Annotated in this window: 54 protein-coding genes (2 of these 54 running past the window's edge); 34 read left to right on the top strand and 20 right to left on the bottom strand. The window is 67.1% G+C overall.

All coding sequences use genetic code 11. The annotated features are described in order from the left end of the window. Nucleotides 1-416, top strand: partial view of a M4 family metallopeptidase gene (locus MA09_RS19910; RefSeq protein ID WP_036252332.1) — the 3' end only. It extends 1381 nt beyond the left edge of the window; the window shows 416 of its 1797 coding nt (coding positions 1382-1797); its start codon lies off the left edge, out of view; its stop codon occupies nt 414-416. 9 nt (nt 417-425) lie between these two features. Here the strand turns inward: MA09_RS19910 and MA09_RS19905 are convergent, their stop codons facing one another. Both MA09_RS19905 and MA09_RS19900 read right to left on the bottom strand, forming a co-directional pair. Then, nucleotides 426-1142, bottom strand: coding sequence for a M23 family metallopeptidase (locus MA09_RS19905; RefSeq protein WP_036252330.1), 717 nt, complete (start codon nt 1140-1142; stop codon nt 426-428). Between the two features lie 30 nt (nt 1143-1172). Continuing rightward, nucleotides 1173-2225 carry a L,D-transpeptidase gene (locus MA09_RS19900; RefSeq protein WP_036252327.1) on the bottom strand — a complete coding sequence of 351 codons (1053 nt, stop codon included), beginning with the start codon at nt 2223-2225 and terminating at the stop codon, nt 1173-1175. Between the two features lie 117 nt (nt 2226-2342). Between MA09_RS19900 and MA09_RS19895 the strand changes: the two genes are divergently transcribed. Then, complete coding sequence (locus MA09_RS19895; protein WP_036252325.1) at nt 2343-2639, top strand: 2Fe-2S iron-sulfur cluster binding domain-containing protein; 297 nt, start codon at nt 2343-2345, stop codon at nt 2637-2639. Nucleotides 2640-2645: 6 nt separating this feature from the next. Here the strand turns inward: MA09_RS19895 and MA09_RS19890 are convergent, their stop codons facing one another. Continuing rightward, a complete protein-coding gene (locus tag MA09_RS19890) occupies nt 2646-3548 on the bottom strand; it encodes an alpha/beta hydrolase (RefSeq protein WP_036252323.1) in 903 nt (300 codons plus the stop codon). A 144-nt stretch (nt 3549-3692) separates the two neighbouring features. Here MA09_RS19890 and MA09_RS19885 point away from each other — a divergent pair, with 144 nt between their 5' ends. After that, a complete protein-coding gene (locus MA09_RS19885; RefSeq protein WP_036252321.1) occupies nt 3693-3878 on the top strand; it encodes a hypothetical protein in 186 nt (61 codons plus the stop codon). A gap of 612 nt (nt 3879-4490) precedes the next feature. Here the strand turns inward: MA09_RS19885 and MA09_RS19880 are convergent. Further along, nucleotides 4491-4688 (bottom strand): hypothetical protein, encoded by a 198-nt coding sequence (locus MA09_RS19880; RefSeq protein WP_036252318.1) that lies wholly within the window; start codon nt 4686-4688, stop codon nt 4491-4493. A gap of 209 nt (nt 4689-4897) precedes the next feature. On the opposite strand from MA09_RS19880, the gene MA09_RS25120 reads away from it, so the two are divergent. Then, nucleotides 4898-5035: a hypothetical protein gene (locus tag MA09_RS25120; RefSeq protein WP_200883103.1), complete on the top strand. Its 138-nt coding sequence runs from the start codon at nt 4898-4900 to the stop codon at nt 5033-5035. Nucleotides 5036-5095: 60 nt separating this feature from the next. After that, entirely contained in the window at nt 5096-5467 is a 372-nt protein-coding gene (locus MA09_RS19875) for a hypothetical protein (protein WP_036252315.1), read from the top strand. 18 nt (nt 5468-5485) lie between these two features. Here the strand turns inward: MA09_RS19875 and MA09_RS19870 are convergent, their stop codons facing one another. From MA09_RS19870 to MA09_RS19860, 3 genes are all read right to left on the bottom strand, one after another. Continuing rightward, the gene (locus tag MA09_RS19870) at nt 5486-5716 is read right to left on the bottom strand and encodes a hypothetical protein (protein WP_229440787.1); all 231 of its coding nucleotides are present in this window, start codon (nt 5714-5716) and stop codon (nt 5486-5488) included. Nucleotides 5717-5846: 130 nt separating this feature from the next. Further along, entirely contained in the window at nt 5847-8717 is a 2871-nt protein-coding gene (locus tag MA09_RS19865; protein ID WP_036252311.1) for an EAL domain-containing protein, read from the bottom strand. 144 nt (nt 8718-8861) lie between these two features. Further along, nucleotides 8862-9641 (bottom strand): transferase spermidine synthase, encoded by a 780-nt coding sequence (locus MA09_RS19860; RefSeq protein ID WP_036252309.1) that lies wholly within the window; start codon nt 9639-9641, stop codon nt 8862-8864. Between the two features lie 282 nt (nt 9642-9923). On the opposite strand from MA09_RS19860, the gene MA09_RS19855 reads away from it, so the two are divergent. The 7 genes from MA09_RS19855 to MA09_RS24705 all read left to right on the top strand — a co-directional run bounded on the left by MA09_RS19855 (nt 9924) and on the right by MA09_RS24705 (nt 20186). Continuing rightward, nucleotides 9924-11096, top strand: a complete 1173-nt coding sequence (locus tag MA09_RS19855; protein ID WP_036252306.1) for a diguanylate cyclase — start codon at nt 9924-9926, stop codon at nt 11094-11096. 149 nt (nt 11097-11245) lie between these two features. Beyond that, a complete protein-coding gene (locus tag MA09_RS19850; protein WP_081897723.1) occupies nt 11246-13201 on the top strand; it encodes an alkaline phosphatase D family protein in 1956 nt (651 codons plus the stop codon). A gap of 104 nt (nt 13202-13305) precedes the next feature. Beyond that, complete coding sequence (locus MA09_RS19845; protein WP_081897708.1) at nt 13306-14316, top strand: hypothetical protein; 1011 nt, start codon at nt 13306-13308, stop codon at nt 14314-14316. A 120-nt stretch (nt 14317-14436) separates the two neighbouring features. Next, a complete protein-coding gene (locus MA09_RS19840; protein WP_051933630.1) occupies nt 14437-15279 on the top strand; it encodes an ABC transporter substrate-binding protein in 843 nt (280 codons plus the stop codon). Beyond that, entirely contained in the window at nt 15269-18388 is a 3120-nt protein-coding gene (locus MA09_RS19835; RefSeq protein ID WP_161783239.1) for a response regulator, read from the top strand. Before MA09_RS19840 ends, MA09_RS19835 begins: the two co-directional genes overlap by 11 nt. After that, nucleotides 18385-19566: a two-component system response regulator gene (locus MA09_RS19830; RefSeq protein ID WP_036252303.1), complete on the top strand. Its 1182-nt coding sequence runs from the start codon at nt 18385-18387 to the stop codon at nt 19564-19566. Before MA09_RS19835 ends, MA09_RS19830 begins: the two co-directional genes overlap by 4 nt. Nucleotides 19567-19808: 242 nt before the next feature. After that, the gene (locus MA09_RS24705) at nt 19809-20186 is read left to right on the top strand and encodes a hypothetical protein (protein WP_051933628.1); all 378 of its coding nucleotides are present in this window, start codon (nt 19809-19811) and stop codon (nt 20184-20186) included. A 48-nt stretch (nt 20187-20234) separates the two neighbouring features. On the opposite strand, the gene MA09_RS19820 is transcribed toward MA09_RS24705, so the two are convergent. From MA09_RS19820 to MA09_RS19795, 6 genes are all read right to left on the bottom strand, one after another. Continuing rightward, the gene (locus tag MA09_RS19820) at nt 20235-20522 is read right to left on the bottom strand and encodes a hypothetical protein (protein ID WP_027864977.1); all 288 of its coding nucleotides are present in this window, start codon (nt 20520-20522) and stop codon (nt 20235-20237) included. Nucleotides 20523-20699: 177 nt separating this feature from the next. Further along, nucleotides 20700-21344 (bottom strand): ABC transporter ATP-binding protein, encoded by a 645-nt coding sequence (locus tag MA09_RS19815; protein ID WP_036252298.1) that lies wholly within the window; start codon nt 21342-21344, stop codon nt 20700-20702. A gap of 46 nt (nt 21345-21390) precedes the next feature. Further along, entirely contained in the window at nt 21391-22182 is a 792-nt protein-coding gene (gene phnE / locus MA09_RS19810; RefSeq protein WP_036252296.1) for a phosphonate ABC transporter, permease protein PhnE, read from the bottom strand. Next, nucleotides 22179-23000, bottom strand: a complete 822-nt coding sequence (locus MA09_RS19805; RefSeq protein ID WP_036252293.1) for an ABC transporter permease — start codon at nt 22998-23000, stop codon at nt 22179-22181. The genes phnE and MA09_RS19805 overlap by 4 nt, the downstream gene beginning before the upstream one ends. After that, complete coding sequence (locus tag MA09_RS19800) at nt 23000-23818, bottom strand: phosphonate ABC transporter ATP-binding protein (protein ID WP_036252291.1); 819 nt, start codon at nt 23816-23818, stop codon at nt 23000-23002. The genes MA09_RS19805 and MA09_RS19800 overlap by 1 nt, the downstream gene beginning before the upstream one ends. A 21-nt stretch (nt 23819-23839) precedes the next feature. After that, a complete protein-coding gene (locus tag MA09_RS19795) occupies nt 23840-24727 on the bottom strand; it encodes a putative selenate ABC transporter substrate-binding protein (RefSeq protein ID WP_036252289.1) in 888 nt (295 codons plus the stop codon). A 188-nt stretch (nt 24728-24915) separates the two neighbouring features. On the opposite strand from MA09_RS19795, the gene egtD reads away from it, so the two are divergent. From egtD to MA09_RS19775, 5 genes are all read left to right on the top strand, one after another. Next, complete coding sequence (gene egtD / locus MA09_RS19790) at nt 24916-25875, top strand: L-histidine N(alpha)-methyltransferase (protein ID WP_051933627.1); 960 nt, start codon at nt 24916-24918, stop codon at nt 25873-25875. Continuing rightward, nucleotides 25875-27101: an ergothioneine biosynthesis protein EgtB gene (gene egtB, locus MA09_RS19785; RefSeq protein WP_036252285.1), complete on the top strand. Its 1227-nt coding sequence runs from the start codon at nt 25875-25877 to the stop codon at nt 27099-27101. Before egtD ends, egtB begins: the two co-directional genes overlap by 1 nt. Then, on the top strand, nt 27098-28033 hold the full coding sequence (locus MA09_RS19780) for a YihY/virulence factor BrkB family protein (protein WP_036252283.1): 936 nt from the start codon (nt 27098-27100) through the stop codon (nt 28031-28033). The genes egtB and MA09_RS19780 overlap by 4 nt, the downstream gene beginning before the upstream one ends. A gap of 129 nt (nt 28034-28162) precedes the next feature. Beyond that, on the top strand, nt 28163-28357 hold the full coding sequence (locus tag MA09_RS24700; protein ID WP_152594720.1) for a hypothetical protein: 195 nt from the start codon (nt 28163-28165) through the stop codon (nt 28355-28357). A 45-nt stretch (nt 28358-28402) separates the two neighbouring features. Beyond that, nucleotides 28403-29614 (top strand): nucleotide disphospho-sugar-binding domain-containing protein, encoded by a 1212-nt coding sequence (locus MA09_RS19775; RefSeq protein WP_051933626.1) that lies wholly within the window; start codon nt 28403-28405, stop codon nt 29612-29614. A gap of 15 nt (nt 29615-29629) precedes the next feature. Here MA09_RS19775 and selD read toward each other — a convergent pair whose 3' ends face one another. From selD to MA09_RS19755, 4 genes are all read right to left on the bottom strand, one after another. Then, the gene (selD, locus tag MA09_RS19770) at nt 29630-30685 is read right to left on the bottom strand and encodes a selenide, water dikinase SelD (protein ID WP_036252280.1); all 1056 of its coding nucleotides are present in this window, start codon (nt 30683-30685) and stop codon (nt 29630-29632) included. Next, complete coding sequence (gene senB / locus MA09_RS19765) at nt 30669-31679, bottom strand: selenoneine biosynthesis selenosugar synthase SenB (RefSeq protein ID WP_036252279.1); 1011 nt, start codon at nt 31677-31679, stop codon at nt 30669-30671. Before senB ends, selD begins: the two co-directional genes overlap by 17 nt. A gap of 135 nt (nt 31680-31814) precedes the next feature. Further along, nucleotides 31815-33431: a DEAD/DEAH box helicase gene (locus MA09_RS19760; protein WP_036252277.1), complete on the bottom strand. Its 1617-nt coding sequence runs from the start codon at nt 33429-33431 to the stop codon at nt 31815-31817. 435 nt (nt 33432-33866) lie between these two features. Beyond that, nucleotides 33867-35213, bottom strand: a complete 1347-nt coding sequence (locus MA09_RS19755; RefSeq protein WP_036252275.1) for a transglycosylase SLT domain-containing protein — start codon at nt 35211-35213, stop codon at nt 33867-33869. 325 nt (nt 35214-35538) lie between these two features. Between MA09_RS19755 and MA09_RS19750 the strand changes: the two genes are divergently transcribed. Then, nucleotides 35539-36108 carry a DUF1415 domain-containing protein gene (locus MA09_RS19750; RefSeq protein WP_036252272.1) on the top strand — a complete coding sequence of 190 codons (570 nt, stop codon included), beginning with the start codon at nt 35539-35541 and terminating at the stop codon, nt 36106-36108. Nucleotides 36109-36121: 13 nt separating this feature from the next. After that, entirely contained in the window at nt 36122-36328 is a 207-nt protein-coding gene (locus tag MA09_RS19745; RefSeq protein ID WP_036252489.1) for a DUF1289 domain-containing protein, read from the top strand. 32 nt (nt 36329-36360) lie between these two features. Here MA09_RS19745 and MA09_RS19740 read toward each other — a convergent pair whose 3' ends face one another. Further along, nucleotides 36361-36867, bottom strand: a complete 507-nt coding sequence (locus MA09_RS19740; RefSeq protein WP_036252268.1) for a DUF1993 family protein — start codon at nt 36865-36867, stop codon at nt 36361-36363. Nucleotides 36868-37048: 181 nt separating this feature from the next. Here MA09_RS19740 and MA09_RS19735 point away from each other — a divergent pair, with 181 nt between their 5' ends. Next, nucleotides 37049-40228 (top strand): EAL domain-containing protein, encoded by a 3180-nt coding sequence (locus MA09_RS19735; RefSeq protein WP_051933624.1) that lies wholly within the window; start codon nt 37049-37051, stop codon nt 40226-40228. A gap of 82 nt (nt 40229-40310) precedes the next feature. After that, nucleotides 40311-42530, top strand: a complete 2220-nt coding sequence (locus MA09_RS19730) for a xanthine dehydrogenase family protein molybdopterin-binding subunit (protein WP_051933647.1) — start codon at nt 40311-40313, stop codon at nt 42528-42530. Nucleotides 42531-42680: 150 nt separating this feature from the next. On the opposite strand, the gene MA09_RS19725 is transcribed toward MA09_RS19730, so the two are convergent. After that, on the bottom strand, nt 42681-43109 hold the full coding sequence (locus MA09_RS19725; protein ID WP_036252266.1) for a thioredoxin family protein: 429 nt from the start codon (nt 43107-43109) through the stop codon (nt 42681-42683). Nucleotides 43110-43208: 99 nt separating this feature from the next. Between MA09_RS19725 and tsaB the strand changes: the two genes are divergently transcribed. Genes tsaB through MA09_RS19705 form a run of 4 tightly spaced genes read left to right on the top strand, consistent with a single transcriptional unit; the run spans nt 43209 to nt 46285 of the window. After that, nucleotides 43209-43925 (top strand): tRNA (adenosine(37)-N6)-threonylcarbamoyltransferase complex dimerization subunit type 1 TsaB, encoded by a 717-nt coding sequence (gene tsaB / locus MA09_RS19720; protein ID WP_036252263.1) that lies wholly within the window; start codon nt 43209-43211, stop codon nt 43923-43925. Further along, the gene (gene rimI / locus MA09_RS19715) at nt 43922-44404 is read left to right on the top strand and encodes a ribosomal protein S18-alanine N-acetyltransferase (RefSeq protein ID WP_036252261.1); all 483 of its coding nucleotides are present in this window, start codon (nt 43922-43924) and stop codon (nt 44402-44404) included. Before tsaB ends, rimI begins: the two co-directional genes overlap by 4 nt. Continuing rightward, complete coding sequence (locus MA09_RS19710) at nt 44401-45345, top strand: uracil-DNA glycosylase (protein WP_081897704.1); 945 nt, start codon at nt 44401-44403, stop codon at nt 45343-45345. Before rimI ends, MA09_RS19710 begins: the two co-directional genes overlap by 4 nt. Beyond that, a complete protein-coding gene (locus MA09_RS19705; RefSeq protein ID WP_036252480.1) occupies nt 45329-46285 on the top strand; it encodes a DUF1853 family protein in 957 nt (318 codons plus the stop codon). Before MA09_RS19710 ends, MA09_RS19705 begins: the two co-directional genes overlap by 17 nt. Before the next feature lie 44 nt (nt 46286-46329). On the opposite strand, the gene lplT is transcribed toward MA09_RS19705, so the two are convergent. Then, on the bottom strand, nt 46330-47580 hold the full coding sequence (lplT, locus tag MA09_RS19700) for a lysophospholipid transporter LplT (protein ID WP_036252259.1): 1251 nt from the start codon (nt 47578-47580) through the stop codon (nt 46330-46332). 149 nt (nt 47581-47729) lie between these two features. Here lplT and alr point away from each other — a divergent pair, with 149 nt between their 5' ends. The 9 genes from alr to MA09_RS19655 all read left to right on the top strand — a co-directional run. Continuing rightward, the gene (gene alr / locus MA09_RS19695; protein ID WP_036252256.1) at nt 47730-48836 is read left to right on the top strand and encodes an alanine racemase; all 1107 of its coding nucleotides are present in this window, start codon (nt 47730-47732) and stop codon (nt 48834-48836) included. Beyond that, a complete protein-coding gene (gene radA, locus MA09_RS19690) occupies nt 48829-50205 on the top strand; it encodes a DNA repair protein RadA (protein WP_036252255.1) in 1377 nt (458 codons plus the stop codon). The genes alr and radA overlap by 8 nt, the downstream gene beginning before the upstream one ends. 43 nt (nt 50206-50248) lie before the next feature. Beyond that, nucleotides 50249-50569 (top strand): PilZ domain-containing protein, encoded by a 321-nt coding sequence (locus tag MA09_RS19685; protein WP_036252251.1) that lies wholly within the window; start codon nt 50249-50251, stop codon nt 50567-50569. Between the two features lie 578 nt (nt 50570-51147). Next, the gene (gene pstS, locus MA09_RS19680; RefSeq protein WP_373887858.1) at nt 51148-52176 is read left to right on the top strand and encodes a phosphate ABC transporter substrate-binding protein PstS; all 1029 of its coding nucleotides are present in this window, start codon (nt 51148-51150) and stop codon (nt 52174-52176) included. Nucleotides 52177-52261: 85 nt separating this feature from the next. Next, complete coding sequence (gene pstC, locus MA09_RS19675) at nt 52262-53284, top strand: phosphate ABC transporter permease subunit PstC (protein ID WP_051933623.1); 1023 nt, start codon at nt 52262-52264, stop codon at nt 53282-53284. 11 nt (nt 53285-53295) lie between these two features. Then, the gene (gene pstA, locus MA09_RS19670; RefSeq protein ID WP_036252248.1) at nt 53296-54156 is read left to right on the top strand and encodes a phosphate ABC transporter permease PstA; all 861 of its coding nucleotides are present in this window, start codon (nt 53296-53298) and stop codon (nt 54154-54156) included. A gap of 23 nt (nt 54157-54179) precedes the next feature. Continuing rightward, nucleotides 54180-54974 (top strand): phosphate ABC transporter ATP-binding protein PstB, encoded by a 795-nt coding sequence (pstB, locus tag MA09_RS19665; protein ID WP_051933622.1) that lies wholly within the window; start codon nt 54180-54182, stop codon nt 54972-54974. Nucleotides 54975-55137: 163 nt separating this feature from the next. Then, entirely contained in the window at nt 55138-55839 is a 702-nt protein-coding gene (gene phoU / locus MA09_RS19660) for a phosphate signaling complex protein PhoU (RefSeq protein ID WP_036252243.1), read from the top strand. Between the two features lie 4 nt (nt 55840-55843). After that, nucleotides 55844-56351 carry the 5' portion of a response regulator gene (locus MA09_RS19655; RefSeq protein WP_036252241.1) on the top strand. Its footprint extends 179 nt past the window's final position, so 508 of the gene's 687 nt are visible here — the first part of the coding sequence; the start codon lies at nt 55844-55846; the stop codon falls past the right edge of the window.

The raw sequence follows: 56351 nt of genomic DNA, 5'->3' as shown, positions 1-56351 counted from the left end.
CGCTGCGCTGGATGTACCGCCCGAGCAAGGACGGCAGCAGCCCGGACGCCTGGAGCACCTCGCTGCGCCGGCTCGACGTGCACTACAGCAGCGGGCCGAACAACCGCATGTTCTACTTCCTGTCGCGCGGCTCGCGCGCCGACAGTGCGGGTGACTACTACAGCAAATACCTGGTCAAGCAGCCGGGCGCGATGACCGGCATCGGCATGGACAAGGCCTTCCGCATCTGGTTCCATGCGAACACCACCAAGTTCACGTCCTCGACCAACTACGCCGATGCGCGCGCCAAGATGATCGAGGCGGCCGAGGAGCTGTACGGCAAGGAAAGCAAGGAGGCCGTCGCCGTGCAGCGCGCCTATGCCGCCATCAATGTCGGCCCGGACGTGGACGAACTCGGCGCCATCGCGACGCCGTAGGGCGCGCTCTTATTGGGCGGCGACGGCCTGCCCGTCCGTCATCAAGGGGAAGGGATTCAGGGGTGTCCCTTTCCACCACAGCTTCTCGGGCGTCAGCTCGAACACCGCGAAATGCAGGTGCGGCGCGTGCGGGTCGGCATTGCCGGTGATGCCGACATAGCCGATCACGTCGCCGCGCTTGACGTCCATGCCTTCCTGGATGCCGTCCGCGTAGCGGTCGAGGTGCGCGTAGTAGTAGGCGTACTTCTCGTTCGGGTCGAACTGGTACAGCGTGGTGCCGCCAGGCTTGCTGGTGAACAGCTTGGCCACCTTGCCGTCGGTGGCCGCCAGCACCGGCGTCCCTTTCGGCGCCTTGATGTCGAGGGCCTCATGGTGGCGCTGGGTGCCGCGCGGCTGGTCATAGGTATCGCTGAGATTGGCGAGCTTGATGCCCTGCACCGGCACCAGCAGCTTGCCGTGCACCGCGACCGCGGCCGCATCGGCCGGGGCCTGGGCGCCGGCCCCCGGCACTGCAGGCGAGGATGGACGCAGCGGCAGGTCGAAGTCACTGAGGTCAGGCTGGATGCTCGGCGGGCCCGGCAGCTGGGGATCGATCCGGGCAGCCGGTATGCCGGCAGCCGCCACCGCTGTGTTCGGCGCCGGCTCGTCGGGCACGGCGCGCAACAGAACGAACAGGCCGCCCGCGCCGACCAGCGCGCCGAGCAGGAAGGTCATCAGCCATCTCATGTCATCCTCCGTTGAGTCTTGATGTGGGTATCAGCTCTCCAGCACGACCTCCAGCCCCGCGCTCACCGCTCCCGCCACTTCGGCGGCGCTCCAGTTGGTCAGGCGGATGCAGCCGTGCGATTCGGTCTTGCCGACGTGGCCCGGCACCGGGGTGCCATGGATGCCGTAATGCTCCTTGGACAGGTCGATCCAGACCACGCCGACCGGGTTGTTCGGTCCCGGTGCAACCTTGGCCTTCTTGTCGCCCGGCTCGGCGTCCCAGAACAGCTTCGGGTTGTAGTTGTAGACCGGATTGGCGTGCACGCTGTTGATCTTCCAGGTCCCGATCGGAAGCGGATCGTTGGCGCTGCCGGTCGAGACCGGATATTGGGCGATCAGGCCACCGGCCTCGTCGAACAGCTGCAGTATCTTCGGACCTTCCTTGACCACGACCTTCGCCGCCTTCGGCAAAGGCTCCTTGCCGTGGACGTTGGGGACGACGATCTGCTCGCCGGCGCGGCTGAAGTTCTTGCCGGGGTTCAGGGCTTGCAGCATGGCAGGCTTGGCGTGGAATTTCTCGCCCAGGCCTTCGAGCACGCTGGCATAGCCCAGCTCGGGCAGCTTGGCTTTTTCCATCATGTTGCTCGGCACCGGACGGAAGGGGCCGGCAACATCGGCCTCGACGAGGGTGTAGGTGACCAGGTGGGGGCTGTTGTCGGCGTTCAGGGCGTTCCAGGTAGCGGCGTCGAGCTTGCCGGTGACCGGCAGCTTGCGCAGGGCCTGGAAAGTGTTCAGGGCCTGGCGCATGTTGGAACCGTAGGCGCCGTCGATCTCGCCGGGCGACAGGTTGGCGCGGTCGAGCAGGACCTGGGCGCGCAGGTTGCGTTCGAATTCGGCTTGCTTGGCTGCGGCCGGGTTGACCGGGGCGCCGGCCTGGACGGGCGCCTGTCCGGGCACTTGCCCCGCCGGGGCTGCTTGTTGCTGGGCCGGGGGCGTTGCAGGTGCCTGCGCCGGCGCTGCGGGAGCAGCCTGCTGTGCCTGGGCAAGGGGAAGGGCGCCCAGCAGGGCGGCGGCGAGGAGAGGGAGTGCGTGCGATTTACTCATTTTGGTTTCCTGCAATGCTTGCTTTTGGAAACCTTAGCGTAGGCCTGCGCCCGGACCAGGTCTGTGCGAGAACGAACTCAAGCGCTTGGGTCCGGCCGGCCGCGCTACAATCGGCGCATGACCCGCCATACCATCGTGCTGCAGCCGAGCGGCTTCGCCATTGAGGCCGACGAGGACACCAGCATCCTCCATGCCTTCGAGGCGGCCGGCATCGAGCTGCCCAGTTCCTGCCGCAACGGCACTTGCCGCACCTGCATTTGCCGCGTGCGCAGCGGCGCGGCCGCGCACCGGATCGAGTGGCCGGGACTCTCCTTCGACGAAAAGCGCGAAGGCTACATCCTGCCCTGCGTGGCAGTGGCGCGCGGCGACCTCGTGATCGAGGCGCCCGTCGCTCGCCGCATCGCTTGGGAATGAATCGGCCTAGGGTTGCGGACGGCCGAGGGCCCGCTCGATCACGCCCAGCACCTGCGCCCAGGCGTGCGAAGTCGCCGCCACCTCGTCATAGTGGCTGGCCCCCGGCAGGATCACGACTTCGGCAGCGTCGCCGGCCTTGCGCGCCCGCGCCGCGTAGTCGTGCGCCACGCGCGGCGGCGAGATCGTGTCCAGTTCGCCTGTCACCAGCCAGGTACGGCTGCCGTTCGGTATCAGTTCCGCGGCATTGGTATCCACGAAGACGTCCGGCCGGCCGGGACCGGGCACGCCGGCCAGCTCGGCAGTGTCGCGGCCGCAGCTGGACTTGATCAGGGCCGCTTCGTTGCGCAGGTCGGCCAGGCCGCCGAGACTGACGACCGCCGACACCTTCGGCGGGTCGGGACGGTGGAGCGGGCTGCCGGCCGGAATGCGCGCGCTCCCGGCCATCCACTGCACCAGCTGGCCGCCGGCCGAATGGCCGACCGCGACCATGCGCTCCAGGTCGAGCCGATAGCGCCCGGCCTGCGCCGCCAGCAGTTCGAGCGCTGCGTGCATGTCCTGGTAAGTGCCGGGATAGCCGCCACCCGCTTCGTCAGAGCGCCGGTATTCGACGTTCCAGACAGCAATGCCGCGCGCTGCCAATGCCCCTGCCATGTTGCGCAGCTGGGTGATGCCGCCGAACTTGCTGGTCCAGCAGCCGCCGTGCACCAGCACCGCCACCGGGAAGGGGCCGCCGCCGGACGGCAGGAACAGTTCCGCGTACTGCGAGGGTGCCTCGCCGTAGGGGATGCGGGCGGTGGGTGCGGGACCGCTCAAGGCGAGGTAGTCGGCGAGCTTCATGGGTGTGGCGCCCGAGGCGGCGTGGATGCTGCCCGCGAACAGGGCGGCGAGCAGGAGGGGGCGGAAGTTCATGGTCGGCCGGGGAAGGGTTGAACACGCACTATAGCCGAGGATGGACCGCAGGGCACAGGCCTCTTGCCGCACAATTGAAAAACCTGGGTTCGTCATCCATGCTAGGCTGCATCCAAAGCAACCACGTTGACAAGGAGGAGTGCGATGAGCCAATCGAAATCCGGCGGCAGCCAGACCAACAAGCAGTCGGACAACATGTCCGAGGAAGAAATGGCCAAGGAGCGCGCGGGCCAGAACACGCGGAAAAGCAGCCACGATCACATGTCGAATGTCAAGGCCGGCAAGGGCGAAGGCGCCGGCGGCGGAGCCAAGCAGAAGCACCGCCGCTAGAGGCTGCGCGCCGTCGTGGCGCGCCATGGCCTGACATGTCCGGCGGGCCTGGAGCCCGCCCACTTCCGAGAGGTGACCATGACCAAGCATGCTCAAGAAGCGTGGCTGCAGGGATCATCACCCGTGCAAGCCCACAGTACCCCTGACCCGGACATCCCGAACCCGGCGCCATCGCCAGACCCGCGTCCGCCGGTGCCGGACGATGTCCCTGACCCGGTCAATGCACCGGTCGAGGAACCACGGCTGCCCGAACCGCCGATTCGCGCCCATTAGGCCGCGCGAGCGGCAACCTGGCGTGCTGCGGGCATGCCGCCCGCAGCCGGCCGGACCGGATGGCGAAAGCGCATCCGCCTGGTGCTTCATCCCCTTCGACTACCTGCCGATCGATCGCTACATGCCGACGACGTCAGCTGGACATGGTCGCGAAGCGCCGTGCCGAGCTTCTTGCCGGTACGCACCGGCGAACGTGCGATCCTCGACCCCGGAGATTGGAGGCAGTGCAAGCAGGTCGCGCGGCGGAAGTGCCAAGTGCCGCGCGCGAGGGCGGGGGCGCAAAGACCGGCCGGGAGGGCCGGCGTGCTGCGCCGCGGCAGGCGCGCTCGGGCGCAACGCTCAGGAATGGTTCTTGTCCGGGGCGCCGGACGGTCCTTGGCCGCCATGGGCGCCGGAATGCGGCAGCGGCGGGATTTCGCGGATCATCTCTTCCGTTTCCAGCTCGCCAGGCGATTTTTCTCCACTGCCGATATCGGCTTCGTAGTACACGTTGGGGCCTTTTGCCGCCGGATCGGGCTTGCGGGTCGGGTCGTTCATGCTGTGCTCCAGTGGGGTTGTCGATAGGGATGATCCTAGCAGGGCCACTCAGGCCTCGGCGCGCGGGACGCCGCACTGCAGCATCAGGCCGGTCCGCAGGCCGCCCGATCCATGTCATGTTGCTGACACCTTCCCTTGCCTATAATGGGATTGGAGTAATGGACCAAAGAAGCATCCAAGACAAACCACTGCCCGACCCGGAGGAGACCATGGGCCATACCTTGTACAACACCATTCATCTGGGCCGCGGCCCACTGTATTACTCGCGCTGGGCCCAGTTGGCGCTGGCGCTCGGCGTCGCGGCCAGTGCCGGCCTCGGCTGGCTGGCGCTCCGGGCGCTGCGTTGATGCTTGCCCTCGGCCGGCGCGCCGGTTACCATGGCGCGCCCTGGCCGAATAGAAAACAGAATGAAGAACGAACAACTGACGACGGACGAATACGACGCACTGGAACTGGTACGCCGCGGCGTGAAGCGCGACACGGCCGGTGCCTGCGTGGGGCGCAATGCCAAGCGCCTGTCGGGATTGAAGATGCTCGAATACACCCGCGACGGGCGTATCGTGCTGACGGAGAAGGGGCAGCAGGTGCTGTTCCTGCGCCGCTGCATCAAATCACTGGGGGCCCTCGCGGCTGACCCGCAAGCGACGCTCGATGCCGACGTGGTCCGTTTCCTGAGCATCAAGTCGCACATCGCCCCGCTCGAGGGCGGCGGCTACGTCCTGACCGAGAAGGGCCGCGAAACGCTGGACGACATCACGCGCCAGCAGCAGCGCCGCTAGGCGCGGGCCGCCGCGCTTTTAATTGATGCGGCGGCGGTTCGGGTAGACCAGCACCCGCACGGCCACTTCGGCCGGTACATTCATGGTTGCCAGGAATTCGGCGGCGCGCTGCAGTCCGAGGGTGGGAATCGATGCCACGGCCTGGTTGATCAGGTCGCGGGTGCGGATGTCAGTGCGCTGGCGGCGCGCGCCGCTGGCTTTGCCGGTCGCATCGGCAACCGGAGCCAGCTCGCCGGTGTCATTCATCATGATCAGTATCCGTGATGTCGAGGGTTGCTAAGGAGACACATCTATTTTAAAGCTAACAATGTTGTTTAGCTACAAATAAATAGCTGTCAGCAGCTTAGCGCATAAATGACAAACGGAAATTTGATCTAGATCAGGCCGCAATATCGGCGACTTCTTCCGGCGCAGCGTTCTCGTGCACCTGGCGCGGCGGCAAGGCCTTGCGCTGCACCAGCAACTGTTCGAATTCCTCGGCCGGCAGCGGCTTGCTGAAAAAATAGCCTTGCATTTCATCGCAGCCATGGCTGCGCAGGTAGTCGAGCTGTTCGAGCGTTTCGACCCCTTCCGCGATCACCGCCAGCTTCAGGTTGTGGGCCAGCGCGATAATCGAGGTAACGATCGCGGCGTCGTTGGCGTCGTGGGTGATATCGGCAACGAAGGAGCGGTCGATCTTCAGCACGTCGATCGGGAAGCGCGACAGGTAGGACAGGCTCGAATAGCCGGTCCCGAAGTCGTCGATCGAGAGGTTCACGCCGAGCGACTTCATGCGGTGCAGCAGCTCCACCGCCGGCGTCACGTCGCTCATGAACAGGCTTTCGGTCAGCTCGATCTCGAGGCAATCCGGATCCAGCATGGTATCCGCCAGGGTCGACTCGAGACTGGCGATCAGGTCGGCGGCGCCGAACTGGCGCGCCGACAGGTTGACGGCCACGCGTAGCTTTCCCAGGCCCGCATCCTGCCAGGCCTTGTTCTGGGCGCAGGCGGTGCGCATCACCCATGCGCCGATCTGGACGATCAGGCCGGTCTCCTCGGCGATGCCGATGAAGCGCACCGGCGGCACCATCCCGAGTTCCGGATGCTTCCAGCGGATCAGCGCTTCCATGCCGACGATCTGGCCGGTCTTGAGGTCGACCTGCGGCTGGTAGTGCAGCACGAATTCATTGCGTTCGAGGGCGTTGCGCAGCGCGCTTTCGATGCGCACGCGCTCCAGCGACTCCTCGTTCATGGCCGGGGTGTAGAACTGGAAGTTGTTGCGCCCCATCTTCTTGGCACTGTACATCGCGATGTCCGCGTGTTCGATCAGGCTGTCGGCCGGCGTGCCCTCGCTCGGGTAGACGGCCACGCCGATCGAGCACGTGACGAAGAACTCCTTGGTGCCGAGCATGACCGGCTGCGCCACCGAGTCCATCACGCGCTGCACGATCTCGGGCGACAGTGGCTCGTCGTGGTGTTCGGACAGGATCACGACGAATTCGTCGCCCGACAGGCGCGCCACGGTATCGGTGTCGCGCAGCGAACCGGTCAGGCGCGCGGCCACCGTCATCAGGAGCACGTCCCCGGCCTTGTGGCCCATCGAGTCGTTGACGAACTTGAAGCGGTCGAGGTCGATCAGCATCACCCACATCGGACGTCCGCTGCGATTGGCGTAGGCGATTGCCTGGCCGAGGCGATCCTGCAGCAGCGAGCGGTTGGGCAGCCCGGTCAGCACGTCGTGCTGGGCCACGTGGTGGACGCGCTGCTCGGTGAGCTTGCGTTCGGTGATGTCGCTGCCGGTGCCGCGGTAACCCAGCAGCTCGCCGTGCTCGTCGAACACCGGCTGGCCGTTGACGCAGAACCAGCGGGTGTCGCCGTGCTCGTCGACGCACTTGTATTCGAGGTTGGCGAAGGGTTCGTGCGCCTTCACCTGGGCGATGTGGGCGCGCCCGGCCTCGGTCTCGAGCAGCGAGGGCACGTATTCCCAGCGCGTCTTGCCGAGCACTTTTTCCACGGAGACACCGGCCTTTTCCGTGAAGCCGCCGGTGACCATGGTGAAGCGCAGGTCGCGGTCCTGTTCCCAATACCAGTCCGAAGACATCGACACCAGCTGGCGGAAGCGCTGCTCGCTCTGCTGCAGGGCGCGCTCGGCGCGTTCGCGCGCAGCCATGTCCTCGACCAGGCGCCGGTTGGTGCGGCGCAGGTCGGCGGTGCGCTGGCGTACCAGCTGCTGGACCTTGCGGGCCCGCTGGCCCGAAGCCTGCACGAAGGCGGTGCCGAGCAGGGTCATCAGGATGCCGCCTACCAGCAGGGCGGTCGAGGCCATATGGTCCTGCAGGAAGGGACGCGGGGCGCTGGCCACTTCGATACGCCATGGCTTGCCAGCGATGCGCAGCAGCTTGGTGGCATGGCCGGGCTGGCCGGGCGCCAGGAAGGCGGCCAGCCAACCGTCCTCCGGCTTGCTGGTATCGCCGGTGGAGAACAGCAGCTTGGCAGGGCTGGCCTCGTCGCCGGCGTAGACCGACACGAAGATCTCGCCCGAGACCTGGCGCGGGTCGAGCAGGCCGCTGGCGGCCAGCGAGGCGCGCACCAGCTCCGGTCCGCGGATGACGATCGCGGTGTCGCCGGCCAGCATGCCGTTGCGGTCGAGCACCGGCATGATCAGGCTGAAGGCCGGCTGCTTGCGCTCGTCCTGGGCCAGCTGGAACAGGTCGGTGGCGGCGGCGCGGCCATCGCCGCGGGAAATCGCGAGGGCGCTCATCACCTGCACGTTCTCGGTCAGGTTCAGGCCAAAGGCGCGTTCGTTGCCTGCCATCGGCTCGATGTAATCGACGATGTGGTAGCGCGGCCGCAGCGGCGCCGGTACCAGACCTTCGGCCTGTAGTTCGGTGAACACGGTGCCCGGGAGGATCTGCTGCAGTTCGCGTTCGACGGCTGCGCGCTGCTCACCCGGCACGGTGCGATGGAAATTGAAGGCCTGGATGTAGCGGTGGCGCTGCAGCAGGGCAGCGGTAAAGTCGCGAAAGTGTTCGCGGCTGACCGGCTCGCCGCGCGCGAACAGCTGGTTGGTCACGGTCAGCACTTCGACCGCCTGGTCGATGCCCTGGCGCACGGCCGCGACACGCTCGTCGGCACGCTGGGCAAAAGCGAGCGCCATGTTGTCGTACTCGAGGTGGCTCACCCCCAGGAACAGGGCCCCGGATACGGCCAGGCCGCCCCCGAGCGTGAGGGCTGCCGCGAGCGTCAGCGACAGGGGCAGGCGAAGCGCCATGGAATGTCCAGAAAGTCCGTGAAAAGACGTGTGAAAGACGACTGAATGCTTGCCAGTAGGCATCAATACGTGAAGTGTGTCACATCCGGGCAGGATTCGGCAAACGAAATGTCGCAAGCGCGCGCCATGCCGAGCCCGTGCGTTTCAGTCCGGATGCCGTCGCCACGACAACCAGGCCACGAGCAGGCGCGCCAGCAGGCGGTTGAACGGGCCCGCGCCAAGCCCGCGGTTACGCAGTGTATCTCTCAGGAAGCGCAGAGCGCGGCCGGGCGCGGCGCCGGGATGCGGCGCGCATTGGGCGAGCAGGATCTGGTTGTTCCCGGCGATGCCGGACAGCCAGCAGACCTGGCCGTCGAAGGCCGCCTGCAGGCGTTGCACGGCAGTCACATAGCCGGGGTCGTAGGTAAAGATGTTCGCCACCAGCACCCCGCCGGGACGCAGGGCGCGCCGGCAATGCGTGTAGAAGCTGGCGCTGCTCAGGCCGGGAGGCAGGCCGGCGGCGTCGAAACCGTCCACCAGCAGCACATCGACCTCGCCGTCCATGGCCCCGGCCAGCCAGTCGGCCGCATCGCAGTGCAGGACGCGCAGGCGCGCATCGTCGGGCGGCACCCGGAACTGCTCGCGCAGCGCGATCACGTCGGCGCGCACTTCCAGTACCGTGATGCGGGCAGCGGGAAAGCGGCGGTGGCAAAACTTCGCCAGCGAACCGCCGCCCAGGCCCACCATGAGGATATGGCGCGGGCGCGGCGCCAGCAGGGCGAAGCACATCATGGCGCGCGCATAGGACAGCACCAGCGCGTCGGGGCGCGACAGCCGCATCTCGCTCTGGATATCGCCAGGGGTGAACTCCAGCGTGCGGCGGTCGCCCCGGGTAGAGACGATCGGCGGCGGCAGGGATGGCGGCTGGTCGGGCGGGGCGGACATGGCGCCAGTATAGGGGAGTGCCGGGCATGACGGGAGTGCGGCTTGTTCTACGGCATCGCTTTCTGATAAGCTGGCCGTTCGAACAAAGATCGACGCCCATGTTGCCGGACCATCCTCCGATCACGCCACCAACGCCCGGAGCATGACCTTCTCGAGCGCCTGCAGCGCGGATATGCTTGCGTGAGCGCTTGCCTAATGGACTATTCCAGCCGCGCCTGGGCCAGCAAGGCAGGCGAGGGCACGACCCTGGTCGAACACGAGTACTGACAGTAGAACGGACACATGACGAACCTGGACGCGACCACGATGGTGCTGGTGCTGGCCCTGGGCAACCTGGCCCTGTGCGCGCTGCTGACCTTTTTCGACCACGGCCCTGCGAGGACGGCTGCACTGAGCGCCTGGGCATTGTCCAAGCAGGTGCAGGCCGGCGCCTGGACGCTGCTGGGGCTGGGCGGCGCCGGCGTCGTGCCCGAAGCGCTGGCGCTGCCGGGCGGCTATGCACTGCTGTTCGCCGGCGTCGCCGTCGAAGGCGGTGCGTCCTGGCAGGAGGCCGGCCGCGACGGCTGGCGCCGTCCCATGCTGCTGGTGGGCGGGCTGGCGATCCTGGTGTTCTTCGTCTGCTACCTCATCGACGAGCAGGGCCTGCGCAGCGTGGCGGCTTCGCTGCTGCTCGGCGCCCTTTACCTGAACGTGGCCGCGGCCCTGGCAGCGGGCTGGCGCGAGGCCAGCCTGCTGCAGCGCTTCCTGGCCCTGGCCACTGCCGTGCTGGCGTTGCTGGTGGCGGCGCGTGGCCTGTCGGTGCTGCTGCTGCCGGGCGGCTGGCGCTGGCTATCGAGCGAGTTGCTGCGCCAGTTCTCCAGCGCCGCGCTTTACCTCCTGATGCTGGCCAATGCCTTCGGCGTGCTGCTGCTGGGGCGCGAGCGTGCCGGGCGCGAACTGGCACGCCTCGAGGTGGTGGACCCACTCACCGACGTGCCGAACCGACGCGGCTTCTTCAATGCCCTGGCGCCCTGGATGGCGCTGGCGCGCCGGCCGGGCCTGCCGACCGCCCTGGTAGTGCTCGACCTCGACCAGTTCAAGCGCGTCAACGACGGCTACGGCCATCCGGCCGGCGACGCCGTGCTGCGCCACGTGGTGGAGCTGTGCAAGCGCCAGTTGCGCGATTCCGACCTGGTGGGGCGCCTGGTGGGCGTCGAGTTCGCGATCCTGCTGCCGCGCACCAATCTCGACGAGGCCCTTCTCGTGGCCGAGCGCATCCGCGCCGCCATCGCCAGTTCGCCGGTCAAGAGCGAGCGCGCGATGATCGCCATGACGGCCAGCTTCGGCGTTACCGTGATCCGCCCTGAGGACAGTACCGTGACCCTGTTCCAGCGTGCCGACGACGCCCTGCGCGCGGCAAAGGAGGCGGGCCGCAACCGGGTTTGCCAGGCGCTTGCCGCGCCAGTCGAGGTCTAGCTCGCCTGGCATCTTGTGGGGCTGCCGGCGTGCGCGCGGATGTGCCGTTCGCGTGCTCAAGCGGTCCGGCGTGTCTGCTACACTGGCTGGTTTAACCAGCATAGTGCACCCGATTGATCCAGAATCCAGCCTCCGAGGGCCTGCCGCCCGTGCTTGCCGGTCCTGTCCTGCGCCGCATCGAGCCGGGTCGCCTGGTGCTATGGCTGGTCGGCAGCGCGCCGCTCGACCTGACCCTGGTACTGGCGCCCAAGTCCGGCGCGCCCCGGCGCCTGGCTTTGGACGCGCGCCGCTGTCGTGTGATACGCGTCGGCCGCCACGCCTGCGTGCACCTGATCGATGTCGCGCTGCCCGAGCCGCTCCCGCAGGACACGACCATCGAGTATGACTTGCTCGTCGCGCAAGGCGATGGCACTGAGGCCGGCATCGCGCAGTGGGCGCCGCACCTGCTGCACGTCGGCGCAACGCGGCCGAGCATGGTGCTGCGCAGCCGCAGCGACAATATCCTGTATGGCTCGTGCCGCAAGCCGCATCATCCCGCGCGCGACGGCCTGGCGCGCGCCGACGCCTTGTTGGCCGATCACGCGCAACTGTCCGATGGGCGGGCCGACGAGCGGCCCGCCATGCTCATGCTCTGCGGTGACCAGGTGTATGCCGACGATGTGGCCGGTCCGATGCTGGCGGCGATCCACGCGCTGATCCGGCGCCTGGGCCTGTACGGCGAATGCCTGGAAGGCGCAGTGGTCGCCGACAGCGAGGCGCTGTACCGCCATCAGGCCGGTTACTACCGGCGCGAGGAGCTGCTGCCTGCGACCAGGTCCAACGATGCGCTGCGCGACCGCTTCTTCGGCGGCAGCGAAAAGCCGATTTTCACCACGGTCAATGCGCACAACCACCTGGTGACCTTCGCCGAGGTGATGGCCATGTACCTGCTGGTCTGGTCGCCCGTGCCATGGCAGCTGGTCGCGGATGCGCCGGCGCCTCCGTTTGCGCCCAGGTATCTGGAGCGCTGGCGGCGCGAGTCGAGGGCGCTGGAGGGCTTTCGCCGCGACCTGCCGCAGGCGGCCCGGCTGCTGGCGCACGTGCAGACCCTGATGATCTTCGACGACCATGACATCACCGACGACTGGAACCTGTCGGCCAAGTGGGAAGCCACTGTCTACGGGCACACGTTCTCGCGCCGTATCGTGGGCAATGCGCTGATTGCCTATATGCTGTGCCAGGGCTGGGGCAACCGCCCCGATGTGTTCGAGGCGGCGCTGGACGATGTGGCGGCGCTGGCCGCCTCGGCGGCTCTTGATGACCGGCTGGACGCGCCAAGGCAGGACGCACTGATCGAGCGCCTGCTGTCGTTCGGCCAGTGGGATTTCGTCGTGCGGGCGAAGCCCACGATCATTGTGCTCGATACCCGCACCCGGCGCTGGCGCAACCGGCGCCGGCCCGGCCATCCGTCCGGCCTGATGGATTGGGAATCGCTGACCGAACTGCAGCACGAGCTGCTGGACGAAACGGCCGCCGTCATCGTCTCGCCGACGCCGATGTTCGGGGTCAAGCTGATCGAGGTGATTCAAAGGGTCGCCACCTTCGCCGGCCTGGCCTTGAAAGTCGACGCCGAGAACTGGATGGAGCACCGCGGCGCGGCCAGCAGCATGCTCAATATCTTCCGCCATTCGCGCAGCCCGCGGAACTACGTGGTCCTGTCGGGCGACGTGCACTACTCTTTCGCCTACGATGTCGAGGTGCGCGACTCCGACCGCACGCCGCATATCTGGCAGATCACCAGCAGCGGCATCAAGAATGAATTCCCGCACCGCCTGCTCGACTGGCTCGATCGCCTCAACCGCTGGCTGTATTCTCCGCGCTCGCCACTGAACTGGTTCACCAAGCGACGCGATCTCGCCCTCACGCCATATCTGCCCGACGCGCGCCAGCATGGCGAGCGCGTCTGGAACGGCGCCGGCATCGGCCAGGTGTGGCTTGACGCGCAAGGGCGGCCGGTGCGCATCGTGCAGCATAACGCCGATGGCGGGCCGTCGACCCGGTTCCTGGCGCCGGGGCAGGAAGCATCGCTCGCCGGTGCTGCCGAGCAGCCCTTGAGAAAGCACTGATAGGGCGGGATGGCGCTCCGATTCGTGACAAGCGCCTCCTGGCCGCGTCACAATCCCGTCACATCGGGGACGTATCCTGCGGCATCGCCGTTGCTGGACCGCCCATGATCCATCCTGTTGCCGATTCTCCCCGCTACGCTGCTGTCGAGCTCGGCTCCGACAGCTTCCGCCTGCACGTCGGGCGCATCGACCATGGTGAGCTGGTGCTGGAAGCCAGCCTGTCCGAACGGGTGGCGCTGGCCGCTTCGTTCGACGAGGACGGCAGCCTGTGCGACGCGGCGATGCGGCGTGCGCTAGGCTGCCTGCGCGAATTCGCCGAGGAGCTCGACGCCTGGCGCCCCCAAGCGGTGCGGGTGGTCGCCACGGCGGCGTTGCGGATGGCGCGCAATGGCCCGGTCTTCCTGCCCGCCGCCGAGCGGGCGCTGCGCCGCCCGATCGAGCTGATCGCCGGCGACGAGGCCGGCCGCCTGGTCTACCTCGGCGTGGCCAGCACGCTCGCCGGGACCGCAGGGCAGGATGGCGGGCCGCGCCTGGTGGTCGACATCGGCGGCGCCTCGACCGAACTGGTGCTGGGCCGCGGAGCGGACATCGAACGTATCGAGTCCTTCAGAATCGGCGCGGTGCGCCAGAGCCTGAGCTTCTTTGCCGACGGCCGCATCGACGCGGCCAGTTTCGAGGCCGCCGTGCGTTCCGGTCGCAGCCGTTTCGCCGAGACCGCGCTGGCCGGGCGCCGCTGGAATGCGGCCTACGGCGCCTGCGGCACCGTACGTGCCCTGAGCGAGATCGCGCAGGAAGACGGCCTCGGGCCCTTGAAGCCGGACGTCCTGCACGCGCTGCGCGAATGCTTCCTGCGCGCCGGCCATGTGGCGCGGGTGCGACTGGCCTGGCCGGCGGCGGCGCGTGCACCGCACTTGGCCGGCGGGCTGGCACTGCTCATGGCGCTGGTGGAGGAGTGCGGCGTCGCCGAAGTGGTGCCGGTCCATGCCGGCCTGCGCGTGGGCGCGCTGTGGGACCTGCACCGGCGCGCCGGCTTGGCCACGCTGGCGGCACGGCCGCCTGCGCGCCACGCGGCCAGGATGGCGGCCGCAAACCAGGCGTCCCACGACAGGCTGTAACAGGCCGTGAGCGACTCGCGGTGTCGTTTTCCGTGCCGGATCGCCATTTTTGCTGTTGTTTGGAAACTTCTGGTGGCATACTTCTGTTGTTCGTTCAACCATGCCTGTCACCAGTTCTCCATGCGCCGTTACTTGTTCCCCGTCCTGGCCGTCTGTTGCCTGCTTGCACACGCCCGGGTGCAGGCCGCGCCGGGTGAACACATCACCCTGTGTTTCGAGCGCCAGGTCGTGCGCCCCTGGCGCACGCTCGACGGCGGCGGCCTGAACTTCGAACTGCTGTCCGAGGTCGCGAAACGCACCGGTATCACCTTCAATTACCAGAGCATGCCCTGGAAGCGCTGCCTCGAGCAGCTCAAGGCGAACCAGGTGGACGGGGCCTTCGCGGTGAGCTTTAACCGCGAACGCATGACGCTCGGCGCCTATCCGGGAGTAAGCCCGGGCGCCGCGGACCCGCAAGCCGACGCCTCCAAGCGCATGCACGTCGACACCTACATGCTGGTACGCCCGCGCGGCAGCCGGCTCGACTGGGACGGCAAATCGATCCGCAACCTGGACGGCCGCATCGGTTTCCAGCTCGGTTATTCGGTGGGCGAATTCCTGCGCGCCCAGGGCGTGCCGACGGATGACGGCAGCCAGCGCTCGGACGAGCTGGCGCAGAAGCTGGTAGCGGGCCGCCTGGCGGGTGCCGCGATGGGCGGCGGCGACGCCGCGCGCCTGATGCGCGGTCCCCATGGCAAAGGGCTCGAGATGCTGCCGCTGCCGCTGATGGAAAAATCGTACTTCATGGTGCTGTCGCACGCCCTGGTCGCCAGCCGGCCGGAACTGGCCGCGCGCCTGTGGGATGCGATCGAGCAGGTGCGCAACAGTCCTGCCTACCGCAAGCGCGAGCAGCAGGAGCTCGGCGGTCGCCAGCTGGGCAGCCGCGCGGGCAGACAGGGAGGCAGCCAAGGAGATGGTCATTAAGCGCCGTCACAGCCGGGTGCGCGTGGTGCCGCGCCGCCTGGTCGAGAACTGGCGCCAGAACATCGTGTTCCGGCTTGGCGCCGGCATCGTGCTCGCGGTCGCGCTGTCGACCGGCGTGTACACCACATATACCCTGCAAACGCTGCGTCTCGATGCCGATGCCCGCCTGCAGGAACGGGTCGATCGGCAGGCTACCGTGCTCTCGCACGCGCTGGCGCGCCCGTTGTTCGACATCAACAGCGCTGCCGTGTCCTCGGTCGTGGACGCGCTCGGCGCCACGCCCGAAGTCCAGACCCTGCGCGTGCTGGCGCCCGACGGCACGCTGCTGGCGGCCCTGGGCAACGGCAGCGACCGGGAAGACGACGAGTCGGCGGTGCGGGTACGGCGCCGTATCAGCTACAACGACGGCACCCGCGCGTATTCGGTCGGGTCGATCGAGCTGGCATTCTCGCGCCAGCAGATCGACCAGGACCTGCGCAACCAGATCGTGCACACGGCCGCCGCCAACGTCCTGCTCACGCTGGCCATCGTCGCCTGCGTGTTCGTGGTCGGGCGGCGCATGTCGCAGCCGTTTGCCGACATCCAGGACGCGCTCGAGAAGCTGGCGCGCGGCGAAACCGACATCCGCCTGTCCGGCATCGGCCGGCGCGACCAGGTGGGGCGCCTGTCGTCAGCGGTGCGCAGTTTCCGCGATACCCTGAACCGGCTGCGCCAGGCCGAGCAGGTCACCAACGGCCTGCTGCGCGAGAAGAGCCGCATCGAGCAGCAGCTGCGCGAACTGAACGAGGACCTGGAGCAGAAGATCGCCGCCCGCACCGAGGAACTGACGCAGTCGAACCTGCGCGCGGAAGCGGCCAACGTGGCCAAGTCCGAATTCCTGGCCAATATGAGCCACGAGATCCGTACCCCGATGAGCGCGATCATCGGCATGGCCTACCTGGCGCTGCGCACCGACCTCAATCCCAAGCAGCAGGACTACGTCGGCAAGATCCACCGCGCCGCGCTGTCGCTGCTCGGGATCATCAACGACATCCTCGACTTTTCCAAGATCGAGGCCGGCAAGCTCGACGTCGAGCAGGTGCCGTTCTGCCTTGACGAGGTGCTGGGCAACGTGGCCAGCGTGACCAGCCAGCGCGCCGCCGACAAGCGCCTCGAATACCTGTTCCACGTGCCGCACGCGGTACCGCGCAAGCTGGTCGGCGACCCGCTGCGCCTCGGCCAGGTCCTCATCAACCTGGTCAACAATGCGGCAAAGTTCACGCCGGCAGGGGAGATCCAGCTGTCCTGCATCCCGCTCAGTTGCTCACCCTTGGGGGCAGACCCCGGCCACGTGAAGCTGCGCTTCGCCGTGCGCGATACCGGCATCGGCATCGGCGAGGAGCAGCAGGCCAAGCTGTTCCGCGCCTTCAGCCAGGCCAACGGCTCGACCACGCGCGAGTACGGCGGCACCGGCCTCGGGCTGTCGATCTCGCAGCAGCTGGTGGGCCTGATGGGCGGGCTGATCGCCGTCGACAGCGCGCCGGGGGCCGGCTCGACCTTCCACTTCGACCTCGACTTCCCCCTCTCGGGCGAGCCCGAACCGACGCTGGCGGGGCCGCCCGAGCTGACCGGCGCGCGGGTGCTGGTGGTCGACGACAGCGCGCTGGCGCGCGCCATCCTGCGCGAGGCCCTGGCGGCGCTGCCGCTGCGCGTCGAATGCGCGTCGGACGCGCGCCACGCCGAAGGCGCCATCATCGCAGCCGATGCCGCCGGCATGCCTTATCGCCTGGTGCTGACCGATTGCACCATGCCGCGCATGGACGGCATCGAGCTGGTGCGCCGCATCACCTCGAACAAGGACCTGTGCGCGCCGCCACTCACCGTGCTGGTGACCGCCTTCGGGCGCGAGGACGTGCAGGCCAGCGCCGAAGAAGCGGGCGTCAACGGCTTCCTGTTCAAGCCTTTCGTGCAGTCGGCGCTGCTTGGCACCCTGGCCGGCCTGTTCACGGCCGCCCAGGCCGGCGTCGCAGGTGCTTTCGTCGCGCGCGCCCAGGCCCATGGTGCGCGCGTGCTGGTGGTCGAGGACAACCTGGTCAACCAGCAGATCGCGCGCGAGCTGCTCGAAGCCCAGGGCGTGGATGTGGACGTGGCCTCGACCGGCCGCCAGGCCCTGGAAAAGCTGTTCGACGCCGGACCGGGTGCCTACCGACTTGTGCTGATGGACCTCGAGATGCCGCAGCTGGACGGTCATGCCGCCACGGTGGAACTGCGCAAGGACCCGCGTTTCGATGACCTGCCGGTGATCGCGATGACCGCGCACGCGCTGGCCGAGATCCGCGAACGCTGCCTGAGCGAAGGCATGCAGGATTACATCACCAAGCCGGTCGACCCGGAAAAGCTGTACGCCACCCTGGCGCGCTGGATGGGCAAGGCGATGTTGCGCCCCGCCTCGCCGGCGCAGGACCATGGAACCGAGCTGGCGCCCCTGCCGGGCCTGGCCGGCATCGACTCGGGCTTCGGCCTGCGCAACGTCGGCGGCAACAGCGCGCTGTATGTCGAGTTGCTGGACCGCTTCCGCGCCTCCCAGCGCGATGCCGGTTGCAGCATCCGCAGCGACTTCGACGGCGGCCGCCTGCGTGACGTGGCCAGCCGCGCGCATTCCCTGCGCGGCGTGGCCGGCAATATCGGCGCACGCGAGGTGATGTCGCTGGCGCGCGAGATCGAGGAGCAGGCCGGCGGGCCGGCGCCGCGCGACGCCGACCTGGCCGCGCTCGACCGCAGCGTGGCGGCGCTCGAGCGCGCCATGGCCGACCTGATGGATTCGCTCGATTGCTACTTCGCCAATGCGCCCGAAGTGCCTGCCGCGGCGCCGGTCGCGGACGGCGAACCGGATACCCATGACGCCCATCACGCCCACGAGGCCGCGGCCCAGCTGGAACGCCTGCTGGCCGAGTTCTCCGGCGAAGCCACCGATTATTTCGACACCGTGCGCGCTCCGCTGGGCCGCCTGCTCGGCGCAGGTGCGCTGGCGCGCCTCGAGGCGCACCTGTCGCGTTACGAATTCGAAGAAGCGCGCCTGGTGCTGGCCCAGGCCAAGGGCGCTTCTTCCTCCATTGCAGAACACATATGAACGCCATGAAGGACAAGCCGCAACAGGCGACCCAGCAAGATCGGCAGTACCGGCCGACGATCCTGATCGTCGACGATACGCCGGACAACATCATGCTGCTGTCGCGTCTGCTAAAGGACAAGTACCACACCAAGGTGGCCACCAACGGCAGCACCGCGCTGCAAGTCGCCGCCGCCACGCCGGACCTGGACCTGGTCCTGCTCGACGTGATGATGCCCGGCATGGACGGCTACGAGACCTGTCGCCAGCTCAAGGCCAACCCGGCCACCGCCGACATCCCGGTGATCTTCCTGACAGCCAAGAACCAGATCGAGGACGAGGCGATGGGCCTGTCGGTGGGGGCGGTGGACTACCTCGGCAAGCCGATCAGCCCGCCCATCCTGTTCGCGCGCGTGTCGACCCACCTGACCCTGCGCGCGGCGCGCAAGCAGCTGCAGGAGCACAACGAGAACCTGGAACGCATGGTCCAGCAGCGCACCGCGCAGCTGCTGCTGATGCAGGAAGCCCTGATCCTGGCGATGGGGGCGATGGCCGAGACCCGCGAGGGCCAGGGGGGCGGCAAGGGAGACAAGTTCGGCGGCAACCATGTCCGCCGCATCCAGCGCTACATGCGCGCGCTGGCGATGAAGTTGCGCAGCCACCCGCGCTTTGCCGCCAGCCTGACCGACGAGAACATCGAGCTGATGACCAGGTCGGCGCCGCTGCACGACATCGGCAAGGTGGCCATTCCCGACCGCATCCTGCAAAAGCGCGGCAAGCTCGACCCGGAGGAATTCGAGGTGATGAAGCTGCATGCGGCCTACGGACGCGACACCATCATGCTCGCCGAGAAGCACCTGGGCGGCACCAACAGCTTCCTGATGTTCGCACGCGAGATCGCCCATTCGCACCAGGAGAAGTGGGACGGCAGCGGCTACCCGGAAAACCTGAGCGGCGATGCCATTCCGGTATCGGCGCGCCTGATGGCGGTGGCCGACGTGTACGATGCGCTGATCTCGCGCCGCGTGTACAAGCCGCCGTTCACCCACGAACAGTCGCTCGAGATCATGCGCCAGGGCCGCGCGACCCATTTCGACCCGGACGTGCTGGACGCCTTCTTCGCGCTCGAGGCGGAATTCGCCAGCATTGCGCAGCAATTCGCCGATGAGGGTGAGCCGGACGAACAGCTTGCCGGCTGACCCCGCCCACCCCGCGCCCGTTTGACGCGCACCTTGGCACTCCGCTGGCAAATCGACTATATTGTTTAGCTTGTTGAACGATGGAGTCAGTAATGCCCAGGAAGTCAGCTGCCGTCCCGGCGGCAGCCAAGGGAAGCGCGCGCCCGAAAGCCGCGCCCGCTAAAGCGGCAAAACCCGCGGCAAAACCCGCGGCAAAAGCAGCCGCAAAGCCGGCTGCAACATCCACCGTCAAGGCGCCAGCCGTGAAGGCGGCACCGGCCAAAGCAGCGAAATCCACCAAGCCGGCCGTCAAGGCAGCCGCGAAGGCGGCGGCGAAGTCGCTCGCTACCCCCGTAGCGAAACGTGCCGCGCGCAAGGTGCCGGCAGTCGCGGCCACGGTGCGCGAGACCGACATGGGGCGCCCGGTGCTGGTGCGCGACAGCTTCACCATGCCCGAGCAGGAATACGCCGTGCTTGCCGAGGTCAAGGGGGCATGCCTGCGCGCCGGCATCGACGTCAAGAAGAGCGAGCTGCTGCGCATCGGCGTGGCCCTGCTCGGCCAGGTCGACATGGCTACCCTCAAGTCGGTGCTGGCGGCGCTGCCCCAGCTCAAGACCGGGCGGCCGCCTGCTGCTCCGTAGCGGCGTCCCGCGCTGACCGATTAGCGGGCCGGCGAGTCCCGGAAGCGATCAATGAACCGAGGCGCTGGTCAGCTCCTTCAGTTCGCGGATCGGGATGTTCGATTTCTCGTGCATGCGCAGCAGGATCGTGGCGCCGACGTTGAGCTTGCGGTGGCGGATCTTGCTGATGATCGGGGGCTGCACCTCGAGCACGCGGCACAGCTCGGCGTCGTTCTTCAGCTGCATGCGCTCGATCAGGGTGTCGAGCAGTTTGTTGGGCACGAAACTCGACGGCTCCAGGGCACGGGCCCGGTGCATTGCGGCGAGCATTTCCTGTTTTTTCTGTCGTACGCTCATGTTGCTTCTCCGAATATGAAAACGATCATTCGGGACAGATCGACTGTTCTGGAACACGCCCTGCCTGTTGTCACAACTTATGCGGTGGCGGGTCGTTGTGATATTACTACGATTGCGCTGCACACGATTTTCGAATTGTACGTAACAGACCGTAACAAAGGGATTTCTTCGCGGAATTTACGCTAATTTCAACCCGGAACGTGTCAGCAACAGGACCTGATCGGCCATGGCGGCTGCGGCATGGGAATGGGTGACCATGATGGCGCCGGCGCCGCTGGCCCGGGTTTCGCGGCGCAGCAGCGCAAGGACGCCGCCGGCGGTGTCGGGGTCGAGGTTGCCGGTCGGTTCGTCGGCCAGCAGCAGGGCGGGACGGTGCACCAGCGCGCGGGCGATCGCCACGCGCTGCAGCTCGCCCCCGGACAGCTGGCGCGGGAAATCGTCGCCGCGACCGCCGAGCCCGACCGCAGCCAGCATCTCGTCGGCGCGGGCATCGGGTGCACGGTTGAGCAGCAGCGGCAGCGCCACGTTCTGGCGCAGTGTCAGGTGCGGCAGCACGTGGAAGGCCTGGAAAATGAAGCCCATGCGGGTACGGCGCAGGCGGGTCGCCGCCGCGTCGTCGAGCGCCGACATCGGCGTGCCGTCCACGATCACCTGGCCCGCGTCGGGCGCGTCCAGGCCGGCGATGATGTTCAGCAGGGTCGACTTGCCGACCCCCGACTCGCCCATGATGGCCACGAACTCGCCTGCGCGGAAGCTGTGCGACAGCTGCGACAGCACCGTGCGGCCGCCATAGGACTTGCTCAGGTTGTCGAGGACGAGCATGGCGCGTTTATCCTGTTTTTCAGTGGGTGCCTGGGCGATTGTCGGGTCAGCGGGTCAGCGTGCGGCGCAGCGCGAAGCTGAGGGCATCCACGCTTGCCACCAGCAGCAGCATCGCGATCACGACCGTGGCCGCACTTTGCATCTGGAACAGCGACAGGTGGTATTTCAGCATCTGGCCCAGCCCCCCGGCGCCGACCACGCCCAGCACGGCGGCGGCGCGGATATTGTTCTCCCAGCGGTACAGTGTATAGGACAGCATCTGCGGCAGGGCCTGCGGCAGCGTAGCGTACAGGAATGCGGCCAAGGCCGTGGCGCCGTTGGTGCGCAGACTCGCTTCCGGCAGCGGCTCGACGTTCTCGAGGGCGTCGGCGAACAGGCGGCCCAGCACGCCGCTGGTGTGGGCGGCCAGCGCCAGGGTGCCGGCGAATGGGCCGAGCCCGGCCGCGACCAGCAACAGGGCGGCCCAGACCAGTTCCGGGATCGAGCGCAGGATGTTCAGCAGCACCCGGGTCAGGCTGCGTAGCAGCCGGCCGAGCCGTCCGGCCGCGGGCAGCGCGAGCAGCATGCCGCCGATCACCGCAAGCAGGGTGCCGACCAGGGACATGGCCAGCGTCTCCCACAGTGCCCCGGCGGTCTTCATGAGGAAAGCCCGGCCGGTCTCGGGCGGCGTGAAGCCGGCCAGGAATTCCGCGCCTGACGCGAGTGCGTCGGGCGTGAAGAAGGCGGACCACTGCAGGGGCAGCGAGGCGAAGCTGGCGACCACCAGGGCGACCAGCGCAAGGAGCAGCGCCAGGGCGCCATGCGCGCGTGGCGGCGGCGGTGGCGGCTGCGGCTTCATCCCAGCCTCCGGCGCAGCAGCTTGGAAACCAGGTCGGCCAGCGCCACCAGCAGCACGAACATGATCAGCATGGTGGAGACTTCGCCGCCGGCCATCATCTTGGTCGATTCCTCCATGCGCTGGCCGAGGCCGCCGGCGCCGACGAAGCCCATCACCGCCGAGCCGCGGATCGCGCACTCCCAGCGGTAGACCGTATAGGACACCAGTTCGGCGCTCGATTCCGGCAGCGCGCCGTACAGCAGGGCAGGCAGGCGCCCGCTGCCGTTGGCCAGCAGCGAGTCCAGCGCGTGGGCGTCGGACGATTCCAGGATCTCGGCATACACCTTGGCCAGCATGCCGGAGTAGGCCAGGGCGATGGCCAGCACACCGGCGGTGGGGCCGAGGCCCACGATGCGCACGAACAGCAGCGCCCACACCAGTTCCGGCACGCTGCGCAGCAGCACCAGCACCCAGCGCAGCAGCTGGCGCACCAGGCGCGCCAGCGGGTGCATGCGTCCGGTGCCGAGGCGCGAAATGGACAAACGCTCGCTGATCACCATGGTGGCCGGAATCGCGCCCAGCAGCGCCAGGCTCAGGCCGGCGGTGGCGATGGCGACGGTCTGCCAGGTCTCGCGCAGCACCAGCGCCAGGAACTCGCCGTTCAGTTCGGGGCGCAGGAAGTCGGACAGGAAGTGCCAGGCCGCCGCCAGGCTTTGCGGGTCGAACAGCAGCCAGGGGGTGAACTCGCTGGCCACCAGCATCGGCCACAGGAGCAGCAGGCAGACGAGCGTGGCGGTGAGGCGGCCGCGCCAGGCCGGGTCCGGATGCGCAGGCTTCATCAGAAGCAGGCGCCGACGGCGATCCGGTCGGGCGACTCGTGCGGAGGCTGCGGGTGCGCCTCGACGGCCTCGTTCTCGTACAGGGCGGCGATCATGGCGTCGCTCACCGCGTCGCTCGGGGCATCGAACACGATGCGGCCCTGGCGCAGGCCGACCAGGCGCGGGAAGTGGGCGCGCGCCATCTCGACTTGGTGCAGGCTGCACACCAGCGTGGCCTTGCGGTCGTGCGCCTCCTGCTGGAGCGTGGCCAGGGTGTGGCGGGCCAGCGCCGGGTCGAGCGCGGAGATCGGCTCGTCGACGAGGAAGGCTTCGGCGCTGGACAGGAGCAGGCGCGCCAGGCCGCAGCGCTGGCGCTCGCCGCCCGACAGGCGGTCGACGCGGGCATACAGCTTGTCGCCCAGGCCGAAGCGCGTCAGGGCCGCATGGGCGGCGTCCGGGTCGCGCGGGCGCACCAGCGAGGCAAAGGCCTGCCACAGGCTCATGTGGGGCAGGCGCGCGGCCAGCACCGCGGTGACCACGCGCTGGCGCGGCGGCAGCGGCGGCATCTGGGGCGCCAGGAACAGGCGCGCGCGCAGGCGGTGGCGCGCGGACTGCGACAGGGCCCACGGGTCCTGTCCGAAGACGGAAAAGCCCCCCTGCGCAGGCCGGTGTGCACAGGCGAGGGTGGCGAGCAGGGTGGTCTTGCCGGCGCCGGAAGGGCCGATCAGGGCGAGCTGCTCGCCGGGCGCGACGTCCAGGTCGAGTTCATGGAGGGCAGCCGGCGCACGTGCCGCTGCCGCCAGATGGCGTACCGTGAGTTTCTCGAGCCGGAAAGTCATCGCGTTGGTGTTACTCCCGCCTTACTTCAGCAGGCCGGCGTTGCGCGCAGCCGCTTCGATCGCGCCGTAGTTGGACGCCTTGGTCGGGATGAACCTGGTGGCACGCTGCAGGTCCAGGATCTGCTTGCCTTCCGGTGTCGAGGCGTCCAGCGCCAGGAAGGCGTCGGTGATCTTCTTCTGCAGGGCCGGGCTCATGTCGCTGCGCACGGTCCAGTTATAGTCGTAATAGCCCGGGGTGGTGTAGAACACCCGCACGGCCTTCGGGTCGACCTTCTGCGCTTCGACCAGCTTGTCCCACACCGAGATGTTCAGGGCGCCGGCATCGACCTTGCCGCCCGCGACCGCGGCCACGGTGGCGTCGTGCGCGCCCGAGAAGGCGACGCGCTTCAGGTCGGTATCCGGGTTGACCTTGGCAGCCAGCAGGAAGGAGCGTGGCATCAGGTGGCCCGAGGTCGACGATTCCGACCCGAAGGACAGGGTCTTGCCTTTCAGGTCTTCCAGCTTGTTGATGTCCGGCTTGGTGGTGATGAAGACCGAGCGGAACTTCTCGTCCTCGGCGCGCTGCACCAGCGGGACGACCTGGCCCTTGCTGCGCACGTTCGCCTGCACGAAGGTGAAACCGCCGAACCAGACCATGTCGACCTTGCGGTTGATCAGGCCTTCGACGGAAGCGGCATAGTCAGTCACGGGGGTGAACTCGACCTTCAAGCCGGTCGCCTTCGCCAGGTACTTGCCCAGCGGTTCGAACTTGCGCTGCAGCTCGGTCGGCGCTTCGTCGGGAATGGCCGAAACGCGCAGTACGCCCGGGGTGTTCTGGGCATACGCGCCCCCGGCGGCGAACATCAGGCCTGCCACGGCGGTAGCTGTGAACATGGTTTTCAGGACACACGAAGGCGAGAACGAAGTCATGGATGGCATTCTTATTAAGTGTTGGAAAGTGGTAGCCCGGGGACCTTACCGCAGCACGGCTGCAGAAAACGTCGAACTCCGGAATCCGCTATTATGGCAAAAACAGCAACTCGCTGGGCGGTACGCCGTCTAATCAAACCCTATGCCACGGCGCATCCGGCGGTGTGGCGGCACGAATGATAACGCTTATGTACATCTCCTGCACAGAAGACCGCCCGCGCGCCGCCAATGCCCACGTGGCGGACGAGCTGCATGCCAGCCTGGAAGCGCACGAGCCGTGGATTTCCCCCAAGTTCCTCTACGACGCGCTCGGCTCGAAGCTGTTCGAGGCCATCTGTGAATTGCCCGAGTATTATCCGACGCGCACGGAGGCGGCGATTCTCTCGCGCCACGGCGCTGAGATTGCGCGCGTAGTCGGCAGCGGCACCACCCTGGTCGATCTCGGGGCCGGTAACTGCGCCAAGGCAGCATCGCTGTTTCCGCTCCTGGCGCCGGCACAGTATGTCGCCATCGACATTTCCGCCGAATTCCTGTGCGATGCCCTGACACGCCTTCGCCAGCGCTTCCCGCACATCGACATGCACGGCATCGGCATGGATTTCTCCAGCCGCTTCGAACTGCCGCCGCAGGTGAGGTCCGCGCGCCGCCTGTTCTTCTATCCCGGCTCGTCGATCGGCAACTTTACGCCAAGCGAAGCACAGGCCTTCCTGCGCCGCCTGCGCCTGCAATGCGGCAGCGATGGCGGCGTGCTGCTGGGCATCGACCTGGCCAAGGACAAGGCAACCCTGGATGCGGCCTACGACGATGCGCTCGGCGTGACCTCCGCCTTCAACCTCAATGTGCTGCGCCACGTGAACGAGCTGATCGAAGCCGACTTCGACATCCGCGCCTGGCGCCACCACGGCTTCTACAATCCGGCCAGAGGCCGCGTCGAGATGCATCTCGAGGCAGTGCGGCGCCAGGAAGTGCGCTGGAAAGGCGGCGGACGCACCTTCGAAGCCGGCGACACCATCCACACCGAGAACAGCTACAAGTACCAGCAGGCCGAGGCGATTGCCCTGCTGGAGCGCTCCGGCTTCGAAGCCACCCGCGTGTGGACCGACCCGCAGCGCTGGTTCGCGGTGATCCACGCACAGGCGATCGGGTGATGGGCATCGGGCAGCGCGAAGACCTCCTGCACGCCTTCACAGGGGTGCGCCGGCGCTCGCTCGAGATCGCCGCACCGCTCTCGAGCGAGGACTGTTGCGCGCAGTCGATGCCCGACGCCAGTCCCATCAAGTGGCACCTGGCGCACACCACCTGGTTCTTCGAGACCTTCGTCCTCGAGGCACACGAGAACGGGTTTGCGCCTTTCCACCCGGCCTTCCGGATGCTGTTCAACTCCTACTACAACGGCGTCGGCGACAAGCATCCGCGCCCGCGCCGCGGCCTGCTCACGCGCCCCTCGCTGGACGAGGTCCGCGCCTACCGCCATGACGTCGACAGCCGCATCGCCAGGCTGCTGGCCGCCGGCGCCGCTCCGGACCTTGCCAGCCTGGTCGAGCTGGGACTACAGCATGAGCAGCAGCACCAGGAACTGATGCTCACCGACCTCAAGCACCTGCTGGCCCAGAATCCGCTGCTTCCGGCCTATTCGCCGCAAGAAATGGAGGCCGGGACGGCCCCTGAACCGACCGCGTGGATCGAGCTCGACGGCGGGCTGGCAGAAATCGGGTACGGCGGCAGCGGCTTCTGCTTCGACAACGAACTGCCGCGCCACCGCACCTATGTCGCGCCGTTCGAGCTGGCCTCGCGCCTGGTCACCAACCGCGAATACCTGGAGTTCGTCGAGGCCGGCGGCTACCGCGACCCGTCCCTGTGGCTGGCCGAGGGCTGGGACCGCGTGTGCAGCGGCGAGATGACGCATCCGCTGTACTGGATCGCGGGCGCCGACGGCGCCTGGGACGAGTTCACATTGCACGGCGTGCAGCCGCTCGACCCGGCGCGCCCGGTCACCCACGTCTCGCTGTACGAGGCCGATGCCTACGCCCGGTGGCGCGGCGCCCGTCTGCCTACCGAGGCCGAGTGGGAGTTCGCCGCGCGCCAGGCCTCGCTCAGCGGCGGGGCGCTGCACCCGGAAGCGGCGGAAGGCGACGGCCTGCTGCAGATGTTCGGCGCTTGCTGGCAATGGACCAGCAGCAGCTACGGCCCTTACCCCGGTTACACGCCGGCGGCGGGGGCGATCGGCGAGTACAACGGCAAGTTCATGGTCAACCAGTACGTGCTGCGCGGCTCCTCCTGCGCCACGCCGGACGGTCACGCGCGTGCCAGCTACCGCAACTTCTTCCCGGCCGGGGCACGCTGGCAGTTCACCGGGATCAGGCTCGCACGATGACCCGCCGCAGGAGCTGGCGCGAGCGCCTGCTGGACCAGCGCGCCAATGCCTGGATCCTGGCCCATCCACTCGGCTTCAGCCTGCAGGTCATCCGCGGCTTCCGCGCCAACCAGGGCCTGCTGCTCGCCGGCGCCGTCGCCTACTATGCGCTGCTGTCGATCGTGCCCTTCCTGATGCTGGCGGTGGTGGCGCTGTCGCACTTTATCGACCAGATCGAGCTGCTCGAGACCCTGGAGCGCTACCTGGGCATGCTGGTGCCGGGGCAGTCGCGGCCGATCGTGGCCGAGGTCGCGCATTTCCTCGAGAACCGCGACTTGATCACCTGGGTGCTGGGCGCCACCATGCTGTTCTTCAGCTCCCTGGCCTTCACGGTGCTGGAAAACGCGATGAGCGTGATCTTCATCCACCGGGTGGCCTCACGTCGCCGGCATTTCCTGGTGTCGGCCGTGCTCCCGTACTGCTACATCCTGGCGCTCGGCTTCGGCGTCATGATCGTGACCCTGGCGGCCGGCGCGCTCGAAGTCATGGGCAAGGAGAGCGTCCAGCTGTTCGGCTACCAGTGGTCGCTGGGCGGTGTATCAGGCGTGCTGCTCTACCTGCTCGGGCTGTTCGGCGAAATCCTCGTACTGACCTCGATCTATCTCGTGATGCCGGTCGGCCGCCTGTCGCTGTGGCACGCGCTGGTCGGCGGGATCAGCGCGGCGCTGCTGTGGGAAATCGCGCGGCGGATATTGGTCTGGTATTTTTCGACCCTGTCGCAGGTAAATGTCGTGTACGGCTCGATGACCACCGCCATCGTGGTCATGTTCAGCCTCGAGATCGCGGCCACGCTGCTGCTGCTCGGCGCCCAGGTGATCGCCGAGTACGAGCGTGTCGGCCATGGGCTGGTCAACCAGCCGCCGGAGCCGATGCGTACGGAGCCGCCCGTCTGAGACGTGAACGGCATGGGTAACGCTTGTGCTTGGTCAACTTCTATATTGTAGGCAATGGCACAGTATGGCCTTGCGCGGGCGCCTTGGGCTAGCTCAAGCGTGCGCGCCTTGATCCGATCGGGAGATGCCATGAGCCAAACGGTTGCTATCGTTTTTCCCTTGCCGGTCGTGATTGCGCTGGTCGCGCTGCTGCTCGTGCTGCTGGCGTGGAGCGCGGTCGTGCTGTCCTTGCGTGCGCAGGTCGAAATCCATTTCCCGCCGGGAGAGCAGGGCGCCCGCCCGGCGCTCGATGACCCCGACGGGCTCCAGGCGGCGCAGTCCTGAGCCCGGCCAGCCTGCTGCGGCCTTGCTTCGGCTACACTGCCGGGCATGGCTCACTTCTACCTGTGCTGGGAACTCGGCGGCGGCCTCGGTCACGCCGGCCGCCTCAAGTCGATCGCCCTGCCGCTGCGCGCGCGCGGTCACCAGGTCAGCTTCGTCCTGCGCGACCTGGTGCTGACGCGGCGCCTGCTGGCCGATCCGCGGCTTGCCGGCGTCCCGCTCCTGCAGGCCCCCGTCTGGCTGCACCGCACCGCCGGCCTGCCGCCGGAAGAGGCCAGCCTGGCCGAGATCCTGCTCGCCTGCGGCTACCTCGAGGCGGATGCGCTGGCCGGCCTGTGCGAGGGCTGGCGCGGGCTGTTCCGGCAGCGGCGGCCCGACCTCGTGATTGCCGACTACGCACCCACCGCCATCCTGGCGGCGCGCAGCCTGGGCTTGCCCAGCGCGGCGGTCGGACCGGGCTTCACGATGCCCCCCGCAGGCCAGCCCCTGCCGCCGCTGCGCAACTGGGAGGCGCCGCAGCCGGCCCGGCTGCGTGCAGGCGAGGCGCGCTTGCTGGACAGCGCCAATCGTGTATTGGCAGCACATGGCGCGGCGCGGCTGGCGCGCGGCGCCGACCTGCTGCTGGGCGACCATCCGTTGCTGTGCACCTGGCCGGAACTCGACCATGTCGGCCGCCGCGGAGGCGGTCCCTGGCTGGGACCGAACCTGCCGCAGCCCGCCGGATGTCTGCCCGCGTGGCCGGCGGGACAGGGCAGACCGGTGTTTGCCTACCTGCGCCGCGGGGTGCCGGAGACGGCCGAAGCGTTGGCGGCGCTGCTGCGCCAGGGCTGTCGGGTGCTGTGCTACATGCCCGAGGTGGCCGCCGGTGCGCCGGCGCCGCTCGAGAGTCCGCTTCTCGCCTGGGCGCCAGGACCGGTTTCCATGCCGGAGGCACTGGCCGGCTGCGAACTGGTGGTCAGCCACGCCGGTGAAGCCGTGGTCGCACAATCCCTGCTGGCCGGGCGTCCGCTCCTGATGCTGCCGCATACGACGGAAAGCTTCCTGATGGCGCGCCGCGTCGCTGGGTTGGGGGCGGGAATCAATGCGATGGAACAGCCGCGTCCACGCGACTGGGAGGCGATGGTGGGCAGCCTGCTGGGACGGCAGGACTACCGTGACGCGGCCGCGGCCTTCGCGCGGCGCTACGCGGAGTTCGATCCGCAGCGCCAGGCCGAGGAGCTGGCGGATCGTTTCGAAGCCTTGGCGGCAGCGCGGCGCTGAGGCCACGCTGCGCGCTCAGGCGACGCTGACGCGGGGAGCGCCCTCGCCCATGCGGCCGATCACGGCGGCGTCGCCGAAACCTTCGCGGGCGAACAGCGCCAGCACCTCGTCGACGCTGGCCGGGTCGCACGACACCAGCAGCCCGCCCGAGGTCTGCGGGTCGGTCAACAGCGCGCGCTGGGCCGGGGTGATGGCGGCGCCCAACTCCACGTCCTTGCCGTAGGCGTCCCAGTTGCGCCCGGAAGCACCGGTGAAGAAGCCGTCCTGCGCCAGCTGCAGCACGCGGGGCAGCAGCGGCACCTTGTCCATCTCCAGTGTGGCTGCCAGGCGCGCGCCGCGCGCCAGTTCCAGCAGGTGGCCGAGCAGGCCGAAGCCGGTGACGTCGGTCAGGGCGTGCACGCCCGGCATGTCGGCCAGCAGCCGGCCGGGCTTGTTCAGCTTGGTGGTGTTGGCGATCATGGCCGCATAGCCCTCGGCGCCGAGCGCATCCTTCTTCAGCGCGGCGGACAGCACGCCCACGCCGAGCGGCTTGCCGAGCACCAGCACGTCACCGGCACGGGCGTCGGCATTGCGCTTGACCTTCGACGGATGGACCAGGCCCATCACCACCAGGCCGTAGATCGGTTCGACCGAGTCGATGGTATGGCCGCCGGCGATCGGGATGCCGGCGTCGGCGCACACCGATTCGCCGCCGCGGATGATCTGGCCGATGGTCTCGAGAGGCAGTTTGTTGACCGGCATGCCGACCAGGGCCAGTGCCATGATCGGGGTGCCTCCCATCGCGTACACGTCCGAGATCGCATTGGTCGCGGCGATGCGGCCGAAGTCGAAGGGATCGTCGACGATCGGCATGAAGAAGTCGGTGGTCGCGATCAGGGCCTGCTCGTCGTTGAGCTTGTAGACGGCGGCGTCGTCGGCCGTCTCGATGCCGACCATCAGCTCCTTCGGCACCGGAAAGCCGGCGGACTTGGCCAGGATTTCGGACAGCACGCCCGGTGCGATCTTGCAGCCGCAGCCGCCGCCGTGCGAGAACGAAGTCAGTTTGATGGGTTGGTCATTCGTCGTGCTCATCGTTGTCTTTCGTATGTGTGGTCGCGCCGGGCGCGTGAAGGAGCAGATTATCCACCAAGTCGCGCACGGCCGCTTGCTCGGCGCTTGGGGCGAACAGGACGGCGCGCTGCGCGCACTGGCGCCGCAGCAGGGCATCGAAGGCGGCGTCGCCGATGATCCGGTCGATAAGCAGGGCTAGTGCGGCCGGGTCGCCGGGCGCGAAGTAGCCGGCATAGTCATCACCCAGCATGCCGCGGTTGCCGCTGATATCGGATGCCAGCACCGGCACGCCGCAGGTAACGGCTTCGATGATGACGTTGGCGCCGCCTTCCATGCGCGAGGTGATGGCCATCGCATGGCAGCGTTTCAGGCGCTGGCGCGCGGCCGCATGGGGCAGGGGGCCGAGCCAGCGGTAGCGCGGATTGGCAGCCTGCGCCTCCATCGCGGCCTGGCCCAGCACGGGGTCGAGCACGCCGCCGACGTGGAGCAGGCGCGCGGCAGGATGGGTGACCATGCCGGCGGCACGGATATAGGTGAGCGGATCCTTTTCCTCGCGCAGGTGGCCGATCATGCAGATGTCGGCGAAACGGGCAGGGCCGCGCACGTAAGAGCGCAGGCTTGGCGCGGACTGGTAGATGACGCGCGCCTTCGTGCGCAGCGACTCCGGTAGCCGCACCAGGCCGGCGGGCTGCAGCAGCACCAGGGAACTGGCACGCTCCAGGGAGGCGCGCGCGTCCGCGTCGTCGGCGATATCGCGGTACAGGTCGGTGCCGGTCAGGACCAGCACCGATGGCCGCGCGGGATGGGCGTTGGCGAAAGCGGCCAGTGCAGCTGCGGAACGGCGCGCGTGCAGGGCCACCAGCAGGTCCGGCGCAGGGTCGCCGACCGACCAGCCGCCGGCGATACGCACCTCGTGCTCGCCGCGCAGGAACCTGGCCCAGCGGCTCGCGGTCTGCCAGTTGCCGTTGTTTTCGCGGGCGGTTGCGGGGCTGACGATCACGATGCGCTTGCGCACTGCCGGGTTCTCCAGAAGGTGGGAGCGCGATTATACGCCGCGGTGGCAGGGGCGGCGAACGAGGATGGTTCCGACCAGCAGGGACAAAAAAAATGGCTGCCCGAAGGCAGCCATTTCTCATGAGGCGTTCAGCGATCAGTAATCGCCGAAGGTGCGGCGGGCGCCGTCGGCCGAGCGCGGGTGCGCCGACTTGGCGTAGCCGCCTTCACGGCGTGCGCCTTCCGGGCGGTTGCCACGGTAGCCGCCTTCGCGCGGTGCACCTGCGGGCGCGCCTTCGCGCGGGGCCGCGTCACGGCGGTAGCCGCCTTCACGCTGCGGTCGGTCGCCGTAGCCGCCGGTACGCGGTGCGCCGTAGGCTTCACGCGGACCACGGTCGGCGTAGCGGCTTTCGGCAGGGCGGCTATCCGCCGGACGGGCATAACCGCCTTCACGCGGCGCACGGTCGGCGTAGCCCGGCTTGGCAAAGCTGCGCTGGCCCGGCTTGCCGGCGTTGCGGCCGTCGCCCGGCTTCCAGCCCGGACGGCTGGCCGAACGGGTCGGGGCGGCGCGCTTCGGCTCGAAACCTTCCACCACGTCCACCGGGATGGTCTGCTTGGTGAAACGCTCGATGCGGCGCACGTTCATGTTCTCGGCGTGGTTCACCAGCGAGATCGCGAGACCGTTGCGGCCGGCACGACCGGTACGGCCGATGCGGTGCACGTAGTCCTCCGGGAACTTCGGCAGGTCGTAGTTCACCACGTGGGTGATGGTCGGCACGTCGATGCCGCGGGCGGCAACGTCGGTCGCCACCAGCACGCGCACCTGGCCGCGGCGCATGCTGTCCAGGGTGCGGTTGCGCGCGCCCTGGTGCATGTCGCCGTGGAGGGCAGCGGCCGCGAAGCCGGCGATGTTCAGGCGGTCGGCGATCATGTCGGCATCGCGCTTGGTCGCGGTGAACACCACGGCCTGGTCCATCGACTCGTCACGCAGCAGGTGGTCGAGCAGGCGGTTCTTGTGCGACAGGTCGTCGACAAAGTGCACCTTCTGCACGATGTTCTCGTGGCGGTTGGCCGCGCTCATGATCTGGATCGTCTGCGGATCCTTGGTGATGCGGCGCGCCATGTTGCCCACCACGCCGTCCAGCGTGGCCGAGAACAGCATGGTCTGGCGGGTTGCAGGGGTCGCGGCGACGATCTTCTCGATGTCGTCGATGAAACCCATGTCCAGCATGCGGTCGGCTTCGTCCAGCACGAGGATCTCGAGTTGCGAGAAGTCGATCTTGCCCGACTCCATGTGGTCGATCAGGCGGCCCGGGGTCGCCACCAGGATTTCGGGGTTCTTCGACAGCAGCTGCATCTGTTTCGGATACGGCATGCCGCCCAGGATCGACACGGCGCGGATGCGGCGCATGTCGGACGTGTATTGTTCGGTCGCGGTGGTCACCTGCAGTGCCAGTTCGCGGGTCGGGGTCAGGACCAGCATCTTCGGCTGGGCCGGGGTAAAGCGGACGCGCTCGCCACGGGCGCGCGCCGACTGCGCGTTCTGCGCAGGGGTGCGGGCTGGGGCGGTCGGTGCGGCGTTGGCCAGCTTGTGCAGGGCCGGCAGCATGAAGGCTGCGGTCTTGCCCGAACCGGTCTGCGACGACACCAAGAGGTCACGGCCGGCGATACCGGCAGGGATGGCCTGCTCCTGAACCGGGGTCGGCTTGGTATAGCCGGCGGCGGCAACTGCCTTGACGAGCGACGCGTGTAAACCTAGTGCTTCAAAACTCATGTGTACTTTTACTTTCGGAATTCAATCATGATCGCGCGTGTCGTGTCTCAACGACGAGCGCAGAATAGCAACGCGAACCAACACTACGAAATGACTCAGAAATGAAAGAAATTTCGGCACAAAAGCTTTGCGCCGGGACGGTGTCTGAGATGCTGACACGCAGGGCGGGAGGGCTTTTAAGAAGGGCGATCGTTGTCGCCAAGGCTTGCGATGCTGCTTGTTGTACTGCTGTGCTTATTTGCTGCGAATAAATGCTGCGAATAAGTGCTGCAATTAACTGCTGCGTCCTGTCTGTTTGGACCTGCTTTTGCAGCGCACAAACGACATCATACAACAGATTAAAAAAGTCTGCACGCGGCCGCACGATCGTGCGGCCGCGATAGGCGGGGGTTAAGGCCGGTTTAAGTGCCGGCCTTGATGTGAATCAATGCCTGACTAGCGCTGCTTACGCTTGGACGAGGTATTGCGTGCGATGCGCTCCTTGGTCGAGGAGGTGCTTGCCTTGGCCTTGTAGCGCGAGGCCTTGGCCTGCACGCGCGGGCTGCGCTCCGCTTCGAAGGCCACCACCGCGTTGTCGATGATGTTCTCGGCGATGTCGCCGGCCTGCGAGGCAGAGAGCTTCGGCACCAGGATGGTCGAGCCGGCCTTGACGGTCGACTTGGCCGGGATGTTGTTGGCCTGGCGGATGACTTCCGGAGTGGTGCCGAACTTCGACGCCAGCGCGGCGATGCTGGTACGTGCGCTGGTGATCGTGTGGGTGGTCCAGGTCGACAGCTCGCGACCCCACTGGGCCAGGTTCAGGTGGAACTTCTCGGCGTTTTCCTTCGGCAGCAGGATCTTGGTCTTTTCGCCGCCGGTGATGACCGGTTTCTTGAATTGCGGGTTCAGCGCACGGAACTCGTCGAGCGACATTTCTGCCAGTTGGGCGGCGACGGCGACGTCGATGTCGCTGGTCTTGTCGATGGCGGTGAAGTAGGGCTGATTGTCGATCACCGGCAGCGCCACATTGTATTGCGACGGGTTGGCGACGATATTCTTGACCGCCTGCAGCTTCGGCACGTAGTTGCGGGTTTCAAGCGGCATCAGCTCGGCCAGGCTTTCGAAGTCGGTGCCCTTGCCGAGGGCCTGGTTCTTCTTGATGATCCGCTGGATGTTGCCTTCGCCCCAGTTGTAGGCTGCCAGGGCCAGTTGCCAGTCGCCGAACATGGTGTACAGGCGCTGCAGGTAGGTCAGGGCCGCATCGGTCGAGGCAAGCACGCCGCGGCGCTCGTCCTTGAACATGTTCTGCTTCAGGTTGTAGTCCTTGCCGGTGCCCGGCACGAACTGCCACAGGCCGGCCGCGTCGGCGGTGGAGAGGGCTTGCGGGTTGAAGGCGGATTCGATGACGGGCAGCAGGGCCAGCTCGGTCGGCATGCCGCGCTTTTCCAGTTCCTGCACGATGTGGTAGAGGTAGGGCGAGGCGCGGCCGGAGATGCGCTTGAGGCTGTCCGGGCGGGCGCTGTAGGCCTGGGTGTGGCGTGCCACCAGGCTGTTGTCGATGTCGGGGATGGCGTAGCCGCTGCGGATGCGGCCCCAGACGTCGGTTTCCTTGTACTCGTCGACCTTCAGCAGGCCGGGCGCCAGGGGCAGGGCAGGGCGGGCGTTCAGCGCATTGGCAGTGGCGTTGACGGCGCCGGCGGAGGGCGCGTTGTCCATGGCGTGAGCGAATGGTGAACCCAGCGGGGAGGTGGCCAACAGTGCCAGCGCGGCAGTCGCTACGGTCTTGCGGATCATGTCGTGCATCGCTTTCCAATGTTGCGTCCGAGAACGGACGTACTGGTCAAGAGGGCAGTGTACGTAGACATGCTTGAGCCCGTCAAGGAATATGAGCTCATCGTTACAAAATTATTTCCGACGTTCATTTATGTAAATTGACATCATGAAAACGGAAATTGCCGTCAGATGCATGCCTGTTCGAGGCGGGAAGGCGCAAGGGCGGGCCCGTGGGAAAGCCGTGTCTTCCTCATCCGTCCTGTACTTAGCCTAGCTCCGAGGAGGTGTCAATCTATGAGGGCGCGCAAAGTGTGCGTACAATCCGGCTTCCGCCTACCGCTTTATATTGTCATCCATGAGTATCGCAAACCCGAATGCCGACGACGATGCCATCATCGCCGCCACCCGCCGCTGGCTGGAACGGGCCGTCATCGGCCTGAACCTGTGTCCCTTCGCCAAGTCCGTCTACGTGAAGGAGCAGGTGCGCTACGTCGTGTCGAGCGCAACGACGCCGGAAGCCTTGCTGGAGCAGCTCATGGACGAGCTGCAGCACCTGTCGGATACTCCGGCCGAGCAGGTCGACACGACCCTGCTGATCCATCCCTTCGTGCTGAACGACTTCGAGGACTACAACGAATTCCTCGACGTGGCCGATGCGGCGGTCGAGGACATGGGGCTCGACGGCGAGCTGCAGGTGGCGAGCTTCCACCCGAACTACCAGTTCGCCGACACCGACGCGAACGACATCTCGAACTACACCAACCGCGCGCCGTACCCGACCCTGCACCTGCTGCGCGAGGACAGCATCGACCGCGCGGTCGAGGCCTTCCCGGAGGCGTCCGAGATCTTCGAGAAGAATATCGACACCATGGAACGACTCGGCCACGAAGGCTGGGACAAGCTCGATGTCGGACCAGCGCGCTGAGCCGGGCGGCGCAATGCCGCAGCTTCCTGAGCCGGACGGCGCGCCCCAGCGCCCTGACACTCCCTGTGTCGCGGTGTGTTCGACCACCTTCGATGAAATCTGCCGGGGCTGCGGCCGTACCTATGTCGAGGTGGCGCACTGGGTGTCGATGAGCGCCGAGGAAAAAGAGCGGGTGTGGGAGCGGATCCTGGCGCAGGGCTACCCGCGCCGGAATACCTAGGGTGGTCAGCCGAGCCGGCTACCCTAGGTATATTAGAGACCTAGGAAGTCGCGCTTCCCGATCGGCACCCCGTTGTGCCGCAAGATCGCGTACGCGGTCGTGACGTGGAAGAAGAAATTGGGCAGCACGAAGCCGGTGAGGTAGTCGTCGCCGCGCTCGAAGTGGCGCGCGCGCTCGCCGGCGCCGTGGGTGATGGCGCGTTCCGCGGCAGCGTCAAACGCCTCGCGCGGCAGCGATTCGATGTAGCCCAGGGTCTTGGTGATGCGCTGCTGCAGTTCGGCGAAGCTCTGTTCGGTGTCGTCGTAGCGTGGCACCTCCCTGCCGGCCAGGCGCGCACTTGCGCCCTTGGCGAAATCCGTCGCGATCAGGACCTGGCCCACCAGCGGGAACATGTCCGGGAACAGGCGCGCCTGAAGCAGGGCCGCCGGCTCGAGCTTGTGCTGCTGGACGTGCGCTTCGGCTTTCTCCAGCACGCCGGCGAGGGCGCGCAGCATCTTCTGGAACACGGGAACCGAAGCGGTATACATGGACAGGCTCATGGTTTCTCCTCCGAAAGATTCAATCATAGCAAGTCTTGTGGCATCCCGCCGACACCCGGGTGGGCAGGCACGCCCGGAAATATGCAAATTGATGACTCTTTGTCATCCGACATGCATAATCGAGCAATTCTATTGCTCTACGTAAATCCCTGCCTGGCGGCAGGGCACAGGCCGAAACCCCATGTCCCTGCCACGTTTTTCCTTCCGCGCCCTGCCTTCCAGGCTGCGCAAACTGTACGGTCGTTCGATCTATGGCGCGCTGCTGCTGGTGGTCTTCGTCGGCCTGGCCGTGCCGGCGCTGGCGGGCGGCTGGTTCCTCGTCGGCGTGAAGCAGCGCGAAGCGGCGCTCCACAGCCTGAACGATACGCTGCAGCGCAATGCCGACACGCTCGCGCTCGGCGTTCAGGAATCATTATGGGACATGAACCTCGAAGCGGCGGGTTCGCTGCTCGATTCCTTCGTGCGTGACCCGGCCATCGTGCGCGTGACGGTGCGCGACCTGGCGCAGGCAGAAGTAATCAGCCGCCACACGCCGGCGCCGCCCGGCTCCGGCATCTACCGCGCCGAGCGCGACGTGATCGTTCGCGGCCAGGCGATCGGCCACGTGATGATCGAGATGAGCGACCATCTCAACCTGCTGGACCTGCGCGCCAAGCAGCGCAACTACGCGCTGGTGCTGGCGATCCAGCTCGCCGTGTCGCTGGTCCTGATCGCGCTCCTGATCAGGCGCCGCCTGCTGTCGCCGCTGCGCACGCTCACCAGTTTTTCCGACCGCCTGGCGCGCGGCGACTTCGACACCCCGCTCGAACTGCCCGTCGACGACGAACTGGGGCGCCTTGGCCTCCAGATGGAGCGCATGCGCATGGCGATCGGCCAGCTGTTCGCCGACATCGGGCGGCGCGAGGAACAGTTCCGGACCATCGTCGCCCAGGTGCCGGGCGCCGTGTTCCGCGCGCGCCCGGGCGGCCGGATCGACTTCGTCAGCGACGCCATCGAGGAGATTTCCGGCTACCCGGCCGAGCGCTTCATGCTGGCCACCACCGATGACTGGGCCGGCATCATCCATCCGGAGGACCGGCGCATGCAGCGCCATGCCGCCAAGGACGCGTTGCAGACCGGCAGCCCCTACGAGGTCGAGTACCGCATCATCGACGCCGGCGGCATCGAGCGCTGGGTGCTGGAGATCGGCCAGCCACAGGGCGAGTGGGGCAGCGAAGCATTCCGGGTCGACGGCATCATCTACGATATCAGCGAGCGCAAGCACAACGAGATGCGCATCGAGGCCCTGCTCACCGAGCAGGGCGCGATCCTGGACAACGTCATGTTCGGCGTCCTGTTCGTGCGCGAGCGCCGCATCGTCTCGGCCAACCGGCGCGCCGAAGCGCTGTTCGGCTACGGCGAAGCCGAGATGGTGGGCAGGTCGACCGAGATCCTGTTCCCGGGCCGGGCCGAATACGAGCGCGTGTGGCTTGAAAAGTACCCGGCGATCGCAGGCGGCCTCGATCCCGGAGAGGAAATCCAGTTCCGCCGCCGCGACGGCAGCCTGTCCTGGCTGCTGGTGAGCGGCTGCGCCCTCGACGCGGCACGGCCGAACGATGGCAGCATCTGGGTCTTCGCCGACATCACCGAGCGCAAGCTGGCGGAAGAAAAGCTGCGCCTGTCGGCCACCGTGCTCGAGCACATCGCCGACGGCGTGGCCGTGCTCGACGTGCATGGGCGTATCGTCGCGATCAATCCCGCCTACACCCAGATCACCGGCTACACCGAGATGGAAGCGCTCGGCCAGCAGTCCAGCCTGACGCGCGCCGGGCGCCACGAGGATCCCCTCTACCGGGAGATGTGGCGCGACCTGGCCGATAGCGGCTTCTGGCGTGGCGAACGCTGGGAAAACCGCAAGAACGGCGAGGGCTACCTGGAATGGCTGACGGTGTCGAGCGTGCGCGACGACAAGGACGAGGTCACGCATTACGTCTGCGTGTTCAGCGACATCACCGAGGTCAAGCAATCGCAGGACAAGCTCGACCACCTGGCCCACCATGATCCGCTCACCGCGCTGCCGAACCGCCTGCTGTTCCACGACCGCCTGCAGCACGCGATGGTCCGCTGCGCGCGCGAGGGCCAGCAGCTGGCGGTGCTGTTCATCGACCTGGACCGCTTCAAGAACGTCAACGACACCCTCGGCCACCATGTGGGCGACACGCTGCTCAAGCAGGTGGCGGGTCTGCTGGCCGCCTGCCTGCGCGAGGGCGATACGCTGGCGCGCCTGGGCGGCGACGAATTCATCGTGCTGCTGGAAGACGTGGGCAGCCTTGGCGCTGCCCACGTGGCGGAGAAGCTGATGGCCCTGTTCGAGCAGCCGGTCACCGTGTCCGGCCACGAACTGTTCGTCACCGGTAGCGTCGGCATCAGCCTGTTCCCCCAGGACGCCACCGACCTGAACATGCTGGTCCGGAATGCCGACATCGCCATGTACCAGGCCAAGGCGCGTGGCCGCAACGGCTACCAGTTCTATGCGCCGTCGATGAGCGGCGAGGGCGTGGAGCGCCTGCGCCTGGAGTCGCTGCTGCGCCGCGCGATCGAGAGGCGCGAGATCTTCCTCCATTATCAGCCCCAGGTCGACATCGATACCGGCGGCCTGGTCGGCGTCGAAGCCCTGGTGCGCTGGAACAGCCCGGAGCTGGGCATGGTGGCGCCGGTGCGCTTCATCCCTGTGGCCGAGGACACCGGCTTCATCAGCCAGTTGGGCCAGTGGGTGCTGGCCGAGGCCTGCTCGCAGATGGTTCGCTGGGGCCGGGCCGGACTGCACGTGCCCAAGATGGCGGTCAACCTGTCGGTGCGCCAGTTCGAGCGCGGCAGCATCGCGCCGATGGTGGCCGGGGTGCTGGCCGACACTGGCCTGGAAGCGGGGCGGCTGCAGCTGGAGGTGACCGAGTCGGTCATCATGAACACCGGCGACGCCCTGCAGCACATCAACGACCTGCGCGCGGTCGGCGTCGGCCTGGCGATCGACGATTTCGGCACCGGCTATTCCTCGCTGGCCTACCTGAGCCAGCTGCCGGTGCAGACCCTGAAGATCGACCGCAGCTTCATCCAGGACATCCTGCTTGACGCCAACGACGAGGCCATCACGGTCGCCATCATCCAGCTCGGCAAGAGCCTGAACCTGTCGGTGGTCGCGGAAGGGGTGGAAAGCAAGGAACAGGCCGCCTTCCTGCTGCGGCACGGCTGCCGCCAGGCCCAGGGCTACCTCTACAGCCGGCCGGTCGCGCCTGGCGATATACTGTCGCGCTGGGGAAGGCCACAGGAACAGGAACACGATGAATCGAACGAGGCAGGCAGATCCGAAGCGAGCGAAACCTGAGGTGAGCGTGGCGGGCGCGCCTGGCCGCAAGGGACGCTCGCGCCGCCGCTTCCTGCTGGGCGGCCTGCTCGCCGGCGGCGCCATGCTGGTCGGCTGGGGTGTACAGCCGCCGCGCCAGCGCCTGCACACGGCCAATCCGCTGGCGCTCGGCGGTGACACGGTAGCCCTGAACGGCTGGATCGCCATCGCCCCGGATGGCGCGGTCTCGGTCGTGGTGCCGCGCAGCGAGATGGGGCAGGGCGTGCACACCGCGCTGCCGATGCTGGTGGCCGAGGAGCTCGACGTACCCTTGTCCAGCGTACGGATCGCCCAGGCGCCGATCGACAAGATCTTTGCCAACCTCACGGTGCTGCGCGAGAACCTGCCTTTCCACCCCGACGACACGGGCAGCGCGCGCCAGGGAGCGCAGTGGCTGATGGCCAAGCTCGGGCGCGAAATGGGCATCATGTTCACGGGCGGTTCCACCAGCGTCAAGGATGCCTGGCTGCCGATGCGCGAGGCCGGCGCGGTGGCGCGCGCCATGCTGGTCAAGGCCGCGGCCGAGCAATGGAAGCTGCCGGCGGCGCGCCTGCGTACCGAAGACGGTGTCGTCCTGGGCCCGGACGGGCGCCGCGCAGGCTATGGCGCATTGGCTGCAGAGGCGGCGCGGGTCGGCGCCGGGATCGACAGCAGCGATGTACGCCTGAAGGAGCCGCGCGAGTTCCGCCTGATCGGCAAGCCCCTCCCACGGCTGGACAGCCGCGCCAAGGTCGACGGCAGCGCGCGCTTCGGCATCGACGCGCGCGTGCCGGGCATGGTGTACGCGGCGGTGAAGATGGCGCCCATGGTGAGCGCCACCTACCTCGGGTACGAAGGAGACGCCGCGGCATCCATGCCCGGCGTGCTGAAGATAGTGCCGATCCCTGGCATGACCGACGGGCGCAGCGGCTACGGCGTCGGCGTTGCCGTGGTCGCGGCCCACTGGTGGCAGGCGCGCCGGGCCCTGGACGCGCTGCAGGTGAAGTGGCAGGTCAAGAAAACAGGCTGGTTCTCCAGCGCATCCATTTTCGGGGACTTCGCGCGCGCCCTCGACGAGGAGGGCGGCTACGTCTACCACGAAGCGGGCACCCAGGACGTGGACGGCGTGGCGATGACGGTGACCGCCGAGTACCGCGCGCCTTTTCTGGCGCACGCGGCCATGGAGCCGGTCAACTGCACCGCCCAGGTCGAATACGCGCAAGGGCGCCGCAAGGTGCGCCTGTGGGCCTCGACCCAGGTGCCGAGCATCGCAGTGGACGTGGCGGCGCGCGTGGCGGGTGTCGATCGCGCCGACGTGACCATCGAGGTGATGCTGCTGGGCGGTGGTTTCGGACGCCGGCTGGAAGCCGACATGGTGGCGCAGGCGGTGACGGTGGCGATGGCCATCGACGGCAAGCCGGTGCAGCTGATCTGGACGCGCGAGGACGATACGACCCACGACGTCTACCGCCCGGCGGCGCTCGCGCGCTTCCGCGCCCATCTCGACGCGAACGGCAATATCCTGGCCTGGGACAACAAGTCGGCCAGCGGCGCCATCGGCCACCAGTATTTTCCGCGCAACCTCGGACTGCCGGGCCTGGGGCCGGACAAGACCACGGCCGAGGGCGAATACGACATGCAGTATGCGATCGCCAACCAGCGCATCGCCCATGTGATCGTCGACAGCCCTGTGCAGCTGGGTTACTGGCGCTCGGTCGGGCATTCGCACAATGCCTTCTTCAAGGAGGGTTTCCTCGAGGAGCTAGCCCATGCCGCCAGGCGCGACGGCGTCGACTACCGGCGCGCGCTGCTGCGCGGCCATCCGCGCGCGCTGGCGACCCTCGATGCCGCCGTGGCGAATGCCGGCCGGCCGCCGGAAGGTCGCGCGCACGGCGTGGCCTTGCACCGCTCCTTCGGCAGCACGGTGGCACAGGTGGCCGAGGTGTCGGTCGAAGGGAAGCAGATCCGTGTCCATCGCGTGGTGTGCGCGATCGACTGCGGCCTGGCGGTGAATCCGAACATCATCGCCCAGCAGGTGGAATCCGGCGTGCTGTTCGGGCTGTCGGCTGCGCTGTACGGCGAGATCACGCTGAAGGACGGGGAGGTGCAGCAGTCGAACTTCGGCGATTATCCGGTGCTGCGCATGAACGAGGTCCCCGTGGTGCACACCATCGTCATGCCCAGCAGCGAACATCCGGAAGGCGTGGGAGAACCCGCTGTGCCACCGATCGCGCCGGCGGTGGCCTCCGCCGTGTTCAAGCTGACCGGGCAGCGGCTGCGCAGCCTGCCGCTGCGCTTGGCCTAGTACCGGGCGCCGACAGCCCGAATCGCTCGCGCCGGGAGCGGAACTCGGCGAATGGTGCCCGCAGTCCGCCGCTTCCTGGACTTTCTCGCAGTGAATCCGGCAGGCGAGCGGGCAGATCCCGGCCTGCTGCCGTATCGCCGCTTGCCTGCCTTATTCCTTGCAGGCAGCCAGCAGGACCCGCAGGTTGCAGTCGCGCTGCCAGGCCCGCCGTTCTTCGCTGGACGCGGCCAGGCGCGCCAGGTCTTCAGGCGCGATGTCGGCCTGGGCTCGTACCAGGCGGTCGGCGACGGCGCCATCAGGCAGCATGGTGCCGAAAAACGCGACCGTGTCGCCGCGCTGTACCAGGAGGGTAGGGAAGTTCTCCACGTCGAGGTCGCCCACGATGTCGGCCTGGTCCTCGATGTCGATCCAGACGAAGGTCTTGTCCGGATGGCGCAGCGCCAGCTCCTCGAAGGTGGCGCGGTAGGACGAGCAGGTGCCGCACCAGGCGGCGCACAGGCAGGCGACCGTCATGGCGTCGCCGGAGATCGCGGCGGCAATGGCCTCGCGGGTGTCGGAATCCAGGGTCAGGCTTTGCATGAGGCGGATTGTACCGTGTCCGGGCCCGCTGTTGCTCCAGGCGTTGCGCCGAGGGCGGTCGACGTGGCTAGGGCCTGGCCGAGCAGGTAAAATACGGGCATGTCCAAGATTCTCGCTATTGAAACCTCGTCCGAGCTCGCTTCCTGCGCGCTGCTGGACGGGGACCGCGTCATCGCCCGCGCCACGTCCGGCGTGCGCACCCATTCGCAATCGGTCCTGCCGATGGTGCAGGAACTGCTGCGCGAAGCCGGCTTAGGCTTGGCCGACTGCGACGCGATCGCCTTCGGCGCCGGTCCCGGCTCCTTCACCGGCGTGCGCACGGCCTGCGGCGTGGCCCAGGGCCTGGCCTTCGGCGCCGGCCTGCAGGTAGTACCCCTGGTGACCCTGAAGGCGATGGCCGAAGCCTGCCGCGCGCGCACCGGCGCCAGCGAGGTGCTGGCCGTGCTGGATGCCCGCATGGGCGAGGTGTACTGGGCCCAGTACCGGCACGATGCCGTCAGCGGGGCCTGGCTTGAAGTCGCCGCGCCCGCGCTGTGCGCCCCGCAAGACCTGGAACCGGTGCCGGCCGAGGGCCTGGTGGCCTGCGGCAACGGTTTTTCCGCCTATCCGGACGCGTTTGCCGGCAAGGCCTTCGCCACCGGTGCGCTGGACGACATCCTGCCGCACGCGCGCGAACTGGCGCTGCTCGGCGCACCGGCCCTGGCTGCCGGGCTGGCCGTGCCACCCGCCCAGGCCCAGCCCCTTTATCTGCGCAACAAGGTGGCCTATACCAGCGCCGAACGGCAGGCCATCAATGCAGCAAAGGCCGGGGCATGACGGTCCTGCAAGACTCGGGTAGCCAGGTGCGCGGCCTGGCGTTCGCGCCGATGCTGCTCGCCGACGTGGACGAGGTATACGCGCTCGAATGCAGCGTGTTCCCGCATCCCTGGAGCCGTGCCAACTTCATCGAGTCGCTTGACAGCGGGTACGACGCCTGGACCGCGCGCGACGCGGAAGGCCGGCTGGCCGGATACTACCTGCTCATGTATGCGGTCGACGAGGCCCACCTGCTCGATGTGGCGGTGGCTGCGGGCCGCCAGCGCCAGGGGCTGGGGCGCCACCTGCTGGACCGCGTTGGCGCTCGCGCCCGCGAGCAGGGCATGGCTTCGGTGCTGTTGGAGGTGCGTCCGTCCAACGAACGCGCGCTTGCCGTCTACCGCCGCTACGGCTACCGCGAGATCGGGCGCCGCAAGGGCTATTACCCGGCGCACGGCGGGCAGCGCGAGGACGCCATTGTGATGAGGATCGATCTGTGAAGCGCTTGAGCGATCGCGACGCCGCCTTCCTGGCCGAGATGGGCATCGGTCCGCTGTGGAGCCTGCGCGCGGTGCCGGAAACCGCTGCGGAAGCGGAAGCCGAACCCGCGCCTGTGGGGCAGGCGGCGCCGGCGTCGGCGGAGCCCGGACCCGCGGTCGTTGCGAAAGCCGCGCCCGCACCGCAGGCCCAGCCCCTGCCGCCGCCCCCGATGCCGCGCCAGGTCGCCGAACCCGCGGCCCGTCCGGCATGGACACCGCCCCCGAGGGAGGAAAGCGCCTGGGGCAAGGAGGCCGAACCCGAACGCCTCGACGTCTCGACCATGGACTGGTCCGCCCTGCGCCAGGCCATCGCCAGTTGCAAGCATTGCAGCGCCTGCAGCGAAGGCCGCAAGCCGGTCCTGGGATCCGGCGCGCGCCGGGCACGCTGGCTGCTTGCCGCCGGCACCGCCAGTGCACTCGATGAAAAAGCCGGCCAGCCGCTTACCGGCGAGCCGGGCAAGCTGCTCGACAACATGCTGGCGGCGGTCGGCATGTCGCGCGAAAGCGATGTCTATGTGACCACGCTGGTGAAGTGCCGCCCCGCCAACGCCAATGGCGGCGACCGTGCGCCGACCCTCGAGGAAGCGGCAGCCTGCCGTCCCTTCCTGGAGCGCGAACGCGAACTGGTCGGGGCCGGCCTGGTGCTGACCCTGGGCCAGGTGGCGACCAACGGCCTGCTCGGCAAGCCGCTCTCCGAACCCTTGGCGGGCGCGCGCGGCGTCGTCCACCGGCTGGGCAATGTGCCCCTGGTCGCCACCCTGCACCCGGGCGAACTGCTGCGGCGCGGGAGCGACAAGGCGCTGGCCTGGGCCGACCTGTGCCGGGCCCGTGCTGCTGGCGAGGCTGCTGGCGAGTCCGCCGGTGAAGCCGCCGGTGAAGCATCCCATGGACGCGCCGGCTGAGACTTACCAGCAAGGCTTCCACCGCCGCTGGGGCCACCTGCGGCGCGCCCGGGTTCGGGCGCTGGCCTGGCTGCTCGACGCGCCCGACCTGCTCGATGCCGATGACCCGCTGTGGGCCGGCCGTATCGCCACCCTCGGCCAGCCGGGACCGGAGGTCGCCGACTGGCTGGGGCGCATCGACCTCGATCCCGCACCGCTGGACGAAGCGCTGGGCGGGAAGATCCATACCCGCCTCGGCCTGTATGCCGAAAAGCTGCTGGCCTTCTATTTCGCGCAGCACGGCCGCCTGGTCGCCCACGGCCTGCAGGTGCGTGCCAGCCGCAACGACACCATCGGCGAGTTCGACTTCCTGCTCGAAGACGGGCCGGATGCGGTCGAGCACATCGAGTTCGCCACCAAGTTTTATTTGCTCGACGGCGAAGGCGGGCAACAATTCGATGCATTGGTCGGCCCCAACCTGGCCGACAGCTTGGGGCTCAAGATGCGCAAGGTCTTCGAGCGCCAGCTCAGCCTGGGCGAGCATCCGGCCGCCCAGGCCCTGCTGCCGCGTCCTGTGGGGAAGGCCAGGGCCCTGGTGAAGGGCTGGCTGTTCTACCCGTCCGGCAGCTGGCCGGCGATGCGCGGGATCGCTGCGGGCCACTGCCGCGGCTTCTGGTGTGCGCTCGACGAGATCGACGGGCTGGCCGGAGAGGAGTTCCTGGTGCTGCCGCGCCTGCAGTGGCTGGCGCCGTTCCGCGCCGCCTCGGCCACCTGGATGCTGAACCGCGCCCAGCTGCATGCCGAGCTGTCGGCGCAGTTCGAGACCTCGTCGACGCCGGTGCTGGTCTCGACCGTGCGCTATGCGCCCGGGCAGATGATCGAGGAGATCGAGCGCGGCTTCATCGTGCCGAACGACTGGCGCGAGCGCGCCGCCGCGCGAAGGATGGTCAAGGCGGTGTAATACGTATCACATATGCATCAAGGCACTGTGATACGTAAAATGAATCAGTGCTTTTCCTCGCCGATCAGCGCCAGCGAATCGTGCTCGCGCTGGTTGGCCGCGTGGCGGCGCCCGATGAAGAACATGATGCCCGCCACCGACATCCCGAACATGACGATGATGATGTCCAGGTCGAGGTTCATGGTGATCATGATGGCGTACAGGGCCAGCATGGTCAGGATCGACAGGTTCTCGTTGAAGTTCTGAACCGCGATCGAGTGGCCGGCGCTCATCAATACGTGACCCCGGTGCTGCAGCAGCGCGTTCATCGGCACCACGAAGAAGCCGGAGAGGAAGCCGATCAGCGCCAGCAGCGGGTAGGCCAGGTTCACCGAGGTGACAAAAATCATGCTGCACACGACCAGGCCCATGATGATCCCCAGCGGGATCACGGTGAGGGATTTGCGCAGCGGGATCATGCGCGCCGCCATCGCCGCGCCCAGGGCGACGCCGATCGCGACCACGCCGATCAGGTTGGTGGCTTTATCCAGGGGCATGTGCAGCGAGCGCTCGGCCCATTTCAGCACGATGAACTGCAGGGTTGCGCCGGCGCCCCAGAACAGGGTGGTCACGGCCAGCGAGATCTGGCCCAGCTTGTCGCGCCACAGGGTGGCCGAGCAGTTGGCGAAGTCGGCGATCAGCTTGGCCGGATTGCGTTCCTGGTGCTCGTATCTGGCGCCGGTATCCGGGATGCGCAGGTTGAACAGCGCGGCCAGGATGTAGACGCCGACCACCACGGCCATTGCCGCTTCGGCGCCGGTCGTCACACCCGGGAGGTCCAGGCCAAGCAGGAAGCTGGCGCCGCGCTCGCTCACCAGGGCGCCCCCGGCCACGGTGCCGAGGATGATCGACATGACGGTCAGGCCTTCGATCCAGCCGTTGGCCGGAACGAGCTTCTCGGGCGGCAGGAGTTCGGTCAGGATGCCATACTTGGCGGGAGAATAAACGGCGGCGCCGAAGCCGACCACGGCATAGGCGAGCAGCGGGTGCACGGTCAGGAACATCAGCGCGCAGCCGAAGATCTTGATGAGGTTCGCGATGAACATCACGCGACCCTTGGGCAGCGAATCGGCGAAGGCGCCGACGAACGCGGCCAGCAGCACGTAGAACAGGACGAATGACAGCTTCAGCAGCGGAGTCAGCGAAGCCGGGGCGTTCATCGACGTCAGCAGACTGATCGCAACAAAGAGGAGCGCATTGTCTGCCAGCGACGAGAAGAACTGCGCCGCCATGATGGTATAAAAGCCACGGTTCATTCGAAAAGAGTAAAAACTGGTTCGAGTTGCTTTATACCATGAATGCTCTCCGCGCCAAAAGGAAAACCAGCCATGTCAAAAGCGTTCTCCGGCCCGGTCCGGTAAAATAGACCCTTTCCCGAACTGCGGCTAAAACGCCGGTTTTCGCCATGCCACGCCCGCTTTCCGCCACCATCCACCTCGATTCGATGCAGCACAACCTGCAGCGCGCCCGCATGGAAGCGCCGCATGCGAAGATCTGGGCGGTCGTCAAGGCCAACGCCTATGGCCATGGCCTGGAGCGCGGCATGCGCGGCTTCGTGCAGGCCGACGGCCTGGCACTGGTCGAGACCGAAGGCGCGCTCTGGCTGCGCCAGAACGGCTGGGTCAAGCCGGTCCTGCTGCTCGAGGGTATCTTTGACGCCTCCGACGTGCCCTTGCTGGCCGAGCACAATATCAATAGCGCGGTGCATAACATCGAGCAGATCAAGATGCTGGAATACACCCGGCATGTCCGCCCGATCGACGTGCACCTGAAGATGAATACGGGGATGAACCGCCTGGGCTTCACGCCAGGCGAGTACGAGGCGGCCTACCGCCGCCTGCGCGCCATTCCGGACGTGCGCCACATCACCCACATGACCCACTTCGCGAATGCCGACGAACTGGAACACCCGCGCCTGACCATCGCCGAGCAGGTGCGCCGCTTCCAGTATGGCGCGGGCGAACTGCCGGGCGAGCGCAGCCTGTCGAATTCCGGCGGCGTGCTGCACCAGGCCGAGCTGGGCGATGCCCTATCCAACGACTGGGTCCGCCCCGGCATCATGCTGTACGGCGGCACCCCGGGCGGACGCTCCGCAACCGACTATGGCCTGCGCCCGACCATGACACTGCGCTCCGAGATCATCGGCATCCAGAGGATCGACGCCGGCGACACCGTCGGCTACGGCAGCCGCTTCGAGGCGACTGTGCCGATGACGGTGGGGGTGGTGGCCTGCGGCTATGCCGACGGCTACCCCCGCCACGCGCCGCACGGCACCCCGGTGATCGTGGACGGCGTGCGCACCGCCCTGGTGGGGCGGGTGTCGATGGACATGATGACGGTCGACCTGACCCCGATCGCCAATGCGCGAGTCGGCAGCAAGGTGACGCTCTGGGGCGACGGCCTGCCGGTCGACGAGGTGGCCCAGGCCGCCGGCACGATCGGCTATGAACTGATGTGCGCACTCGCCCCGCGGGTGCGCGTGACTGAAGGAAGAATGGGAACCGATGGCTAAATCCCGAACCGCTTATACCTGCAGCGAGTGCGGCGCGACCGCCAGCCGCTGGACCGGCCAGTGCCCGGATTGCAAGGCCTGGAACACGATGGTGGAATCCGTCATCGAGCCGCAGGGCGTGAACCGCATGTCGCAGACGCAGCATAAGGCGCTGGCGCAGACGGCGCCGGTGCTGTCCCTGAAGGACATCGAAGCGCTGGACGTGCCGCGCTTCGGCACCGGCATCGAGGAATTCGACCGCGTGCTGGGCGGCGGCCTGGTGGCCGGCGGCGTCGTGCTGATCGGCGGCGACCCCGGCATCGGCAAGTCGACCCTGCTGCTGCAGGCCCTGGCCAACCTGGCCGCGACCCGCAACACCCTGTATGTGAGCGGCGAGGAGTCCGGCGCCCAGATCGCGCTGCGCGCACGCCGGCTGTCGGTGGATTCGGCCGAACTCAAGCTGCAGGCCGAGATCCAACTGGAAAAGATCCTTGGCACCCTGGCCGATTTAAAACCCGAAGTAGCGGTGATCGACTCGATCCAGACCCTGTACTCGGACGCGCTCACCTCGGCGCCGGGTTCGGTGGCCCAGGTGCGCGAGTGCGCGGCCCAGCTCACCCGGGTGGCCAAGCAAACCGGCGTGACCATCATCCTGGTCGGCCACGTCACGAAAGAGGGCGCGCTGGCCGGCCCGCGCGTGCTCGAGCACATCGTCGACACCGTGCTGTATTTCGAAGGCGATACGCAGTCGAGCTTCCGGCTGGTGCGCGCGATCAAGAACCGCTTCGGCGCCGTGAACGAGCTGGGCGTGTTCGCCATGACGGAAAAAGGGCTGAAGGGCGTGTCGAACCCGTCCGCCCTGTTCCTGTCGCAGCACGACAGCCAGGTGCCGGGTTCCTGCGTGATGGTGACCCAGGAGGGCACGCGCCCGCTGCTGGTCGAGATCCAGGCCCTGGTCGACGCCAGCCACCTGCCGAATGCGCGCCGCCTGTCGGTCGGCCTGGAACAAAATCGCCTGGCGATGCTGCTGGCGGTGCTGCACCGCCACGCCGGCATCGCGGCCTTCGACCAGGACGTGTTCATTAACGCAGTAGGTGGGGTGAAGATTACCGAGCCGGCGGCCGACCTGGCGGTCCTGCTGGCCATCAATTCCTCGATGCGCAACAAGCCGCTGCCGCGCGGGCTGGTGGTGTTCGGCGAAGTCGGCCTGGCCGGCGAGATCCGTCCGGCGCCGCGTGGGCAGGAGCGCCTGCGCGAGGCGGCCAAGCTGGGCTTCTCGATCGCGGTGATCCCGAAGGCCAACGTGCCGAAGCAGAAGATCGAGGGCATGACCATTGTGGCGGTCGAGCGTATCGACGAGGCTTTCACCAAGCTGCGCGAGCTTGACTGAACTTCTATAATACTGGCTTGCTCATCCGTAACAATGGTACAACGTGTTTAACGAACAAAGAAAATCCGAACGCAAGGTGCTGCGCGTGCGTGCGCGTGTCGCCATGGAAGGCGCGGCGCCGGTCAGCGGCCGTACCAGCGACCTCGGCGCCAATGGCGTCAGCATCAACCTGCCGGACCCGCTGCTGGTCGGGCAGGCCGGCCAGGTCGGCTTCGACCTGCTGGTCGACGGCAGCATCGTGCCGATCAACGCGCGCGTCAAGGCGCTGTACTGCATCTTCAGCAATGGTGAATTCAAGGTCGGCTTCCAGTTCCTGAACCTGGAACTGGCGGCGATGACGGCGGTGGCGCGTTTTTTACGCTGATGTGCCACGCCGAGCGGGGTTGAACAGGACCATCCGGTGGGTCATGATGCAAAGCGGCGAGCGCCCATCGGGCCTCGCCGCTTTTTCGCTTGATGACATGACCCGGCAATCCGGGTCGACACTATTCGTGATAGTGATCGTGCAACTTTTCCGAGCTCCCACGGATTTCTTGCCACACCTCGAAGGCTACCAGCCCGGCCAAGCCGCTGAGTATCCCAAACACCATGACACTAAACATAAAAAATAACGCCTTTCAGCATCCCCTCTCTATGAAGAACACGCTTTCAGCTTAGCAGAGGGCCAGGTATTTACAAGGGAAGGGAGGGGCGGAATCCGAATATTTTTGCATCGTCGGGGCCGCCTTTTCGCGTGCCGGGCCGAGGCGGACTTCCGCCTGACAAGATGGCGGGAACCGCGTTGACATACGTGCGCCCGCTGAGGGATTTTCTGCGTATTCTCCGCGCGTTTGCCCCAATTATTACATCTGTCATGAACTTGTCATATTCGGCCAGTAGACTTCGCAGCGTCAATGAGCGGGGTGCCGCTCCCGAGCCTCTCTGAAAGGATCCATCATGCGCATGAAGCATCTGTTTGTCTCCATTGCCATCGCCGCCTCGAGCATCGCCGCGAGCGTCCAGGCCGCCAACATCACCGGCGCCGGCGCTACCTTCCCGTACCCGATTTATGCGAAATGGGCCGAGCTGTACCAGAAGGCATCGGGCACCGGCCTGAATTACCAGTCGGTCGGCTCGGGTGCGGGCATCAAGCAGATCAAGGCCAAGACCGTGAACTTCGGCGCGTCGGACATGCCGCTGCAGCCCGCCGAGCTGGATGCCGCCGGCCTGTTCCAGTTCCCGGCCATCATGGGTGGCGTGGTCCCGGTCATCAATCTGCCGGGCGTGACCCCGGGCCAGGTGCGCCTCTCCGGTGCCGTGCTCGCCGACCTCTACCTGGGCAAGATCACCAAGTGGAATGCGCCACAGATCGCCGCGCTGAACCCGGGCGTGAAGCTGCCGGCAGAAGATATCACCGTCGTGCGCCGCGCCGACAGCTCGGGTACCTCCTTCCTGTTTACCGACTTCCTGTCGCAGTCCAGCCCTGAATGGAAGGCGAAGGTCGGCGCCGGTACCGCGGTGAAGTGGGCCGTGGGCGTGGGCGGCAAGGGCAATGAAGGCGTCGCCGCCAACGTGCAGCGGATCAAGGGCGCGATCGGCTATGTCGAGTGGGCCTACGCCAAGAAGAACCGCATGCAGCACACCCAGCTGCAGAACCGCGAAGGCGTGTTCCTGCAACCTAGCGACGAAGCCTTCAAGGCCGCCGCCGCCGGCGCCAACTGGGCCGGCACCCCGGGCTTCGCGGTGGTGCTGACCAACCAGCCGGGCAAGGCCAGCTGGCCGATCACCGGCGCTTCCTACATCCTGGTGCACAAGACCCAGGACGCCGCCACCGGCAAGGAAGTGCTGAAGTTCTTCGACTGGGCCTACAAGAACGGCGACGCCGCAGCCGGCGAGCTGGACTACGTGCCGATGCCGGACAGCGTCGTCAAGCTGGTGCAGGATGCCTGGCGCGCCAACCTGAAGGACGCCTCGGGCAAGGCGGTCTGGTAATCAACCCATAGAGCATGAGGAAAGGGCCGGTCGAGGTATAGCCGAGGCGGGCCCTTCCGTTTGCCAGAAAGATTGACAAAAAGCTATGAGCGTACAACCATCCATCGCGCTGCAGGACCTGGCTGATCCGGCAGCGGTCGATGCGGCCCACCAGTCCGCAGCCCTGCGCAAGACCATGCGCAACCAGCGCATCCAGGACTTCTTCTTCCACAAGATCACGCTGCTGTTCGCGGCGTCGGTCCTCTTGGTGCTGGTCGGGATCATCATCTCGCTCGTCATCGGTGCTGCGCCGGCCTTCAAGGAATTCGGCGCCGGTTTCATCTCGCGCGTGGAGTGGGATCCGGTAGGCGACCAGTTCGGCGCCATGATCGCCATCTGGGGTACGCTCGCCACCTCGATCATCGCCCTGGCGGTGGCCTTCCCGATCAGTTTCGGCATTGCCCTGTTCCTGACCGAGATCTGCCCGGTGTGGCTGCGCCGCCCGATGGGCACCGCGGTCGAATTGCTGGCTGGCGTGCCTTCGATCATCTACGGCATGTGGGGCCTGTTCGTGTTCGCCCCACTGTTCGCCGACCACGTCCAGCCGCTGCTGAAGAATACCATTGGCCAGCTGCCGGTGATCGGCCAGCTGTTCCAGGGGCCGACGATGGGCATCGGCATCCTGACCGCCGGCCTGATCCTGGCCATCATGATCATTCCCTTCATCGCCTCGGTGATGCGCGACGTGTTCGAAATCGTCCCCACCGTGCTCAAGGAATCGGCCTACGGCCTCGGCTGCACCAAATGGGAAGTCGTGCGCAAGGTGGTGCTGCCCTACACCCGCAACGGCGTGGTCGGCGGCGTGATGCTGGGCCTGGGCCGCGCCCTGGGCGAGACCATGGCCGTTACCTTCGTGATTGGCAATGCCCACGACCTGTCCTGGTCGCTGTTCTCGGCCGGCAACTCGATTTCCTCGACCCTGGCCAACGAATTCGCCGAAGCCGCCACGCCGCTGCACTCGTCCTCGCTGTTCGCGCTGGCCCTGATCCTGTTCGCCATCACCTTCATCGTGCTGTCGGCAGCAAAACTGATGCTGGTCGGGATGGCCCGCAACGAAGGTACCAAATAAGGCGCACATTCATGAATACCATTGCAAAAAACCCCGTCTACCGCAAGCGCCTGCTGGCGCACCGCGTCGGCATCGTCCTGTCCGTGATTGCGATGGGCATCGGCCTGGCCTTCCTGGCCTGGATCCTGTTCACCCTGCTGGTCAACGGCTTCGGCGCCGTCTCTACCTTGATGTTCACGGCCGACACCCCGGCCCCGGGTAGCGAAGGCGGCGGCCTGCGCAACGCCATCGTCGGCAGCCTGATGATGGTCGGCCTGTCGACCCTGGTCAGCACCCCGATCGGCATCCTGGCCGGCATCTACCTGGCCGAGTACGGCGAGAACAACCGCTTCGCCCAGGTGACGCGCTTCGTTACCGACATCATGCTGTCGGCCCCGTCGATCGTGATCGGCCTGTTCGTCTACGCGATCTACGTCGCCAACGTCCAGCACTTCTCGGGCTACGCCGGCAGCATCGCGCTTTCCCTGATTGCGATCCCGGTCGTGGTGCGCACCACCGACAACATGCTGCGCCTGGTGCCGAACAGCCTGCTGGAAGCGGCCTACGCCCTGGGCGCCCCGCACTGGAAGGTGGCGATGACGGTCCGCCTGCGCGCCGTGAAGGCCGGCGTCGTCACCGGCGTGCTGCTGGCCGTGGCCCGCATCTCGGGCGAAACCGCGCCGCTGCTGTTCACCGCGCTGAACAACCAGTTCTACAGCAACGACATGAACGCGCCGATGGCCAACCTGCCGGTCGTGATCTTCCAGTTCGCGATGAGCCCCTACGACGACTGGCGTTCGCTGGCCTGGGGCGGTGCGCTCCTGGTGACCTTTACCGTGCTGCTGCTGAACATCCTGTCGCGGACCCTGTTCAGCCAAAAGACTCCGCGTTGATCTAACCTATCTGAGAAAAAGTGATGACCCAAGCTATGCCAAACCAGGTCCCGAGCCCGGCCAAGACCAAGACCATCGAGATCTCCGGCCTGAACTTCTTCTACGGTAAGACGCAGAGCCTGAAGAACGTTTCGCTCGACATCCACGACAAGCAGGTGACGGCCTTCATCGGCCCGTCGGGCTGCGGCAAGTCGACCCTGCTGCGCACCCTGAACCGCATGTATGACCTGTACCCTGGGCAGCGCGCCGAGGGCTCGATCATGTACCGCGGCCGTAACATCCTGGAGCCGGGCGTCGACGTCAACATGCTGCGCGCGAAAGTCGGCATGGTGTTCCAGAAGCCGACCCCGTTCCCGATGTCGATCTACGACAACATCGCCTTCGGCGTGCGCCTGTACGAGAACCTGTCGAAGGGCGAGATGGACGAGCGCGTGGAATGGGCGCTGAAGAAGGCGGCCCTGTGGGAAGAAGCCAAGGACAAGCTGAACAAGAGCGGCCTGTCGCTGTCCGGCGGCCAGCAGCAGCGTCTGTGCATCGCGCGCGGCGTTGCGGTGAAGCCCGACGTCCTGCTGCTCGACGAGCCGACCTCGGCGCTGGACCCGATTTCGACCGCCAAGATCGAAGAACTGATCAGCGAGCTGAAGCAGGACTACACGATCACGATCGTGACCCACAACATGCAGCAGGCCGCACGTTGTTCCGATTACACTGCCTACATGTATCTTGGCGAGCTGGTCGAATTCGGTGAGACCGACCAGATCTTCATGAACCCGGCCCGTAAAGAAACCCAGGACTACATTACCGGCCGTTTCGGTTAAGAGTTCCGGTTGATTCCACAAAACTAACAGGGCCTCGTGCAAGCGTAGCGAGCGGAAGGTGTGGCGTCCGGGAAGTGTAGCCGTACTGACGATACGGTGAGCATCGCAGGGCGCCACTCCGACGCGCAGTAGCTTGCGCGAGGCCCCACCACAGGAGAGCAGTATGACTGGAGAGCATTCATCCAAGCAGTATGACCAGGAACTGGAAGCGATTCGTTCCAAGGTCTTGCTGATGGGCGGCATGGTGGAAACCGCGTTCGACGAAGCGATGGAGTGCTTCCGCGTGGGCGAAGCCGCGCGCGCCGACCGCGTGATCGCCGACGACCAGGCCGTCAACCAGCTCGAAGTGCAACTCGACGACGCCTGCAGCCACCTGATCGTGCGTCGCCAGCCGACCGCGAACGATCTGCGCACCGTCATGGCGACCATCAAGGTCATCACCGACCTCGAGCGCATCGGCGACGAAGCCTCGAAGATCGCGCGCACCGCGAAGAGCCTGCACGAGCGCAACGGTGCGCCGTTCGCTCACTACGACATGGTGCGTACCATCTCCAAGGCGACCGGGGACCAGTTGCACAATGCGCTGGACGCTTTTGCGCGCCTGGACGGCAAGCAGGCGCTGGAACTGATCGCCGCCGACGAAGTAGTGGACCACGAGTTCCGCAGCATCCTGCGCAACCTGATCACCTTCATGATGGAAGACCCGCGCACGATCTCCTCGGCGCTGGACACGCTGTGGGTGGCCAAGGCCATCGAGCGCATCGGCGACCACGCCAAGAACATTGCCGAATACGTGATCTACGTGGTCGAGGGCCGCGACATTCGCCACAGCAAGCCGGCGGCGAACGAACAGGCAGCGGGCTGACGGCATGGCGGACAACACGAGCGTGCTGGTGGTCGAGGACGAACCGGCGATCGTCGAGCTGGTGAAGTACTCGCTGCGCGAAGCCGGCTGGGACATCCGCACCGCCGACACCGTGGGCGGCGCCTGGGACAGCATCACGCGCGGCAAGCCCGATTTGGTGCTGCTGGACTGGATGCTGCCGGACCAGAGCGGCCTGCGCCTGCTCTCGCGCCTGCGCGGCGACCGCGACTTCCAGGAAATCCCGGTCATCATGCTGACCGCCAAGAGCATGGAAGAAGACAAGATCGCCGGCCTGAACACGGGCGCGGACGACTACGTCACCAAGCCGTTCTCGCCGCGCGAATTGCTGGCGCGCTCGCGCGCACTGTTGCGCCGCAAGAGCCCGCACCTGGCCGAGGCGCCGCTGCGCGCCGGCAGCGTGGTGCTGGACCCGAACAGCTGCACGGTGACGGTGGAGAACCAGCAGATCGACATCGGTAATGCCGAATACAAGCTGCTCAAGTTCCTGATGG

It is taken from the genome of Massilia sp. BSC265 (assembly GCF_000740675.1).
In the GTDB taxonomy this organism is placed as follows: Bacteria; Pseudomonadota; Gammaproteobacteria; order Burkholderiales; family Burkholderiaceae_D; genus Telluria.
The sequence above is the reverse complement of the archived record's forward strand: the minus strand, read 5'-3'. Positions and strand labels throughout refer to the sequence as shown.

Coding starts and splice junctions, on each gene's coding strand:
- MA09_RS19905 (WP_036252330.1), bottom strand. CDS start 1,142: ATGAGATGGCTGATGACCTTCCTGCTCGGCGCGCTGGTCGGCGCGGGC.
- MA09_RS19900 (WP_036252327.1), bottom strand. CDS start 2,225: ATGAGTAAATCGCACGCACTCCCTCTCCTCGCCGCCGCCCTGCTGGGC.
- MA09_RS19895 (WP_036252325.1), top strand. CDS start 2,343: ATGACCCGCCATACCATCGTGCTGCAGCCGAGCGGCTTCGCCATTGAG.
- MA09_RS19890 (WP_036252323.1), bottom strand. CDS start 3,548: ATGAACTTCCGCCCCCTCCTGCTCGCCGCCCTGTTCGCGGGCAGCATC.
- MA09_RS19885 (WP_036252321.1), top strand. CDS start 3,693: ATGAGCCAATCGAAATCCGGCGGCAGCCAGACCAACAAGCAGTCGGAC.
- MA09_RS19880 (WP_036252318.1), bottom strand. CDS start 4,688: ATGAACGACCCGACCCGCAAGCCCGATCCGGCGGCAAAAGGCCCCAAC.
- MA09_RS25120 (WP_200883103.1), top strand. CDS start 4,898: ATGGGCCATACCTTGTACAACACCATTCATCTGGGCCGCGGCCCACTG.
- MA09_RS19875 (WP_036252315.1), top strand. CDS start 5,096: ATGAAGAACGAACAACTGACGACGGACGAATACGACGCACTGGAACTG.
- MA09_RS19870 (WP_229440787.1), bottom strand. CDS start 5,716: ATGATGAATGACACCGGCGAGCTGGCTCCGGTTGCCGATGCGACCGGC.
- MA09_RS19865 (WP_036252311.1), bottom strand. CDS start 8,717: ATGGCGCTTCGCCTGCCCCTGTCGCTGACGCTCGCGGCAGCCCTCACG.
- MA09_RS19860 (WP_036252309.1), bottom strand. CDS start 9,641: ATGTCCGCCCCGCCCGACCAGCCGCCATCCCTGCCGCCGCCGATCGTC.
- MA09_RS19855 (WP_036252306.1), top strand. CDS start 9,924: ATGACGAACCTGGACGCGACCACGATGGTGCTGGTGCTGGCCCTGGGC.
- MA09_RS19845 (WP_081897708.1), top strand. CDS start 13,306: ATGATCCATCCTGTTGCCGATTCTCCCCGCTACGCTGCTGTCGAGCTC.
- MA09_RS19840 (WP_051933630.1), top strand. CDS start 14,437: ATGCGCCGTTACTTGTTCCCCGTCCTGGCCGTCTGTTGCCTGCTTGCA.
- MA09_RS19835 (WP_161783239.1), top strand. CDS start 15,269: ATGGTCATTAAGCGCCGTCACAGCCGGGTGCGCGTGGTGCCGCGCCGC.
- MA09_RS19830 (WP_036252303.1), top strand. CDS start 18,385: ATGAACGCCATGAAGGACAAGCCGCAACAGGCGACCCAGCAAGATCGG.
- MA09_RS19820 (WP_027864977.1), bottom strand. CDS start 20,522: ATGAGCGTACGACAGAAAAAACAGGAAATGCTCGCCGCAATGCACCGG.
- MA09_RS19815 (WP_036252298.1), bottom strand. CDS start 21,344: ATGCTCGTCCTCGACAACCTGAGCAAGTCCTATGGCGGCCGCACGGTG.
- phnE (WP_036252296.1), bottom strand. CDS start 22,182: ATGAAGCCGCAGCCGCCACCGCCGCCGCCACGCGCGCATGGCGCCCTG.
- MA09_RS19805 (WP_036252293.1), bottom strand. CDS start 23,000: ATGAAGCCTGCGCATCCGGACCCGGCCTGGCGCGGCCGCCTCACCGCC.
- MA09_RS19800 (WP_036252291.1), bottom strand. CDS start 23,818: ATGACTTTCCGGCTCGAGAAACTCACGGTACGCCATCTGGCGGCAGCG.
- MA09_RS19795 (WP_036252289.1), bottom strand. CDS start 24,727: ATGACTTCGTTCTCGCCTTCGTGTGTCCTGAAAACCATGTTCACAGCT.
- egtD (WP_051933627.1), top strand. CDS start 24,916: ATGTACATCTCCTGCACAGAAGACCGCCCGCGCGCCGCCAATGCCCAC.
- egtB (WP_036252285.1), top strand. CDS start 25,875: ATGGGCATCGGGCAGCGCGAAGACCTCCTGCACGCCTTCACAGGGGTG.
- MA09_RS19780 (WP_036252283.1), top strand. CDS start 27,098: ATGACCCGCCGCAGGAGCTGGCGCGAGCGCCTGCTGGACCAGCGCGCC.
- MA09_RS24700 (WP_152594720.1), top strand. CDS start 28,163: ATGAGCCAAACGGTTGCTATCGTTTTTCCCTTGCCGGTCGTGATTGCG.
- MA09_RS19775 (WP_051933626.1), top strand. CDS start 28,403: ATGGCTCACTTCTACCTGTGCTGGGAACTCGGCGGCGGCCTCGGTCAC.
- selD (WP_036252280.1), bottom strand. CDS start 30,685: ATGAGCACGACGAATGACCAACCCATCAAACTGACTTCGTTCTCGCAC.
- MA09_RS19760 (WP_036252277.1), bottom strand. CDS start 33,431: ATGAGTTTTGAAGCACTAGGTTTACACGCGTCGCTCGTCAAGGCAGTT.
- MA09_RS19755 (WP_036252275.1), bottom strand. CDS start 35,213: ATGCACGACATGATCCGCAAGACCGTAGCGACTGCCGCGCTGGCACTG.
- MA09_RS19750 (WP_036252272.1), top strand. CDS start 35,539: ATGAGTATCGCAAACCCGAATGCCGACGACGATGCCATCATCGCCGCC.
- MA09_RS19745 (WP_036252489.1), top strand. CDS start 36,122: ATGCCGCAGCTTCCTGAGCCGGACGGCGCGCCCCAGCGCCCTGACACT.
- MA09_RS19740 (WP_036252268.1), bottom strand. CDS start 36,867: ATGAGCCTGTCCATGTATACCGCTTCGGTTCCCGTGTTCCAGAAGATG.
- MA09_RS19735 (WP_051933624.1), top strand. CDS start 37,049: ATGTCCCTGCCACGTTTTTCCTTCCGCGCCCTGCCTTCCAGGCTGCGC.
- MA09_RS19730 (WP_051933647.1), top strand. CDS start 40,311: ATGCTGGTCGGCTGGGGTGTACAGCCGCCGCGCCAGCGCCTGCACACG.
- MA09_RS19725 (WP_036252266.1), bottom strand. CDS start 43,109: ATGCAAAGCCTGACCCTGGATTCCGACACCCGCGAGGCCATTGCCGCC.
- tsaB (WP_036252263.1), top strand. CDS start 43,209: ATGTCCAAGATTCTCGCTATTGAAACCTCGTCCGAGCTCGCTTCCTGC.
- rimI (WP_036252261.1), top strand. CDS start 43,922: ATGACGGTCCTGCAAGACTCGGGTAGCCAGGTGCGCGGCCTGGCGTTC.
- MA09_RS19705 (WP_036252480.1), top strand. CDS start 45,329: ATGGACGCGCCGGCTGAGACTTACCAGCAAGGCTTCCACCGCCGCTGG.
- lplT (WP_036252259.1), bottom strand. CDS start 47,580: ATGAACCGTGGCTTTTATACCATCATGGCGGCGCAGTTCTTCTCGTCG.
- alr (WP_036252256.1), top strand. CDS start 47,730: ATGCCACGCCCGCTTTCCGCCACCATCCACCTCGATTCGATGCAGCAC.
- radA (WP_036252255.1), top strand. CDS start 48,829: ATGGCTAAATCCCGAACCGCTTATACCTGCAGCGAGTGCGGCGCGACC.
- pstS (WP_373887858.1), top strand. CDS start 51,148: ATGAAGCATCTGTTTGTCTCCATTGCCATCGCCGCCTCGAGCATCGCC.
- pstC (WP_051933623.1), top strand. CDS start 52,262: ATGAGCGTACAACCATCCATCGCGCTGCAGGACCTGGCTGATCCGGCA.
- pstA (WP_036252248.1), top strand. CDS start 53,296: ATGAATACCATTGCAAAAAACCCCGTCTACCGCAAGCGCCTGCTGGCG.
- pstB (WP_051933622.1), top strand. CDS start 54,180: ATGACCCAAGCTATGCCAAACCAGGTCCCGAGCCCGGCCAAGACCAAG.
- phoU (WP_036252243.1), top strand. CDS start 55,138: ATGACTGGAGAGCATTCATCCAAGCAGTATGACCAGGAACTGGAAGCG.